The sequence below is a fragment of the Saccharibacillus sp. O23 genome (assembly GCF_002205895.1).
Taxonomy (GTDB): domain Bacteria; phylum Bacillota; class Bacilli; order Paenibacillales; family Paenibacillaceae; genus Saccharibacillus.
This window is the reverse complement of record NZ_NJDE01000005.1, coordinates 1-56,429: the sequence shown is the minus strand read 5'-3', so window position 1 is coordinate 56,429 and position 56,429 is coordinate 1. Positions and strand designations below refer to the sequence as shown.

Sequence of the window (56,429 nt, the reverse complement as noted above, 5' to 3'; positions counted from 1 at the left end):
CTTTCTGGCGTTCGACGGCAAAATGGCGCTGGAGCTGCTGCGGCGCATCGGCTTGACGCCGAACCGTCCGCATCAGCCTTCCGCGCGCGTCGAAGAAGCGGCGGCGGCGATGATTTCTTTTCTGGAAAAAACCGGTTCGGACGTCGCGGAAGCTTCGGATCTCGGCCGACTGTCGGAATTCTACCGGATCTTCGCCGCGCTCGAATCCGAGCACGCTCCGGAGCTGCTCGATCCCGGCGAGATCTCGTGGCTTCAGCGCGGGCTGGATTATATGGAGATCCATTACGCCGACGGCATCACGGTGGAAGAAGTGGCGCGCCACGCGGGCGTCGGCCGGACCTACTTCAGCAAAAAGTTCCACGAACGCTACGGACATACGCCGGTCAGCCATATGCAGCGGCTCAAGCTCGACGAAGCCCGGATGCTGCTCGAACAGACCGCCTACTCCCTATCCGAGATCGCCCATTCGGTCGGTTATCCGGATCTGTTTTCTTTTTCCAAAGCGTTCAAAAAGCATACCGGACTGCCGCCGAGGCAGTACCGCCAGCAGCGTTCCCCGTCTTGACGGAGGACGCTTCTTCGACGTTCGCTTCGATCGCAAAGTCGGGATTGCGAAAGCGCTCGGAAGGTTAATGAATAGAGAGCAAAACGCCCCACGGCTCCTGCGGGCCCGCTGCGCCCCGATAAGGGCATTAAAGGGTCTGCTCAGCGGACAAAACGGAGGAATACGACGGATTACGGAGGATTTCTGTTAAAACTATATTAAAATCCTAGACCGATTCCGAAAAAAGCCGTTTTTTTCGCGTTTTTCTTGTGTTTTTGCGGAATAGTTTGTATAATCCTTCTTGTTGATTTTTTAACCGCAGTTCATTTCGTTATGTAAAAACGATGTTAAAAGCGCGTAAAACCAACGTAAAACCTATCTTTTCAAACGGACTAAGGGGGGACTTGATTTTGGGAAAAGCATTGATTATCGGTGCCGGCGGCGTAGCTAGCGTTGTCGTGCATAAGTGTGTCCAGAATCCGGACGTATTTGAGGAAATTTGTATCGCGAGTCGTACGCTGTCGAAGTGTGAAGCGTTGAAAACGAAATTGGACGGAGGACGCACGAAGATTTCGGTCGCGCAGGTCGACGCAGACCGCACCGAAGAAGTCGTGGAGCTGATCAAAAGTTTCGGGCCGGATATCGTAATCAACGTGGCGCTCCCTTATCAGGACCTGACGATCATGGACGCATGCCTCGAAACGGGCGTTCATTACCTCGACACGGCCAACTACGAGCCGCTCGACAATCCGAAATTCGAATATAAATGGCAGTGGGCTTACCGCGAGAAGTTCGAGAAAGCCGGCCTGACGGCGGTTCTCGGCAGCGGCTTCGACCCGGGCGTAACCGGCGTATTCAGCGCTTACGCGCTGAAACACTACTTCGACGAGATCCACCAGATCGATATCGTCGACGCCAACGCGGGCGACCACGGTTACCCGTTCGCGACCAACTTCAACCCGGAGATCAATATCCGCGAGATCACGGCGAAAGGCCGCTACTGGGAGAACGGCGAATGGATCGAGACCGAACCTCTTTCCGAGAAAAAAGTCTACGACCTGCCGGAGATCGGACCGAAAGACATCTACCTCTTGTACCATGAAGAGCTGGAGTCCCTCGCCGAAAACATGCCGGGCCTGAAAAAGATCCGCTTCTGGATGACTTTCTCGCAGAACTACCTGAACCACCTGAAAGTGCTCGAAAACGTCGGCATGACGTCGATCGAGCCGATCGAATTCGAAGGCCAGAAGATCGCGCCTCTGCAATTCCTGAAAGCCGTTCTGCCGGACCCGGCATCGCTCGGACCGCGCACGAAAGGCAAAACGAACATCGGCTGCATTTTCCAAGGCACCAAAAACGGCGAGCCGAAAACGTACTACGTCTACAACGTATGCGATCACGAAGAATGCTACCGCGAAGTCGGTTCGCAGGCGATCTCGTACACGACGGGCGTGCCTGCGATGATCGGCGCCATGATGGTCCTCAAAGGCCTCTGGAAAAAGCCGGGCGTCTACAACGTGGAAGAGTTCGATCCGGACCCGTTCATGGAAGAACTGAACAAACAAGGCCTGCCGTGGGTAGAGGACTTCTCGCCGACCCTGCTGGACTAAGGCGTAGGAGGATATCACCATCATGACAGACATCGATTTCGGCGCCGTCCCGTCGCCTTGTTACGTCGTGGACGAGCGCCTGCTCACCAAGAACCTTGAACTGCTCGGCTCCGTGCAGGAGCGTACCGGCGCCAAGATCCTGCTCGCCCAGAAAGGATTCTCCATGTTCGCGGAGTATCCGCTGGTCGGCAAATATCTGGCGGGCGTGACGTCCAGTTCGCTGTTCGAAGCGCGTCTCGGTTACGAGAAAATGGGCAAAGAAGTGCATGTGTACGCGCCGGCTTACGTCGATCGCGAGTTCGACGAACTGCTGAGCTACACGGACCACATCGTGTTCAACTCGTTCGCCCAATGGCGCAAGTTCAAAGACAAAGTCTTGAACTACCCGGGCCGCAAGATCGAAGTGGGCCTGCGCATCAACCCGGAATATTCGGAGCTCGAAGTGCCGCTCTACGATCCGTGCTCGCCGTACTCCCGCATGGGCATCACGCTGGAGAACTTCGACGAGAGCGATCTGGAAGGCATCGACGGCCTGCATTTCCACACGATGTGCGAGCAGAACTCCGATACGCTGGAGAACACGCTGAAGGTCGTCGACGAGAAGTTCGGCCATGTCATCAAAAACATGAAATGGCTGAACTTCGGCGGCGGTCACCATATCACGCGTCCCGACTACGACGTCGAGCGCCTGATCCGCTGCATCGAATTCGCGCGCGACAAGTACGACGTGCAAGTCTACTTGGAGCCGGGCGAAGCGATCGCGCTGAACACGGGCTACCTCGTGGCGACCGTGCTCGACACGATGAAGAACGGCATGGACATCGCGATCCTCGACACGTCGGCGGAATGCCATATGCCGGACGTTCTGGCGATGCCTTACCGTCCGAACATCGCGGGCGCGGGCATGCCGGGCGAAAAAGCGATCACGTACCGTCTGGGCGGCATGACCTGCCTCGCCGGCGACGTGATCGGCGACTACTCGTTCGACCGCCCGCTCGAGATCGGCGACAAGCTGGTCTTCGGCGACATGGCGCATTACACCATGGTCAAGAACCATATGTTCAACGGCGTGAACCTCCCTTCGATCGCTTCGTACAGCGACGAGGAAGGCCTCAAAGTGATCCGCGAGTTCAAATTCGAGGATTACAGTTCGCGGTTGTCGTAAGGGTTGCGTTCCGAAGCTTCGCAAACAAGCAAGCCGATCTGCGGATAGACTCCGCAGATCGGCTTTTTTGGCGTTCTTATCGGTATGCCGGCATCGTCCGGAGATCGATGCGCGGTTTATTCTAGAGTAAATGCCGGATATTCATCCCTTTACATAAAAAAACGCAATCCCCGGCAAAGGATTACGCTTTTTGCTCGTTTTTATAAGCCAAACGCGATCTCAGACGAATCAGCCTCGGCCGGTTGTACCTCTGAATCAAGCAGAACGGGATCTGTACGATCACATTGACGAGTGCGCAGGCGAGCGCCATCCCCGCATACTCGCTCGGATTGACGAGTACGCACGCAAAGCCCAGAACCGCCATGCACCAGTGTCCCACTTCCCCGTATTTCGTCTCCAAAATGAATCGGTCCGCATACTCCGGCGTGAGTTTCTCATGGAGATTTTTCTTCTGAAAGTTCCATAATCCTCCGCCTTCCGGAAGCTTGTCTTTCCAGCGCTCGATGCGGATTTTTTTGTATAATTTTTTCTCGAAAGGACGCTGCGCGAAGAACCCGTCGCTTCGGGCATACCAAGCCTTCGGCAGGAATCGAACCGCATGCGCCGTCCCCAGACAGCAGACCAGCCAAAATACCGTGTTGATCGCGATCATCTTTATGATAAATCCGCTGTCCATTTTTCACCGTCCTTGTTTGAGAAAAGCGATAAAACCTTAATCCCACTCCATCCAATTTTTATCCAAAATCGTGCAGCCATGGTCGAGCATCCGTTGAATGACCTGCTCTGCAATATGCTCTTCTTCGATCAGTACCATGGCCGGAGTCTCCATCCTCATGATCGCATAGCGATTCGATTCTATTTCATATAACGCATATTGGTGTTTATCGGTCGTCCACATCTCTTCGAACTCGCTAAGATCCGCCTCTTCCGTTAGCCTGTCGAGCCCTTGAGCTTCCAGCTTTTCTCTAACCGAATAAAATAATTCATCGCTCGGCCGGGATATCGTTGCGGACTTGTAAATATCGTTTAACACCGAAGCCGCTTCTGTGCCGGTATGCAGGGATAAGATTTCGGCGAGATTGCGATCCGACAACTGCTTATATAACACGAGGATTACGGCAGCATATTCGGATTCCGGGATGCCGAACGGATAGGCCTTTCCCAGCATCCGATAGATTCCGCGCAAAGCATACGGAAGCCGGCTGTCGTCAAAATTCGATAGCGAAGCCCTGAACCCTTTTTCTTCGACTCTTCGGACTAAGGCTTCGGCTTCGTTCTTCAATAGACCTTCGAATATCCATTCATCCGAATTTTCGAATCGATCCAGCAGCTCGGCATTTGTGAGTTTCGTTAAAGGAGGATGCAATCTTTTGAGAGCCATCACGTGTTGGGCCACCGACTTTTCCGGAGCCCGCTCTATTTTCACGGCGTAGCATCTTGGATAACGAGCTTCCTGCGGAACATGAGCAGCAGCGGGGCGGTTGTTTCTTTCGGGATTCGTCATTGAAAATTTATCCTCCTTGCTTCCGTGAGAATCAAACTATACAAGTCCCATTTCATGCAAAAAAAGATACCAACCGTCATGCTCGTGATCAGGAACAAGTTTCGCATAACCCGAGCCGAAGATGTCATTTTTCAAAAAGGATTGCAAGTTGCTCGCCAAAAGACATAAGTCATCTCGATCGGTATTCAGCAGATAGATCGAACCGTTCTCGCGATTAAGCAGCAGCGGCTCGTAGAGCACTTGCCCGATCTCGATCCAAGCATTCGGCCCTCCCTCCACGTCGGAAACGCGAAACTGATGCTGCGGAAGATCGGCGTAAGACCACAGGTCGATCGCACCGCAGCGTGCTCCGTCGAATAAATCCAGCATTTCTCGGTAATCGCCTACATTTATTGTCGCGTGTTCGTCCAATACGGCGGCATCCTCTATTTTTCCGATTATGATACGCTCCGGCGATTTTAGCAATGCTGTTCTGACTTGGTCAATGAGCTGATTTAAGTTTCCTCGCATCTGGGTTCCTTATTCCTCCGATCCCGCAGCATGTCATCCAGCGCATCTTCGATTTCATCTTTTGGCGTTGCTAGGCCATTACGGATGTAAATGAAAATATACATGCTGCATCTCCTTATCTATAAATTTACGGACTGATATTTGCCGCAATTCTAGCCGACCCTAACGATCTCACCGTGTTCATCTATCCCTAACACTAAAGGTCCGTCTACAACAACTCCATGTCGATTCCGTATTTCAAATACAACGGACCAACAAGGAGAACGTCTGTCGCTCTTAGCGATGCTTATAAGACTTAGTATAAAATCAGAAGCTGGATTCTGCGAGATATACTCAAATGCGATTTTTTGTACTTCTTGCTTACTGACTTCATTTTTCTTATGATTCATGGAATTCCTCCCCTTTTTCTATTGAAATATAGTGTTGTTGCTTATATTCTCCCTAAAGCTCGATCAGCTTCAATTTGAAGTCGGGCCGTTTGGATTCCCATATATTTTTGGGCCGTCTCTAGAACAGCTTTGTGATTGCCCAATCTTTCTAGAAGAGTAATCGACAAGAGATTTCTTAAATGACTATCGTCATTATTCAACACTTCTTCCACATACTCAAAAATACGTTTCAATAGATTGATATCTGCCTCTTCGTTTAACAACTCGATTATTTGAGGAATAAAAAGGTCTTCAAGCACTACAGTTTCTAATACCTTACCGTAATCCAAGATTGATTTTTTATAGGCTTCGTGCAGCGACGGAAAGAACTCTAGCATATTTTTCAAGAATTCTTCCGAGCTTTTACTCATGATAAACAACTCCTTATCTATTAGGTTTATTAGAAATCCAATCCGTGCATTTAGTCGGTAATCTTCATATCTCCAAACACTTTGAATTTATGTCACGCCGTTAAAACAGTTTTGAACTTTAAAATCTCTGCAAAAATCTTTTCATCCGCCTTCTCAAGCGAAAGAATGAGTATCTCTTCAAAAACTGATCTTTTTTCTGCATCAACTAGCCATTCATCAAGTTCGATGTCTTTTAAGCCGGGAGGAAAATCTTCAAAATCGCCCCACCATCTATTTAGGGCCTGCATCAACCAACCATATTTGTCCGAGCTGCTCGATACTTTATTATCAACTTCGATGAAAATAGATTTCAATACTTCTCCCAACAACGAGTCTTGAATGTAACAGGTATTCTTTTGATAACGTATTGCGCTGTATGCCAACCTAACTCACCTCTCTTTAAATCTCTAGAATATAAAAAAATCTCGAAAGGCCTACTGCCGATCAAGACGAATCTACCGCATAATTTAGTCTATGTAACCTTTTGCTTCATCGCGGACCTTTATACCAGAAATGACGTCATGTTCGATTTTGATGATGATCCAGAAGTCCTTTTCACAATTCGGACAGCACACATACCCTTCACCCATCAAGCTGCCGCCCTGCGGTCTTCGTTGATGCGGAGAACGGGCATGCCCTACCGCCCATTTTAGTTCATCTCCTAAGCGATAGGTATCCAAATTCATCAATCCCATTTTAAATTCGGATTCTGCTAAGAACGCTACCGACCCGAATCCTCCTACTCCAAATGGAACCAAATATTTAGTTGCTCGGATTCTACTAATCGTCTATTAAATACTTGCCAACATAATCTTTTCTCACTGTCATGGTCATCAATTAAGAAGTGCCCTGTTATGCCTTCGATTTCTGCTATCTCGCGAATTTGATCCTTTATAAAGTCCAAATCATACTCTCTTAGATCTGCTCCATAAAAAATATACGATGTCCAATTCACTTGATTTTCGGGGAAAACCCATCCCTTTTGATATAACTCGCGCTTTTCATGATCTAATTTAGTCGTAAACTCTCTCTGAACAAACTTCCTGTTAATATCTTTAATTTTCTCGATGTCATGCTCTTCGCACTCTAACCAACCTCTAATTGATACATACTTGCCCATAATTGCTCAGTCTCCTACTCCCCTACCCTTTAACTACTCCAAAACATGTTAATTCAAATCAATCCAGTTCCTTATCTTTTCTATCCACTCTTCGACTACGATTTCCATAGCAGGGTTACGCTTCAAAAACTCAATGCTGGCTTCTTGTAAATAGCGATAAAATACAGAGTCGTCCACGATCAGAACTTCATCTTTTGCGACAGCCGGATAGTCAAAACAATAAGCAACTTTCTTCTCCCCAAAATAGTCCTCTTCCCCAGGTTCAAATTCTTCGGCAAACACACACCAAATATCTCCTATACCGAATCCTTTTCCTTCAGAGTAACTTTTTAAAGCGTCCAAAAAATAAGCATCGTTTAAGTTGGAATAATATAACTCGATAAGTTCGGCTTCACGCTTGGAGTCAATCAATAGCTTGAGCTCCTTCCTCTTCCTGCGCTCAGAATAAATGGTTATTGTCGCTACGCGATTCTTTATTTACTGCTGCTAAGGAAGAACGTATACAGTCGCTCCTAATAAAATATGCTTAGGAACGATAGATTCTCCAAGACATATACCTAACATTTTTTTGTCAGTTGGTGAATTAGAAATTCGAACTGATTTCACTTCTAGTTCAAGCTGTTTATCATCGGAGGTGTGAAGCAGAACCTTATTTTTAATTTCGTTTAAATAGTCAAGTACAGGCTCGATCCCGACTATAATGATTTCATTTTCTTTAGACTCGAATACATCTCCAACTTCCATTATTCTCTTCATGGTTAGTCCTTCTTTTATCTATTTTGAATGTAAGTTTCATCTTTAAGCCTTTAATCATAAAAACTGCAACTCTCTAGCTGGCAATAGCCTCTCTGAGTAAGATCATTGTTTCTGTCCATGTTTCCTGTCCGCAACTTCGCGTTCGACTATGCCCAAGCCGTAAACATACCAAGCTTACGTTTATGGGCTGCATCGGTTTTCATCATCAACTGAGACAGTACGGCATGTATGTTGACGATCTGCTTAGTTTTCATTGGTACTTATCTCAAAAAAATCTCAAAAGGCATAAAGCCAATCAAGGTCAAATAGCTTACTCAGACATTAAAGCTTGATCTATATTAATAATAAGGAAAACACTTGTTGAACGCTTAAATCTTTTGGGAAAGGGTTTAATGCCTTGAATGCTCTCCTTTAGAAATAACCTCGTTTGCTCGCTGATCAATTAATCGTAGCATATATACACTTCACTCTTGCTACTAAGAGCTTGTTCTAAAAAATCTGCAATTTCACAAGCAACCTTAGGCAATATAGGTACAATACTAGATGATTCTTGGAGCATTTTTTCATCTATTTGTTCCAAATTAAAATCTTTAAATAACTGTATGGCGCTTTCGAGATTTTTTAATTCCCAAGGACTTTCCTCATACCAGCCATTATGAAGATAATATTCATACAAAATACCACCCTCAATATCTTCGTACTGAGACATTAAGTCAAGTATAGTTTCAAAATAGCCCACCCACAACTTAAGTGTTTTTATATCCATGTTGTTCTTAGAGATTAAATCAATCTCAGGATAGCCCTCAAAGCCTAAATAATAAATACTATTGGTTTCTTTCTTATCCATCGATTACTCCTTCCAGTGCCCTTCATCTAAAGTTCTAATTTGTTCTGTAGTAGCATTTCCTGCTTTCCTTGCAGCAATTGCGTTATACCATTTATAACCTTCTACCCATTCATTTGTTCCAATTTTGAAGAATGATTGAGTTCTGTTTGCTCCACTTCCTGGAATAGTTCTTCGAATAACCCAAGTGTTCCCTTGATCCGCCGGAGCACCTGAAGTTCTGGTATGCCATCTGACTTCATACTTGTAAGTCCCATCATTTCACGTGTAAGTTATTTGTTCGTAGCCATTATCCATTGATTTGGCTTTCACATTTACATTTTCCGGAATCCCAATTGGTGCACGTTGAGAATAATGTTTTGCTATAGCTAGTTGTTCATTAACCCCTATGTCCGAAAATCTCACTTCGCCCTTACCTATTTGTTCAAGCAAACTACCTATACCGCAAGCCTCATTACTCGTATTATGCACCCAGATCCCCAGGTCACTTACGAAATACGTATGGAACTCGTCCACCGTCATGTTATATACGCGGGCCTGACGCTGCTCGTGTTCGATTTGTTCGATCTTCCGCTTCGTTCCGTCCGCTTGCTCCAGCCAATCGCCGACCTTAAGGTCTTTGACATACGTCCATCCTTTTCCTTCTACCCAGAACGGATGGTTATATGTCGATTCGATCTCCTGATCGCCGACATGAATCGTATAGATCTCGTCGGCCATGTGGTTGAACGTTGCGGTGACCGTCTTGTAGCCTTCTTCTCCAGTCACGTCGTCTTGGGAAAGGACCTTGTCGCCGACTTGAATATCTTCGATATTCTTGTCGCCTTGGTCTGTCTTTACTTGGGTTCCAGCAGTAAAGCAATTGCAGCCTTTCGCCAATCGGGAAGCGAGCGAATCGCTTTCTTTACCCAGCTTCCTCGCCAACCAAGCCCCGCCTTCAATCCCTTACTTCGCCAACTGCTTACCCAGCACCTTACCGAACGGAATCACGCTCGCGACGGTTCCGACTCCTGTCGCGACCCGGTCGGTGATCGACAAACGCTGGCCCGTAATCAGATCCACGCCGCCGAACACTTCTTGAATCCCTTTGATCGTGCCGACAAAAGGCGTCGCATCCGCGGCGAAGCTCAAGCCGGTCTGCCACCAGGTCGCGCCGTCCGCGCTCAAACCGAACGGATCGATATACGACACTGGATTGCCGTTGACATACGCATAGCGGTTCATCGTCAAACCGCCGTCGATGCTGCCGCTCAGGACATCCCGGTTCACGAAACGCTTGATCTCCGGGTTGTAGTAGCGGGCTCGCATCTGGTACAAGCCGTTCGTGTCCGTTTGCACCCCGTCGCGTCCATTGTACTGGAACGGCTGCGTGCTTGTTCCTTCATGGCTCAGGCGTTCGCCGTACGTGTCGTACGTGTACGTATCGGTCACTTGGCCCTGCTCGTTCGTCAGGGCCGTCGTGCTGCCGCGCATGTCCGTCTTGCCGCCGCGAGGGTCGGTCGCCGAAGTCAAGAAGCCGTCCGCGTTGTACGTATAGCTCGTCTTAACACAAAAAAGCGAACCCCTTTATCCAAAGAGTCCGCTTTTCGTTATTTACGTTCACAAGAAAATCAACAACAAAATCCCCACCACGAAGCAGTAATACGAGAAATATTTCAAATTCCCTTTCGCCATGATGCCCATGAACCAGCGCATCGCGAAGTAGGTGACGATCAGCGTCGCGAAGAACGCGAGTACGTAAGGGCCGAACATGCCCGGCGCTTCGGAAGCTTCCATGATGTCCGGCAGGCCGAGCACGATTGCGCCCAAGCTGATCGGGATATACAGCATGAACGAGAAGCGCAGCGCGGTATCCTGCTTCATGCCGGTCGCGATCGACGCGATGACCGTCGAACCGGAGCGGCTGACGCCCGGAATCAGCGCGATCGCTTGAGCCAGGCCGACGATCCAAGCGTCGCGGGCTTTCAGATCGCCGTCCTGCTTGCGGCCGCGCATGTTGCGGATCAGCCACAGCGCGACGCCGGTGAACAGCAGCGCGACGGCGACCGTTTTGACCGACGAGAACGTTGCTTCGATCCAGTCTTTGAACAGCAGTCCGATGACGACCGCCGGAATGGTGCCGATCACCACGTAGACCACGAACATAAAGTCCGATTTGTATTCCGAGTTCCGCGTGCGGATATACTTCCAGCTCCCCGCGATCAGACGCCAAATATCATGCCGATAGATGAACATGATCGCGATCAGCGACGCCGTATTGGTCAGAATTTCGAATGTCAGCCCCGTCTGTTCCACGCCGAGCAGGCGCTGGGCGACGATCAGATGGCCGCTGGACGAGACCGGGATCGGTTCGGTGGCGCCCTGTACGATGCCCAGAATCAGATACTTGAGCCACAGCCAGGTTTCTTCCATCTCTCTCCCTCTTTCCTTCTGTTTTTTGCTTCAAGACTTAATATGTAAGCAAGAAAAAGCCCTAAACGCATCTTCTTAATTTACCATGCAGGCGTATAGATGTGAAATTTATCGAAAAAGCGAACGCAAAAAAAGCAGCTCGTCCGGAGACGAAACTGCTTTTGCAACGCGAACGAGCAGCGCTCTTAGAGGCTTGCGTACCGCTCTGCCGCCGATCGATATCGGGACCTATTGCCGTTCGCCTGCGGGCGCTCGGCTCTACACGATCGCCAGCGGTTCCGCGGCCGGACGGCCGAACAGATAACCTTGCGCCAGCGAGATGCCGCGGCTGCGGCAGAATTCGTATTCTTCGCGCCGCTCGATGCCTTCCGCCAGCACTTTGCCGCCGAAGCTCTCCGAGATCCGCACGATCTCTTCGATCCGCCGCTGCTGCTCGGGCGACCGGTCGCAGAAATCGATCAGGCTGCGGTCGATCTTCACGAAGTCCGGCCGAAGCTGATCCAGCACGTCCGGCGTCGAATACCCGGAACCCACGTCGTCGAGCGCCACCAATACGCCGCGCGAACGGTAGACGTTGAATATGCGCTGAAGATGCGGCATATCGATGATGCGCTCGGTCTCCACGACTTCGAATACGAAATCGTGCGGATCGAGGTCGTAACGCTGAATCGCCGCGAACGTATGCTTCAGGCAGTAATCGGGATTGTAAATGGACGACGGCAGGAAATTGATAAACCGCTTCATGCCTTTGGGCAGCAGTTCCGCGCTCCGGCGAATCGCCGAGATCCGCGCCGCCCGGTCGAGAAACGAATGCATGCCCGTACGCCGCGCGACTTCGAACAGCTCGAACGGATTAAACGGCTTCTCTCCGGGAGCGGCGCGAAGCAGGAATTCGTACGCGACCACTTCTTCCCGGTGATCGACGATCGGCTGCAAGAAGCTCGTAAATTTCTCCTGCGTGATGATGCTGACCATATCCATATTCTGAAAACGCGCCGCAAGCTGCGAGAACGGCAGCCATTGCGTCAGCGCGGGAGAATCGTTTTCGCCGCAGACTTTCACTTGAAGAGGCTCGGTCCATTCGACCGGCAGGCTGTTGAGCCATTCCGCCATCTCCAGAAATTGTTCCTTGCTCGAATAATTCAGATAGAGCGCGTCGGTCTCGCAACCTTCCCGGCCGACCTGCCAACTTTGTTCTTCGATCAGACGGGCCAACATCTTGCCTACGGGCCGCAGGTAGACGATGCCCCAATCCTCGATCGGTCTTACGGGCTGACAGCTGCTGCATATATGCTCCATGGGAGGGGCCTCCTCGAACTTATGATTAACCATGATTCCGACTACCGGCGATAAATCGCTTTAAATAAAAAAATAAAACGTATAGTTCTTACAACCCAGATAGCAAGCAGCATAATCTTCTCTTATTACCCCGGTCTCTCTCTTCAGAATCGGGTTCTTTCGACTTATTTTTAAGTTTTCTTCTAAAATTTTTAGCATCTTTCACTTATTCTTCATCTGAATTGACAAAAAATTCGAAACGCAAAAAAGCTCCGACCGACGCCAATGCGTCAATCGGAGCTTCGGGTTTCGATTGGATTTAGCCTTCCCAGACTTCCACTTCGTGTTTGTTCTTGGCATATTCGGCACGCGCCGGCGTAATCTTCAGCACGACGTAGTTCGGATCGTCCGGACCTTCGAGCCACTGCTCGAACGTGTCGTGCCACAATTTTTTGCGCAGTTCTTCGTCGCGGGTCACTTCCGCCGTGCCTTCGATCTGCACTTCGTCCTGCGTACCGCCTTGCTCGAACCCGAGCAGCAGCGCGACGTTCGGATTTTTCTCCAGTTCTTCGACTTTGTGGGTCTTGGAACTCGTCACCAGATAGATGGTCATGCCTTCATTGAATACCGTCATGTAACGAACCTTCGGCCGTCCGTCTTCTACCGTGGCGAAAGAGCCGAAGCGATTTTTCTCGAGTGTTTCGGTGATTTTGCTTTCCAATGCTTGTTGATCCATGTCTGTTAAGCCTCCTCGGAAGATGCGGATGACGGCAGCCGCCGCGTCGCGCGATCGTGCGCTGAAATAGTGTACATATAGTAAGTACCCGAATTGAAGAAAGCGAATCGACTTCCTTGAACTAACCTCGTCTGCTGGACAGCGCGTTCGTTAAAGGCTATAATGACTCCGAAGCAACCCGACAAATTCATACCCCCGGGGGGTGCCGGAAGCAAGGCCGGCTGAGATTGTATCCCAAGCAGATACTGACCCTTATACCTGATCTGGGTAATGCCAGCGTAGGAACGTGATAAGCGGAGCTTGTCCATCTGTCCATTCGATTCGCACAATGCGCGTCGACGGGCCGAAGACGGACATCCGCAGCCGATATCGACGTGACGCGTCCCGGATTCCGGGACGCTTTTTTGGCGTTTCCGACGGGCACCCGAACCATGAAGCATCGGGCAATACGGCAACGCAGAAGGAGAATGCGCACAATGAAGGGCTTAAGGGGAAACAGACAGAGAACTCGCAAGACCATGAAGCGGCTGGCTCCGATCGCGGCGCTGATGCTGGCGCTGACCGCCTGCTCCGGCGGCGCGGGCGGCGGCACGTCCGCTTCGACCGGCGAACCGGCGAAGACGACCGAGACCGGCAGCGGCGCGGCCGCAGAACTGCGCGACGTCAGCGTCGTGCTGGATTGGACGCCGAACACCAACCATACCGGTCTGTACGCCGCGGTGGATCAAGGCTTCTACAAGCAGGAAGGCCTCAACGTCAAGATTCTTCAGCCGGGCGCGGGCGGCGCGGACCAGATGGTCGCTTCCGGCGAAGTGCCGTTCGGCGTGAGCTATCAGGAGAGCGTGACGCAGGCGCGGACGCAGGGCGTTCCGCTCGTTTCGATCGCGGCGGTCATCCAACATAACACGTCCGGCTTCGCCGCTCCGCAGGACCGGGGCATCAAATCGCCGAAAGACTTCGAAGGCAAACGCTACGGCGGTTGGGGTTCTCCGGTCGAAGCCGCCGTCATGAAGTCGATCATGGATAAGGAAGGCGCGGACGTGACCAAAGTGCAGAACATCAATATGGGCGACGCCGATTTCTTCACCGCGGTCAAACGCGATATCGACTTCGCTTGGATCTTCTACGCCTGGACGGGCATCGAAGCGAAACTTCGCGGCGAACCGATCGATATGCTGTACGTCAAAGATTTCTCCGACAGCCTCGACTATTACACGCCGGTGCTGGTCACGAACGAAAAGCAGATCAAAGACGATCCGGAATTGGTCAAAGCGTTCATGAAAGCGACGGCGGAAGGGTATCAATACGCGATCGATCATCCGACCGAAGCCGCCGACATCCTGATCAAAGCCGTCCCGGATCTCGATCCGGAGCTCGTCAAAGCCAGCCAAGAATGGCTCAGCCCGAAATACCAAGACGACGCGAAGCAGTGGGGTTGGCAGAAGCCCGAAGTCTGGCAGAAATACGGCGACTGGATGAGTTCGCAGAAACTGCTTGAAGGCGACTTCGATTATACGAAAGCTTTTACCAACGATTATCTGCCGGCCGCCGGCTCTAAGTAACATCCATCTTATTCTGATCCGCGAAAGGAAGAGAGATTATGGCTACCACCTTGCTCAGCATTCAAGTGATTCCGAAGACTCCGAACGGCGAAGATTCGATTCCTTACGTCGACAAAGCGATCGAAGTGATTCAGCGCTCCGGCGTCAAACACGAAGTGCACGCGCTGGAAACGACGCTCGAAGGCGAACTGCCCGAGCTGCTGGAGATCGTGCGGCAGATGCATGAAGCGCTGACCGAAGCCGGCGCGCCGAGCGTCATTTCCCAGATCAAGATCGCGCATTACCCGAGTCAAGACGGCATCAGCATGGAGCGTCTGACCGCCAAATACCGTCCATGAGTCCGCAAACGACCCTGAATCGCTGGTTTCGTTCGTTCTGGCCGCCCTTTGTGGCGGTCCTCTTGTTTATCGGGCTGTGGGAGTCGGCGGTCCGGATGTTCCATATCGAGACGTGGATTCTGCCTTCGCCGTCCGTGATCGCGCAGGAAGCGTCGCGCAGCGCCGGTTCGCTCTGGGATCATACGCTGTCCACGCTGCAATTGACCCTGATCGGCTTCGCCATCGGGTCGGCTGTCGGCATCATCGTCGCCTGCGCGCTGCATCTCGTGCCTCTGCTCAAATCCGCGCTGTATCCTCTATTGATCCTGAGCCAGAACGTGCCGACGATCGCGCTGGCGCCGCTGCTCATGATCTGGTTCGGGTTCGGCCTGCTGCCGAAGATCATCGTGATCACGCTCGTGTGCTTTTTCCCCGTTGCGGTATCCGCGATGGACGGATTCGCGCAGACGGACCGCACCATGCTGAACTATATGCGAATGATCGGCGCGAACCGCCTGCAAATCTTCCGCAAATTGGAGTTCCCGCACGCCCTGCCGTCCTTGTTCTCGGGACTGCGCATCGCCGCGACGTACAGCGTGATGGGCGCGGTCATCGCCGAATGGATCGGCGCGCAGAAAGGCATCGGGTATTACATGATCCTGCAAAAATCCGCTTTCCGCACCGATCGGATCTTCGTGGCGATCGCGATCATCGTGGCGCTGAGCCTGCTGCTCTTCCTGCTGGTGACGCTGATCGAGAAGCTGGTGATTCGCGGCGGACGCCGAAGCGGACAGGAAGAAGGAGGAGAAACGCGATGAACGTCTATACGGGGAAAAAGACACGCGAAGGCGCGGCCGAGACGCCGGGTCCCGGCCGCGCTGTCGGAAGCGACGCCTCTGCCCTCGCTCCGGTGAAGCTGGAGCTGGACGGCGTTCGCAAGTCGTTCGGCAGCAAACGCAAGCCGCTGCCGGTGATCGACGGCGCCTCGCTTCAGGTGCGCGAAGGCGAATTCGTCAGCCTGATCGGCCCGTCCGGTTCGGGCAAAAGCACTTTGTTCCATCTGATCGGCGGCCTGCTCCGGCCGGATGACGGCGAGATCCGGCTGGACGGCCGGATCATCAACGGCGAACGCGGCCATATCGGCTACATGCCGCAGCAGCCGGCCTTGTTCCCGTGGCGCACGATCGAAGAGAACGTCGTCCTCGACCGCGAAGTAAGCGGCGCGCCGAGGCGCGAATCGCTCGAAGAAGCGCGGCGCTGGATGGCGCGCGCGGGGCTGTCCGGCTTCGAGCAGGCCTACCCGCATACGCTGTCCGGCGGCATGCAGCAGCGCGCCGCGTTCGTGCGCGCCCTGCTCAGCCCGCACGGATTGATGTGCTTGGACGAGCCGTTCAGCGCGCTGGATGCTTTTACCCGCAGCGAGATGCAGGCTTGGCTGCTGGATATCTGGGAAGAGACGCGCCGCTCCGTGCTGTTCGTCACCCACCATATCGAAGAAGCGCTGCTGCTGTCGGACGCGATCTACGTCTTGTCCGGCCGTCCTTCGTCCGTGCTTCGGCGGATCGAAGTTCCGTTCCCCCGTCCCCGGCGCGAAGAGATCGCCGAATCGCCGGAGTTCCTCGCGCTGCGCCGCGAACTGACCGGGCTGATGAAAGAAGAGCAGCGGAAGAATCGGGGGAAAAGAAGCGAGTGAGCGGCGAGACAGATCGCTTGCGAGCGAGCGCGCTGAGCTTTCGAGTCCATTGACCGAGCAGATCGGGAAGCCGCGTACTCGGAAGCGTGAAGAGAACAGCTTGCAAAGGGCTCCCAGTTGTTCGCTGCTATCGCCAGCAGCAGCGCTCCACGATTCGCTCGTTCGCCCGAATGCTAACGGAACGTCATTCCTTTAGAGCGCCTTTTTTGCCCCTCTCCGATTTCTAACGGAACGAGGAGGCGCTTAGCCGCGAAAAATCGGGGTTTGGGTGGCGAAATCACTGCTTTTCCCCCTTTAAGCGTCATCTGGTTCCGTTAGGAATCGAAAGTAGCAAATTTCAGCTTCTAAGAGTCGCTACGTTCCGTTACGTTCGATCTCGCTTCCGCCGCTCCGTACAGCAAGCTGAATCGCCTGCTCCTATGCATCCGGTAAACCCGTTCGTGCGCTGCACCGCGTGAGGCCCGCACAGCCGCGATTCACATCGCGGCCGACGCTAACAAACACAAAGGTCAGGTGATGTCATGTCCGGCTTATTCGCCGATACCCATATCCATCTGGAACAGTACGCGCCGGAAGAAGCGGAGCGCATGCTTCGCGAGTTCCGAAGCGCCGGCGGGGCGTACGTCGTCGCCGTCTCCATGAATCTGGAATCCGCCCGCCGGACCGAGCGGCTGGCGCGGCAGTATCCGGGCCTCGTGCGCCCGGCTTACGGGTTCCACCCCGAGCAGCCTCTTCCGAGTGCCGAGGAAGAGGAGGCGCTGTTCGCCTGGATGGAGAGGCGAACGGCCCTCGGCGAAGCCGCAGCCGCGGAAGGCGCGCCGCGGCCGATGGTCGCGGTCGGCGAGGTCGGGCTGCCGTACTACAGTCGGCAGGAAGCGGCCGAGCGGGGCGAGGCGCTGGACGAGGCGGGCTACGTCCGCCTGTTGGAGCGCTTCGTCGTTTTCGCCGCGCGGCACGATCTGCCGATCGTGCTGCATGCGGTGTACGAAGATGCCGACACGGCATGCGACCTGTTGGAGCGCCACGGCGTGCGGCGCGCGCATTTCCATTGGTTCAAAGGCTCCGCCGAGACGGTGGAGCGCATGATCGCGTCGGGGTATTCGATCTCCTTCACGCCCGACATTCTGTACGAAGACGAGATCCGCGAATTGGCTCTTCGCTATCCGGCGGACCGGGTCATGAGCGAGACCGACGGCCCGTGGCCGTTCGAAGGTCCGTTCGCCGGACAGGCTACGCATCCGTCCATGACGGCAGACGTCTGCCGCGAATGGGCGGCGCTGCGGGGCTTAAGCGAAGCGGAAGCCCAGGTCGTCCTTCTGGCGAACGCCGAGCGTTTCTACGGCTGACCGCAGAGCGCACCGAGCTCCGAAAGCCGTCGACCCGCCTCCGTCTTCTTGCGACCCGAACTGCGCCGGCGCTGTATCCGGCGCTTTTTCGGCTGCATCGGCTTGTTCTCTTCTGCGCCGAACCCCGTCAAGGCCGCTGGCGTTCTAGCTGCGATTGTTGCATCAAATCGAAATAGATCCCTTTCTGCTCGAATAATTCATTCGGCGAACCCGCCTCTGCCAACCTTCCTTCACGGAATACGAGAACCAGATCGGCATGCCGCGCTTCCTCCGGCCGATGCGTCGTCGCGATCACGGTCGCTCTGCCCGCTTTCGAAGCGGCATCCCAGAACCGCTGCGCGTTCTCTGTATCCAACCCGGATGTCGGTTCGTCGAAGATCATCATATTTCCCGGTGCGAGCAGCACGCGAATCAGCGCCGCGCGCCGCTTCTGTCCGCCCGACAATCCTTCTCCGTTATGGCCTATTGGCGTGTCGTAGCCGTCAGGCAGGCCAATCAGGCGATGATCCATATCGAACCGTTCGGCCAGTTCCCTGATTCGTTCCGGTTCGATCGCGCGGCCTAAACGCAGGTTGTCGGCGACGCTTGCCGGGAACAACGTCGGTTCCTGCGGGACGAACGCGCGCTTGGCTTCTTCCGCACCCGAGGCTTCGATCCTGCCGCCGGACGGTTCGTATAATCCGGCCAGCAGTTTGATGAACGTGGATTTGCCCGAACCGCTTTCTCCCAGAATCACGACCGTGCTGCCCTGCCGGATCGTGCAGTTTACCGAACGAATCGCATCCCGTTCCGAACCGGGATAACGAAAAGTCAAATCGCGAATCGTCAGGTCTCCGTCGTTAAACTTTTCGGACCGGCGCACCGGAATCGATCGGAACTCCAGCACGCGCGCGGCGGACGCAAGCGAACTTTGAATCGTCGTCGCCAGATCGCCGGCATTTCGCGCCGGAAAGAAAATCAGCTCGATCGCGGCCAAGAAACCGACCAGTTCCCCGATCTCCAGCTCGCCGTTCAATACTTTGCTTCCTCCGATCGAAAGCACCAGAACGTAAGCTCCGACTTCCGAACAAGCCCCGAAGATCTGCATGATCCCTTGCGCCGTCGTACGTCTGAGCTCGGCCTTCCCCGCGCGTGCGCCGGACTCGCGGAAACGCCGAATTCCCCAGTCCTCCGTTCGAAGCGCGATCAGATCGACCGCTCCCCGGGTCAGCCCGGCCAGCGTCTCCAGCATATCGGAAACCGCATCCTGCGCCGAACGGTTGACTCGGATCAACGCCCGCGAGATCAACAGCGGCGCAGCCGATCCCAACAGCAGAAAAGGCAGCACGCTCCAAGTCAGGCCCGCATCGAAACTCGTCAACGCGATCGCGGCGCCGACGAACTGAACCGCCGCATGAACGGCCTGCGTCAGCACGGTCCCGTACAATCGGGACCAAGCGGGCAGGTCGGAAGAAACATAGGCTTGGATCTTGCCTTGAGACTGCCGTTCGCTCTCCGCCGGCGGCAAACTTAACAGATGCGTCAGCACCCCGATCCTCAAGTTCAGCAGGACACGCTGTTCGACTTTCGCGCTCGCGAAGCGAATCAACAGCCCCGTCATCCAGCTCAGAATCCAACTCCCCAGATAGAATCCCACGTATCCCGGCACCCGATCTCCAGGGTCCGACCGAACCAGTTCGCCGACGATTCGGCCGAGCAGCCAAGGTCTCGACAGATTCAGACCTGCGGCGCTTATTCCTGCCGCGACGCATAACGCGATCATCGATACTTCTCGGCGCAGCGGTCTGACGATGTTTCCGAATGTTAATGGATTCATGATTGCTCCTCCTTGATCGATTTTTACTTTCGCGCGCACAAAAAAACCTTCGATCCTCAAAGGATCGAAGGTTGAACCGGCAAACCGGATTCCGGTATGAAACCATAACGAGACGCAGAACGAACCGCGCGGACGAAGCGGGACGAAGTTTCGCAAAGCGGCCGGGTTTTGGCGAATTCACCGCCGTGTTCGGCATGGCCGAAAAGCGAATAAGAGCAAATCTCCCCTTATTTTCCGGCTTTTCGAAGCTTTCTGCGAAATAAGTCCAAATATCCTTTTAAATCACGTCGTTTCACGCTTGAATCGAACTTTCGTCCGAAATAAGCGGATTTATGGACTTATTTCGATTTTCGCAGCCGATAGCGGCCGAATAAGTCCGTTTACGGCCTTATTCGAAAAGGTGCTTATCCCGCAAGATTGCCGGACGTCCGCTTGGCCTCCCGGCACCGACGGATCTTGCGACTTCGCGACTTCGCGATCTGACGCGCGAAGTCTTTCCTGTCCGCGCGCTTCCGTCCCGTTCCGCTCCGGCTTAAGCCTTTTCCAATACGCCTTTTACCAAGCCTACGAACTTCTCTCTTACCCGCGCCGCCACTTCGATGACTTCTTCGTGGTTCAGCGGTTGATCGAGGATGCCGCAGGCCATGTTGGTCAGGCAGGAGATGCCCAACACTTTCATGCCGCCGTGCACGGCGACCAGCGCTTCCGGCACGGTGGACATGCCGACGGCGTCGCCGCCGAGCGTGCGGATCATGCGGATCTCCGCAGGCGTCTCGTAAGCCGGACCGCTCCACCATGCGTATACGCCCTGCTGAAGCGACATGCCTTGTTCTTCGGCGACTTGCAGCGCGATCTCGCGCAGTTCGCGGTTATACACCTGCGACACGTCCGGGAAACGCACGCCCAGCTCGTCGTTGTTCGGTCCGATCAGCGGGTTGTTGCCGACCAGATTCAGGTGATCCGTGATCAGCATGAGATCGCCCGGATTGAAGCTCGTGTTCACGGCGCCGCAGGCGTTCGTCACGATGACCGTTTCCACGCCCAGCGCTTTCATGACGCGAACCGGGAAGGTCACTTCTTTGAGCGTGAAGCCTTCGTAATAATGGAAACGTCCTTTCATCGCGACGACGGTTTTGCCTTTGAGTTCGCCGATGACCAGCTCGTTGGCATGACCGACCGCTTCCGATTTGGCGAAATACGGGATCTCCGAATACGGAATGACGACCGCGTTCTCGATCTCGTCGGCGAGCGTGCCCAGTCCCGAACCTAGAATCAGGCCGATCGTCGGCCGGTGCTGCGTTTTCCCCGCGATAAAGTCTTTCGCTTCCTGAATCTCTTGCATTTTCAGCATATAACTGCCTCCCAGATTATCTTATCGGATCGGATCGAATGATCTCTTGCCGCTGCCGCGCTTGTTTCTTCCTGTCCGGCATGCGCGATTGCTTTCGACGCGTTCTTGCCTGCCGACGATCCGATGATCTCGGCCGCCGACGCGTCTAGTCTATGACCGCAGCCTGATTCGGACGCCGACAGCGGACGCTTGCTTCCCCAGTGTACCGGGAGAACCGGCTCGGTGTAAACCGCCAACTCCGCCTTCGCGGCTCTCATGAGATTCTAATGTTCTCGCCTGCTCCCGGCGGGTAACATTCCTTAAGGACATTGGAGCAGATCGAACCCGCGGATTGAAACCTCGAACCGCTCCGTCCGTATACTTGTCATCGCCGAAACGTTCGCTTCGCGTTGCGGCTAACTTCATAAGGGAGGAATTTCAGATGTTCAAAAAAATCGTCGATAAGATCGCGCATTCCGCCGGTCATTCGAGACACAGGCACGGTTCGAGCAGCAGCCGCCGAGGCGGCCGTCATTACGGTTCCAGCAGCGACCGTCCGAGATATTCGCGCTCCTCGTCTTCCGATCACCGGCACGGCGGACATGGACGTCACGGCCATTCCTATTACAAAAGAAAGTCCGGAAGCTCCAGTTGATCCGCCGCATGCGAACATCGCTTGCCGGCATGAGCGACGCCGAAAGGCCGTTCCCTACGTCTAATGACGAGGGAACGGCCTTTTGTCTTGCGCGGCCGCCGCGGAATCGCTCGACCTTGGCTCTCAATTGCCCGCTTTCGCTCGCTCCAGCACGTTCAAGCTGCTTCGAATCGCTTCGGAAGCTTCGGCCGCGTCGGCAAAAGGCGCGTCCAAACGCAGCAGACGGCGCAGCAGCGCGGCCGTAGGCGCGGAGAGCGCCAATTCGTTTTCCCAAGAAGAACCCGCGACGGGCTCTGCCCGCGAACCGCTTCTGTCCGACGTAAGCCCGGCGGCTCTGTGCGCTCCGAACGCCCTGCGCTTCGCGGCGCTTCCCGCGGACGCGGCAGACTTCGGCTCGCTCGGGCCGACAGGCGGCGTATACCCGGAATACAGCATGTACAGCAGCAGATGGGCGGCATCTTCCAGATCCGAGACCACTCTGGCGGGCATCCGGCTGGGCAGCGGCGAACCTTCCGGGTCCGTCGCTTCGTGCTCGCCGATTCGCCGGGCCAAGCCGAAGTCGATCAGATGCAGTCCGTCTTCGTTCATGATCACGTTCGGAATGCGAATATCGAGATGCACGTAGCCGCGCGAATGGACATGCGCGATCCGGTCGAACAATTCCAGCGCCCAGCGCAGGCAGTCGGCTTCGTCGAAGATCCGGCCGTCTTCGAAGATCAGATTCTCCAACGTCCGGCCGCGCACGTAATCGGCGGCCAGCCACTCGCAGCGCATCTCCGTGAAGAAGCCCCGGCAGCGCGGAATAAACGGATGATCCATCGCCAGCAGCGCGTCGCGTTCTCTCGTCAGCAGCGCTCCCGCCGTGCGGCGGCGGCTCGGTTTGGCCTGCTTAAGCGCCACTTCGCCCGCGCTTTCGCCGTTTTCCCGGCGCTCGATGCAGCGGTAGCTCAACCCGTAACTGCCCATGCCCAGCCATTCGATCACCTCGTACCGTCCGGCGATTCTTCGTCCGGGCTGAATCGGGTAATCGCGCCAAGCGCGGATAAATTCTTTGATCCATTCCAGCATCCTGCACCCCTTCGTTCGTCGTCGTTCCCGCTTCTTCCGGAAAAGGACGGCTGCTTCTCTTCGCGCTCGGCGATCAAGAACGCATCGTATGCTGCCGTTTCGGTTCGTCCGATTCTTCGGCCGGGGCTTCGCAGCAGGACACGCTTTCGATCTGCCGGGCATCCGCATAGAGATAGCCCCACTCGCACATCGCGTTCAGCACGGGAACGAACGTCCGGCCGAGTTCCGTCAGGCTGTATTCGACTCTGGGCGGCACTTCCGGGAACAGTTCCCTGCGGATCAACCCGTCTTTTTCGAGCTGCTTGAGCTGTTCGGTCAGCACTTTCTGCGTGATGCCGGGAATCCGTTCGTAGAAGTCTTTGGTACGCACCGGCTGTCTGCTGACGTGGAACAAGATCAAGCATTTCCATTTGCCGCCGAGCGCGTTCATAAAAATATTAATGCCGGTATTCGGTTTCTCCATCCGTTTCCTTCCTTCCCGCTTCGCGCCCCGATACGCACCTTCAGGTGGCTAAGCCACTTCATTGTGCGTTATTTTCATCGCTCGGAACGCCGCTTATAATCCGAAACGTACACACCGCCGGGCCGGTCATCCCGAGCGAACGCCGCTCGTCGGCGGCCGGCCCCGAGCAGAGGAGGCTTCTTATGTCCATGCAAGATCTATTGAACCGCCGGCGTTCGGTACGCCATTTCGACCCGTCCGCTCCGCTTGCTCCCGAACTGCTGTCCGCTTGGATTGCCGGCGCCAGCCGTTCTCCGAACGGCAACAATATTCAAGCCGTCCGTTATCTGCATATCGCCGATCCCGATCTGCGCGCCCGATTGCTCCCCGCCGCGAACGGTCAGAAGCCGGTTACCGAAGCTTCGGCTTTGGTGGCCGTGCTGGGCGATCGCCGCGCGTTCGAAGCGGACAAGATCCGGCGCATTCTGGAAGACGGCCATGCTCTCGGTTATTTCGACGCGGCGACGCGCGATAATCTGGCGAACGCGGCGATCGGATACTACGAGGCGCGGACGCCGGAAGAATTAAACGTCGAGCTGACCCGCGACGCTTCGTTGGCCGCGATGTCGCTGATCCTGTTGGCCAACGAAGCCGGATACCAGACGCTCACCATGTCCGGCTACGATTCCGCGGAACTTCGCGAAACGTTGGAACTGCCGGAACATTTTGCGGACGTCATGCTGATCGCGATCGGCAAAAGCCTGAGCGAAGGACACCGCACGGTGCGCCATCCGGTCGAACGGATCTTGTTTACAGACCGGATTCGCTGAGGCCGAACGGATCGCGAGATCCGAACGTCCCAAGTCTCTGCGCGCAATATGGGACGGAGAGCGATCCGGTACGATCGGCAGATCGAACCGAACGCTCCGCCGCCGTTCGGGTCGCTCGCGCGCGAGCTTGCCTTATTCGCTCAGGAACCCTTTTCTCTCCAAAAAGTCTTTCAACTGCAAACGGGCGGGCGAGGTCAGCTTCCCGGCCATCTGCTGCGACCACGACGAAGTGCGCTGGCCGCCGGTGCGTTCGGTGAGATAGCGGACCGAAGTCTCGTCGTAAGCTTCGACGCCGCGTTCGTTCTGCTCCGGACGGTAACCGTTCATATGCAGCACCGCTTCCAGCGGAAGACGCGGACGTATGCCTGCCCCGTGCTGCGGATCGGGATAGCCGACGCACATGCCGAAGATCGGGTAGACGTAGTCCGGCAGTCCGAGCGCTTCGGAGACCGCTTCGATCTCGTTGCGGATACCGCCGATATAGACGATGCCGAGTCCGAGCGATTCCGCCGCCACGGCCGCGTTCTGCGCCGCAAGCGCCGCATCGACGGTCGCCACGACGAAGTTCTCGACCGCGCCTTCGTACGACTTGGCTTCCGGCGCGTGCGTCTCGGACGCTTTTTTCAATCGGGACAGATCGGCGCACCAGACGAGAAATACCGGGCATTCGCGGATATACGCTTGGCTGCCCGCAAGATCGGCCAGACGATTTTTCAACTCCGGCTCGGTGACGGCCACGGCGGTATAAGCTTGCACGTTGCTCGAACTGGAAGCCATTTGAGCGGAAGCGACGATCGCTTCCAGTTGTTCTTGGCTGACGGGACGATCGCTATATTTGCGCACGGAACGGTGGTTCATAATCAGGGAAATCGTATCGTTCATCGACAATCTTCCTCTCTTCTGCAGCGAATGGTATCGGTCTTGCGGAATTCCTTCTTCGCGGGCGAAGATCGAGGTCCGCATCGTTCTTATTATGAAACTCGGCGAGGCGGCGCGCAAGAGAAGTCCTTCCGGAGCTCCGAATGCTTTGCGTTCCCCGCGATCTCCGATGCCTCGTTTTCCGAAGAAAAAACGGCGCTCGAAAGGAGTCGGCCGTTCGACGGAGAATGGATAAGCAAGAACCGAACCCATATGCCGCACCGGTATTCCGTCTTGCATGCGATTCCGGCGGTCGAGGAGGAACGAAGCATGTACAAAAAAATTCTGCTCGCGGCGGACGGATCAAAAAACGCGCTGCGCGCCGCGGAAGAAGCGGCGAAGCTCGCGGTCTTGATGCCCGAAGCGATGATCGAAGTGCTGTACGTGGTCGATCAAGCCAAAGCCAGGGAAGAAGTGATGCGCGCTTCGAGTCAGGCCGAACTGGAGCAGAACCGCAGCCGGAGACTGGAACCGATCTTGGAACTGCTGAGCGGACGCCGGGTTCCCTATCGTTCTTCCATCGTGCAAGGCGATCCCGGACCGACCGTCGTGCAGTACGCGGCCCAAAACGGCATCGACCTGATCGTGATCGGAAGCCGAGGCTTGAACGCGCTGCAGGAATTCGTGCTCGGCAGCGTCAGCCATAAAGTGGTCAAACGCGCGAGCTGTCCCGTTCTGGTCGTCAAATGAATTTCGTCCGAAAAACAAAATTCGGCGCATGCGTACGGACGATCTGCTTCGTCCTGGCATGCGCCGAATCGGCGTATCGATAAAGTCTGAACCTGATTCGCATACTCAACATTTTTCTCCCCCGTCATGCATGCCGGAGAAGCGCGAGACGTGTTTCGGTAACGGTTTCGAAACGGCGGCGCTCAAGTAGTCGGTCTCGAACGGCGCATACGGTTCGACGAACCGTCCTTGCGTTTCGCGAAACGACAACTCTTTTCTTCCTTTCGGTAAAGCGCTATCATTTCGAGGTGCGTCAAAAGGCTCTTCGCTTCGCTGCCCGGGATCGCGCAGCATCTGAATGAGCGCGAAGGCGGCGGCAAACGGTAAATTCGATTGAGGCTTCCGGCGGCTTCTGCTCATGTTCTCTCTCCTCCCGCGTGATCTTATCCTACATATCGGCTTAGCTTTTTGTATATTTAACATTGCTGTACCGCTTTGACTCATGTTTTCTGGAAAAAATAGGTGAAAACCCAGAGGCGCCGACACTTTTCCGTCACATTTCCGACTTCATTGCGGATCAAGCGGCGTCGCCTCGTGTTTTCTAGCGAATCTCCCACGGATTATGCGCGTCGCGGAACGTTTGGGCCGCTTTGCTGAGTTTGAAGCTGCTTTTCTCCAAGATTTTCATGTAACTTCTAAGCGTCTGCGAAAAAGGAGAATCGGTTTTCAGCGCGAGATGCTTTTGAAAAGCTTTGCGCGCCTGATAGTCCATCACTTGGGTATCGTAATCGAACAACGGAACGTTATCCGTGCCGTACAACGCGATATAGAGCGATTGCGCATACATGTCTTCGACGGCTTTGGTCTCCGGCGTATTCGGATATTTTTTCAGATACCGGCTTTGGCGCTCCGCTCTCTGCGTCAATTCCTGCCACGTGATGATCAGCCCCGCGTCTTTGGTCATCTCGCTGCGGGTATCGTCCACGCGAACGGTCAGATATTCGGCATAACGCGGAGTGACTCTTTTGGCGTATTTCAGATACCGTTCGTAATCGATCTTGGGGAAATAATACCCCTCGGTGGTATCCAGCACGTAGCCTTGACTCGTGATCTCGTCGAGCAGTTTGTCCGCCTGCGCGACTCCGGTGCGCTTTCCTTTCGTCCAATCGGCGCGTTCGTACAGATCGGCGTTCATCAGCGCGTCCTGCACTTTCTCGGCGGCCAATTCTTCTTCGAGCGAGCCCAGACGTTTGTTCTGCGCGGCTTCCAGACTGCGCAGCCAGACCGTGACCGTCGCCTGCGAAGCCGAAGACGCGCGGGATTCGATAAACGCCCACATGCCGGATACGTTTCCGGCGGCGGCCAGCTTGTTGAACGCCGCGGTCGGGCTGGTCTGCGCCGCCGGCGCCGCGGCCGCGGCGGAAGCCGAAGCGGGCAGGATCGAACCGGTGAGCGCGGTCATCAGCGCCATAGCCGCTAAAGCCGGTATTTTTTTGCGTGCGCGATTTTGCGTTGTATTCATAGGATAAGTCCTCCTTAAGTGCGGATCTATGGGCGAATCTTGTTCGTTACGGGTCGACCGGTTATGCAACCGGATACATCTTCTTTTGCCTAGTATACGCGCCAAGACGGAAATCGACTCGAAATTTCGGATTTTTCTTTCGAGGAAAATCGGGGAGCGGTTCGGGATGCGGCCGAAGCGAGAGCGAGCCCGGACGATCGCGCTGCGGGAACGGCTCAGCGGCGCGGGGATCGGAGAGCTGGCGATCGTCTGGCGGGAACGGCGCAGAGGCGTGAAGAGAAGATCGAATGGTTCCCTTGCGGGCCGACACGGCGCGATGGGCGGACGGTCTTTCGCAGGCCGGCAAGTGGTATATGCTGCAGCATGCTGCACGTTCGCCGGCCTTTTCCGATGCGGATGTTGCAGTTTCTGCAAGGTTATGGGTGCGAATCGATCAGAAAAGGCCGTTTAGCGAGGAAGAAGCTGCATTTTCTGCAACTTCTCTCGGCTAAACGGCCTTTGTCGGGTCAAAATCTTGCACTTTCTACAACTTCCGTGTCCGGTTCGGCAAATCGGTGCAAAAAGGAGGCTGTAAGACGAAAGTCGGGCTTCGGCAGTCGTCAAGACTAAGCTTACAGACTCGCTTCCGCGCTGCCGTCACCCCGCATGCTTAGAGCTTCACCCGCTGCAAACGCAGCGCGTTCAGCACGACCGAGACGGAACTGAACGCCATCGCGGCGCCGGCCAGCCACGGAGCCAGAAAACCGGCGGCGGCGATCGGAATGCCGATCACGTTGTAAGCCAGCGCCCAGAACAGGTTCTGGCGGATATTGCGCATCGTGCGGCGGCTCATCTCGATCGCGTCGGCGATGCTGTTCAGATCGCCGCGCATCAGCGTGATGTCGGCGGCTTCCATCGCCACGTCGGTGCCCGTGCCGATCGCCATGCCGGTATCGGCGGTCGCGAGCGCGGGAGCGTCGTTGATGCCGTCGCCGACCATGGCGACTTTGCGGCCCTGCTCTTGGAGCTTCTTCACTTCGGAGGCTTTGCCCTCCGGCAGCACTTCCGCGAGGACGTCGGCTTCGTCGATGCCGGCCTTCTTCGCGATGGCGCGCGCCGTCGCCGCGTTGTCGCCGGTGATCATCATGACGCGCAGGCCCATGCCGCGCAGTCGGCGAATCGCCTCCGGCGACGTGTCTTTGAGCGTGTCGGCGACCGCGACCGTGCCGGCCAGCCGGCCTTCGACGGCGACGAGCATAGCCGTCTTGCCTTCGCTCTCTAGGCGCTCCATATCGGGGAGCGCGGCCGCCGCGTCGATGCCGCGCTCTTGCAGCAGGCGGCGCGTGCCGACCAGCACTTCCGCGCCGCCGACGACGGCGCGGATGCCGTAGCCCGGCATCGATTCGAAGCTGTCGGCCTGCGGCAGCTTCACGCCGCGCTCGCCGATCCCGCGCACCAGCGCTTCGGCAAGCGGGTGCTCGGACGCGTTCTCCGCCGCGCCGACCAGCGCGAGCAGGCGTTGTTCGGCGGAAGCGGCCGAAACCGCCGAAGCCGAAGAGGTATCCGAATCGGCGCGCCGTTCCGCCGAGGCAACCGCAGCCGTATTCTCGAACCGTTCCTGCGGTTCGGAGGAAGCGCCGCCGATCGCTCCGGCAGCGTTCGCCGCCTCGGCGATGCCCGCGGTTCCCGCGCTCCGCTCTTCGATTCCTTGCGCCGCGGACCATCCGTTCCCGCCTTCATAGACGACGACGTCCGTCAGTTCCGGCTTGCCTTTGGTGACCGTGCCGGTCTTGTCCAGCACGACGGTATCGACCTGCTGGGCCGCTTCGAGATGCTCGCCGCCCTTGAACAGAATGCCGAACTCCGCCGCCCGGCCCGATCCCGCCATGATGGACGTCGGGGTCGCCAGCCCGAGCGCGCACGGACAGGCGATGACCAGCACGGCGATCGCTTTCTCCAGCGCTTCGGAGAAAGCGCCCGGCTGTACGCCGAAATACCAGATCAGGAACGTGATCGCCGCGATGCCTACCACGATCGGCACGAAGATGCCGGAGATCACGTCCGCCATGCGCTGGATCGGCGCTTTGGAGCCCTGCGCCTCTTCGACGACGCGGACGATCTGCGACAGCATCGTGTCGCGGCCGACCTTCGTCGCGCGCATCAAGAGCGCGCCGTTCTTGTTGATCGTCGCCCCCGTGACGGGCGACCCCGGTTCCTTCTCCGCCGGCAGGCTCTCGCCGGTGAGCATCGACTCGTCGACGGAGGAGCGCCCTTCGGTCACGACGCCGTCGACGGGAATCTTCTCGCCCGGCCGTACCCGAACGATGTCGCCGGGCAGCACGTCCTCGACCGGAATTTCGGTCTCGGCGCCGTCGCGAACGACGATGGCCGTTTTCGCCTGAAGACCCATCAGGCTGCGGATCGCTTCGGACGAGCGCCCCTTCGCGCGCGCTTCGAACCATTTGCCGACGAGGATCAGCGTGATCAGCACGGCGCTGGTCTCGAAGTAGAGTTCCGGCAGTCCGTGTCCGGCCATGCCTTCCATCCCCGCCATATCGGAAGATCCGCCGGCGGCCGCCCACGCGATCGTCAGATACAGGCTGTAGAAATACGCGGCCGACGTGCCGAGCGCTACCAGCACGTCCATATTGGCGCTGCGGTTGCGCAGCGCTTTGTAAGCTCCGACGTAGAACGGCCAGCCGATCACGAGCTGTACCGGCGTCGCCAGCGCGAGCTGGAACCACGGGTTCATCAGCAGTTCCGGCACGTAGAGGAACGACGTGAACGAGAAATGCCCGGCCATCGCCCACAGCAGCGGCAGCGACAGCAGCGCGGAGATCAGCAGGCGCACGACGCGCTTGCGTTCTTCGCCGCCGCGATCGCGCGGTTTGCCTTCTTCTTTGAGTTTGGCTTCGTAGCCGAGCTGCTGCACTTTGCGCATGATGTCCGCCGGAGTCATCGCGCCCGGCGAGTATTCCACATGCGCCGTCTCCAGCGCCAGATTGACGCTGGCGCTTAACACGCCGGGCATGCGGTTCAGCCCTTTTTCGATCCGGGCCGAACAGGCGGCGCAGGTCATGCCGGTAATATCGAATTCCGACGACTCTTTGACGGTCGTATAGCCGAGCGATTCGATCTTGCGTTCGATCTCCGCAAGTCCGGTCTCTTTCGGATCGTAATCGACCGACGCTTTTTCCAGCGCCAGATTGACGTTCGCTCCCGCGACGCCGGGCATGCGGCTCAGCCCTTTTTCGATCCGGTTCGAGCAAGCCGCGCAGGTCATGCCGCCGATCTGAAGCGTCGCCTGCTGCGTTCTTGCCCGTTCGGGAGCGGACGGCGCGGTTTCTTTGGTTTCGGTATGCGCAGGCATCCCGAACACCTCCTCAGATACCCCTTAGGGGTATAATTTAATCCGATAAAAAGTCCGGTCGAAGCTTCTGCAAGTATCGCCCGGACTTCGCCTCGCGACTCGAATCAGACGATATCGTAGCCTTGATCTTCGATCGCCGCTTTGATCGCGTCCAAGCTGACTTTGGCTTCGTCGTACGAAACGTCGACCGTTTTGGCTCCCAGATCGACTTTGCCTTCGGCTCCGGCTTCTTGGACGGCGCCTTCGACGGCTTTGACGCAGTGGTTGCAGGACATTCCTTCGACGTTCAGCGTTGCGGTTTGCATGGGTAATTCCTCCTTGAAGGGTTTATTTTAACAGCTTGTTTACCGTTACCAACAATTCGTCGATCACTTCGGTCTCTCCGGCTTCGATCCGTTCGACCACGCAGCTCTTCATATGGCCTTCGAGCAGCAGTCTGCCGACGCTGTTCAGCGCCGATTGAGCGGCAGCGATCTGGTTCAGCACGTCGTCGCAGTACGTATCTTTTTCGATCATCCCTTTGATGCCCCGAATCTGGCCTTCGACCCGGTTCAGCCGGGAGATCAGGTTGCTTTTGGTCGCTTCGGAGTGATGGCTTTTTCTCGGCAGCTTGCCCTCTTCTCCGGGGACATGGCAGTGTTCGCTTTGCGAAACTTCTTCCGCCTTCTTGTCGATCGCCATAGGTCCACTCCTCTCGTAGATGTGTTCAACGTTGAATCTGACTCTATTCTAATATACCCCCATAGGGTATGCAAGGGTTTGGCAAAATTTCTTATTCCCTTCTTCCGATTCCTGCTACAATGAAGGTCGGACTTCAAAGCTAAGGAGCGAAAACGATGGCACAACTCTTTTTCAAATACGGGGCGATGAACAGCGGCAAGTCGATCGAGATCCTGAAGGTCGCCCATAACTACGAAGAACAAAGCAAGAACGTCCTGATCTTCACTTCGGCGATCGACGATCGGGACGAAGTGGGCCACGTCTCTTCCCGGATCGGCATGAAACGCGAAGCGATTCCGGTCTACCCGTCTACCGATCTCTACGAAGCGGTGAAGAACTATCAAGGCAACAAGATCAGCTGCGTGCTGTTCGACGAAGTGCAGTTCGTGACCAAAGCGCAGGTGCTTCAGATGACGCGCATCGTCGACGAGCTGAATATCCCGGTCATGGGCTTCGGACTCAAGAACGATTTCCGCAACGAGCTGTTCGAAGGCAGCCAATATATGCTGCTCTACGCGGACAAGATCGAAGAAATGAAGACCATCTGCTGGTTCTGCGAACGCAAAGCGACGATGGCGCTGAGAGTCGACGAGAACCGCAAACCGCTGTACGACGGCGAACAGATCCAGATCGGCGGCAACGACCGCTATTTCCCGGTGTGCCGCAAATGCCATGCGAATCCGCCGCTGTAAACGAATGAACCGACCGGACGCCTAAACGAAAACCCGAACGCGAAGATCATCGGATCTCCGGCGTTCGGGTTTTGCTTTTTTCCGGCCTTACAAGCTTCGGCGTTCTCTTCGGCCGCTCTTTCCGCATCTCCGCGCCGAGCGCCCATGCCATCCACAGCAGCAGCGCCAGATTGACGTATACGATAACCAGTCCGGAATAGACGCCGATCGCGCTCGCTTGCACCATCCACAGATTGGCCGTAACGCCGAGGCTGAGCAGAACCGCGGGCAGGCGCCAGCGCCGATCGTACAGGCAGACGAAGATCGCCAGCACCAGCGCCGGAACGCTGTAGCGTTCGTGAATTTCGGTCGGCAGCATGAAAAAGGCGAAATTGACCAGCGTCGCCGCTTTGAGCAGCGCCGGCGCGTCCGTTCGGCTGCGCCACAGGTAAACGGCTGCGTAAGCAACGAACAGCGCGAGCAGCAGGAATCCGGCGGCGCGAAGGCTCAGCAGGCCGAAGACGCGATTCGTATCCGGCGTGTTCGGCGGCGTGCCGATCCAATAATACCAGATGTTCATCGCGTTCATCGTGACTTGAGGATACATGCCGACGGCGCTGAGATAAGCGCCCTTAAGCATGGCTTTCAAGCCGCCCGCGTAAGCGAAGAAGACCGCGCAGACGCCCATGACCGCGGCAAACCCCGCGGCGAACCGCGCCAACGAGACCCACTCGCGGCTTAGGATCAGCCGTTTCAAGAAGTAGATGCCCAGCACCGCCAGCAGCGTGACGGCTTGGAACTTGCTGAGCAGCGCCAGCGCGAACAGCGCGCCGGCAAGCAGCGGCGAACCCGGCAGCAGCAGCAGCGAAGCGGCCATCAGCAGACTGTGCAGCATATCCACCTGGCCCCAGACGGAGCTGCCGAAGATCAAAGCGGGATTCAGCGCGAGAAGCGCCAGCACGAACAGGCGCGCCCGGGTCCGTCCCGCCGGCCGCGTCAGCCGGACGGCCGCCGCGAAGGCGGCCAGATCCAGCGCGATCAGCACGCCTTTGAACGACAATTCGCCGGCCGCCGGAACGATGCCGAACCAACCGGCGATTCGGCGATACCCGTCCATGATCAGCAGGAACAAAGGCGGATAGTTGATATTGTTTCCTTCTATATATACGACGCCGAGCCCGCGCTGCCCGACCTGCTTCATCCAGTCGATGAACAACTCCTGATCGCTCATGAATCCCCCGTGCCGGTAAGCAAGCAGCAGGCGGATCGACAAGGCCGCGGCGGCAAGCGCCGCGATCCAATAGCCGAAAGCCTTCGCTGCCCGCTGCGCCGGACGCGCCTGATGCCGCTTCATCGCATCCCCTCCTACGCTAAGGCGTTTCCGCGCCGCCCCAGCCGAATTTGCCGTTCCGTCCTGCTTTTTCCGACCGTTGTGCGCTCATCATAGCATGCGCGTCACGGCGGCTCAACCGTCCCGTCTTTTCGCCTCGGCCGCCGCTTTTCCTTTTCGAATCGGCGCTGTGTCAGCACTCTCCGTTGAGGGTAAAACAGGGCAACTCTTCTATTCGTTGTCCATGTCGTCATTCTTGAATCCCACGGAGGTGCAGCGCATATGCAAGGCTATCCGAATTCCGGTTCTCCGGACGCCAAGCGTCCCGAAGACCGTCTGCCCGAAGACGTGACTTACCTGCGTACCAAGATCTCCAACGTCGTGATGATCGGGCTTCCCGACAAGTCCGGCTGGGTGCTCGTCGACGCCGGAATGCCCGGTTCCGCGGCCAAGATCTTGAAAGCGGCCAGAGACTATTTCGGTCTCGAGAAACCGTCCGCGATTCTGCTGACGCACGGCCACTTCGATCATGTCGGTTCGCTTCAGGATCTGCTGGAACTGCTGCCGGACGTGCCCGTCTACGCGCATGAGCTGGAACTGCCTTTCTTGACCGGCCGGGCGGATTATCCGCCGGGCGATCCGACCGTAGGCGGCGGATTGATGGCGGCTTCCGCGCCGCTGTATCCGAACAAAGGGATCGACCTCGGCCGGCGGATACTGGCTTTGCCGGCGGACGGCAGCGTGCCGTTTCTGCCGCAGTGGCGCTGGCTGCATACGCCGGGCCATTCCGAAGGCCATATCTCGCTGTTCCGCAGCGCCGACGGCACGCTGGTCGCGGGCGATGCTTTTATTACGGTCAAGCAGGAGTCGGCGCTGGCCGTGCTGACCCAGCGGCGCGAGATTCACGGACCGCCTACTTATTTCACGCCGAACTGGGAAGCGGCCCGCACGTCGGTCGCCCGGCTGGCGGCGCTGCGGCCGACTTCGGCCGTCACGGGACACGGCGAACCGATGGCGGGAACCGAACTGACGCAGGGGCTTGAACGCCTGAGTCACGATTTCGACAAGGTCGCCGTTCCCGCCAGCGGACGTTACGTCGATTCCGCTCATATCGATCCTACCCAATAAGCGTTTCGGTGACCTGAAGCCAAGCTGAACGCCTGCTTAAAGTTCTGCCGAAAGCCGTCGACTTTAGCTGATTCTCAGGTTCCGTTCAGCTTTTTCTCATTTTGCGTTCATAGACTGAGGCCAAGAGAACCGCGCAAATTCTCTAGCCTCGGTCTATTTGAGTTTTTTCGACAAAAAGCAACCAAAAAATTCAAAAATAACATTAAAATTTCTTTTATCCATACCGATAATAAGGTTACTAGCTTAAATTCGACAAAATAAGACTTGAGATAGAATAGGCCGAGCCTCTTCTATTCACAAATCCGGGAGGCTCTCGCTATGAAAAATTTAAACGTACGCTGGAAAATCATGATCTTGACCTTCGTTACGGCTCTTCTGATGGCTGCGGTCGGTTACAGCGGCTACAACGCGACTCAAAAAGTCTCCGATGCTTCCGAACGCATGTACAACGAAAACGTAAAATCGATGGCGATTCTGGACGAGATCCGCTCCAACAATCTGTCCATGCAGTCGATCGTGTTGGAATTGATCGTGACCCAAGACGCCGATCAAATCGCCAAGCTCAAAGAAGCTCTGGAAAAAACGAAAGACTCCAATAACGCTTTCTATGCCGAAATCGAGAAATTGAATATGTCGGCGGAAATGAAAACGAAATACGACGAATTCCGCACCTTGGTTCCGAACTACCGGGCCGCTCTGGAAGAAGTCGTGGAGCTGGCCGCCAAGAACGACAACACGCAAGCCTACGCCTCTTTCACTTCCAAAGTCCAACCGCTTCGTCAACAGATGAACGATAGCCTTCAAGCGCTCACCGAACTGCAATCCAGCGAAGCCGCATCCGGCAGCCAACAAGCCATCGAGTTGAAAAACGGCTCCCTGGTCTTGATCCTCGGCCTGCTGATCGGAGGGATCGCGTTGTCGTTGTTCGTCGGTTTCCTGATCGCTCGCGCCGTCGCGAATCCGCTTCGCAAAATGCAGCAGATGATGCAGGAAGCGGAGAACGGCAACCTGACGGTCAAAGCCGATTATGCGTCCCGAGACGAGATCGGTCAGCTCTCCGTTTCTTTCAACGGCATGATCGCCGGCCTGCGCTCCATCGTCCAGAAAGTGGACGAAAGCGCCATGACCTTGTCGGCTTCCTCGGAAGAACTCACCGCCAGCGCCGAACAAACAGCCGTCGCTTCCGGGCATATCGCTTCCTCGTCGAGCCATCTGGCAGACGGTTTCGAAGAACAGACTCAGACCGTAACCCGCGTCACCTCGGCCGCCGAGCAGTTGGCCGATCATATGAACAATATCCGTACCGGCAGCGAGACGATCTCCGGATTGTCCGAACGCAGCGAACGCTCCGCTCGGGCAGGTCTTGACGAGGTGCGCGGCGTCCTCCAGCAGATGCAGCATATCGACTCCAGCGTGGACCGCACAGGCAGCGTCATCGCCGAACTCGAACGCCGGATCGAAGACATCGACAATCTCGTCGCCGCCATTCAACAAGTCGCCAAACAGACCAACCTGCTGGCGCTGAACGCTTCGATCGAAGCGGCCCGCGCCGGCGAAGCCGGCAGAGGCTTCGACGTGGTCGCTCAAGAGATCCGCAAGCTGGCCGAATCGGCCGCGGAATCCGCTTCGCAGATTACCGAAACCGTACGCTCCGTGCAGGACGAGAGCCGCAAAGCCGGCGTCTCCATGAGAGAAGCCGCCGGTCTGGTCAAGCAGGGCGTCGAAGGCGCGGGCCGCGCTTCGGAATCGTTCGCTTCGATCCAGCAGTCGATCTCCGACGTGTCGGTCCGAGTCTCCGATATCTCCCTTTCCATCGCTTCCGCTTCGGGCCAATCCGTCGAGATCGGCCAAGCGATGCAGCGGATCAGCCGCGTAACCGAGCAGGGCGCCGCCGGACTCCAAGAAGTCAGCGCGGCCAGCGAAGAACAGCTGTCCACGATGGAAGAAGTCAACGGCTCCGCCCGCTACCTGTCGCAGCTTGCCGAAGACCTTCAGCAAGAACTGACGAAGTTCCAACTGTAAGCCGAGCCGTAGTTCGGGGCCTCAAGCTGCGCCGCCCGGGTTCGCTTCTCTCTTCTCCGTTTTCGCCTGCGAGAGCCTCCCGCTTTCTCCGCAGGTTCGCGATCACCGGCCATCGGGCGGCGCGCTGCCGCCTGCGAGGAGGGTTCCTTTCTTCCTTCGCGGCCGTTCTCCATATGACAAGAAACCCGGCAGATCTTCTGCCGGGTTTCTTTTGGTTCGGGCGAGTTTTTAAGCGTTCCCCTCTCGCCGGATACGCCGAAGCATTCTATTCTATTCATCTTACTTTTTTCGACAATATATAACAAAATATTCAATAAAACCACTACATTTTCTTCTTTTAACACCGATAAATAAGATAATTAGATTATATTCGACAAAATAAGACCCGAATAGAACGAGAATTACCTCTTCTATTCTTATCCCCGAGGAGGCATTCGCTATGAAAAAAAATAATACGCGTTGGAAGATCCTGATCTTGACCGCCGGAGCTGCCCTACTGACGGTCGCGGCAGCCTACGAACATTACAGGCTCTCGCTCGCGATCGGACTTCTCGCTGTCTGCGCCGTATTCTATATCCCTCGTCAGTCATGGAGCACCAAACAAAAATCGGCGATTGAAGATTGGACGATGCAGCAGCCTTTTTCGTTCGCCGAGCAGCCCGGAACCCGCGAACGTATCGCAGAAACCGACGAAGCGGAAAATCCTTTCGATGCCGTGGCCCGAGACTTGCGTAAACTTGCCGAATTGACGGCTCAATCCGCTTCTCGCATTAGCCGCACCGCGAAGACGATACATGCAGAAAACGAAAAGGTCACGACCGCTATGCAGGAAGCCGCCGAACGCATGAAGCAAATCGCCTCCGGAGCGGGTCGGGCTTCGGAAGCGCTCGGTTCGATCCGGCAGTCGGTCGCCGATACCGCCGATCAGATCTCTATGGTTCCGCGCTCGAAGGTCTCCGCCTCCAGTCCGTTCGCCGAGCCGGAACATACGATGTTGATGTAGAAGAACGGTTCGCCTCTCTTAAAATTCGTGCCGCAGAATCGAATACAGCTCCGAATCGTGGAACGCCCCTTTGAAAAAGAGATGCTCCCGCATCCGTCCTTCCCTTTTCATCCCGATCCGCTTCATGACCGCCGCCGAAGCTTCGTTCTCCGGACGGCAGGTCGCATGGATGCGATGCAGCCCCAGTTCTTCGAAGCCCAACCGCAGCAGGGTAAAAGCGGCTTCGGTCGCGTATCCGTGCCCCCAGAATCTCGGGTTGAACGTATAGCCGATCTCGCCGTTGTAACCCGCTTGATGAATCCCGCATCCTCCGATCAGTTCTCCCGTTTCGCGCAGCACCACGACGAATTCGTAGCTCATGCGCGGTTTCTGCTGCTGCATTTCGATGATCTGCGCCACGTATTCTTTCGTCTGTTCTTCCGTATTCGGTCCCCACATGGAATGCGTCACCACCTGCGGATCGGACGAATATTCGTGCATGGCTTCCCAGTCCTCCGGCACGGCGTCGCGCAGGATCAGACGTTCCGTTTCGATATGCATGCCTCTCCTCCTTTTCCGTCCGATCTTCCGTCGAACAGACCTCGATCGATGAAGATGCTTTTCAATACCTTCTTCTCCTGCCGACCGGACAGGCAAAGCTTGACGGCTTCGCTACCCAACGAATGCAGATGAAAATCGATGGTCGGTATATTCAATGCCCTGCTGATCGAAAGATTGTCTTGTCCGATCACGACCGGAGCCTTCTTTCCTTCCGAAGCGAAATAGGACAGCATCCCTGCGGCAATCTCGTCGTTGTTCGCAAACAAGCAGTCGACTTTGCGATCCAGAGAGCCGAAATATTTGGCCGCTCTGATGCCGTCGTCGAATGTCCTGCAGTTGGCGAACGCATAGCGTTCGGAAAAGCCGTCCGCCGATTTGGAAAAAGCTTCGAAAACTTCACCGGCCCCGACGCTGCTCATCGGCTCTCTGCTGAACGTGACGCCGAAGGTCTCGAAGCCGTGCTCTTTCAACCGTTCCAATAGGGGTCCGTAAGCTTTTCCGCGTTCCAATACGACGGAAGAAATCGCGGCTTCCCCGGTATCTTCGCAGCTTACGATGTTTCCGAACTTTCGGAACTTCTCGATCTCTTTGTAATCGTTGGCCGCGGAAGTGATGATCATCCCGTCGTACTCTTTCGCCGACAGCATTCTCAAATAATCCAATTCCCGTTCTTTGTCGTAGTCGGTAGGCAGGAAGGTAACCCGGTATCCGTTTTCGAAGCTTTCGGAAATGATGGAGCTCATGATTTTGTCGTAGTAATTGTTGGACGTCGCATAAGGAACGATGACGCCCAGACTGAAGCTTTTCCCGATGCTTAGGCTTACGGCTTTGCTGTTCGGAATGTATTCCAGTTCTTTGGCCGCCGCAAAAATTTTCTCTCGGGTCGACTGCGAAATCCGGGATTTGTTATTCAGCGCTCTGGAAACGGTGGACACCGAATATCCCGTGACCTTCGCGATATGCCTGATATTTACCATACCTCATCCCCTCCCTGCCTGTCGGTGCCATCATTTTATCATATTCCGCCCACCCTCAAAAAAAGATCTTGACGCAAAACGCGTTGCGCAAATTACACTTCAAACAGGCAAAATGCCTGCACCGACAAAGGATGAAGGGATGGGACGGAAATGATGAAATATCTTCAAAGCATCGGTCGATCCTTGATGCTGCCTGTAGCCGTACTGCCGGCCGCGGCTATTTTGATGGGGATCGGATATTGGATAGACCCTTCTGGCTGGGGATCGGGCAGCGCGGCTGCCGCTTTCTTCATCAAAGCCGGGTCGTCTATCATCGACAACATTCCGATTTTGTTCGCGGTCGGGATCGCGCTCGGCATGTCGAAAGGAAGGGACGGCGCCGCCGCTTTGAGCGGATTGGTCGCTTATCTGGTGATTACGACCCTGCTTTCGACGAACACCGTGGCTTTGCTGCAGGGCATCGATGCCGCGAACGTGGACCCGGCTTTCGGAAAAATACAAAACGCGTTTATAGGCATTCTGTCGGGCATCGCGGCATCCGTAATGTTCAATCGCTTCAGCCATGTTCAACTTCCGGCCGCCCTGGCTTTCTTCAGCGGAAAGCGGATCGTTCCCATCCTGACTTCCGCCTTGATGATTCTCGTGTCGGCCGTCTTTTACTTCGTATGGCCTTTCGTTTATACCGGATTGGTTTCTTTCGGCGAAACGATCAGTACGATGGGCGCTCTGGGAGCAGGCATATACGGATTCCTGAATAAGCTGTTGATTCCGATCGGTCTGCACCATGCGATCAACTCCGTGTTCTGGTTCGACGTGGCGGGCATCAACGATATCGGGAATTATTGGGCCGGCACCGGCGTAAAAGGAATCACGGGCATGTATCAGGCGGGCTACTATCCGATCATGATGTTCGGGCTGCCCGCGGCGGGACTGGCGATGTACCATACGGCAAACACGAAAAAGAAAAAGCAGGTCGCTTCCTTGATGCTGGCCGGCGGCTTCGCTTCTTTCTTTACCGGCGTCACGGAACCGATCGAATTCGCGTTCATGTTCGCCGCTCCGCTACTCTACGGCATTCATGCGGTATTAACCGGCATTTCCATGGCCGTCGCTTCGCTCTTCCATTGGACCGCCGGCTTCGGATTCAGCGCGGGACTGGTCGATTTCCTGCTAAGCTCCAGACTGCCGATGGCCAACCATCCTTATATGCTGATGCTGCAGGGTCTGGTTTTCTTCGCGATCTATTACGTCGTGTTCCGCTTCCTGATCGTGAAGTTGAATCTGAAAACCCCTGGCCGGGAAGACGACGAGGCGAGCGATCCGGACGGGACCGAGACGAAAGCCGTAAACAAAAACGATAAATTCGCCGCCATGGCTTCGGAAATTTATGCCGGGTTGGGCGGACAGGAAAACGTGACGTCCATCGACAACTGCGTGACCCGCTTGAGAGTCGAGGTGAAAGATTCTTCTTCGGTCGATCAAGGGAAAATCAAAGCGACGGGCGTACCCGGAGTCGTCGTAACCGGCAGAAACAGCATTCAGGTCGTGATCGGCACGCAGGTTCAATTCGTCGCCGACGAAATCAAAAAAATCCACGCCTCCTGACCGAAGAATTCGAAGGAAGCCCGGAACGCGGAAAGGACTTAAAACATGAAAAGAATATTGGATTGCACCGCTTCGGATTTCCGGAGCATGAACGGTCAGCAGTTGAAGCAGTCGATTCGGGCATCCGAAGGAAGAGCCATTCTCGCGGAAACGATGACGTCCGTCGCTCCGCTGTATCCGAGCGTCACCAACGCCGAGCTTGCCGCCGCGTTCGGCGCCGACCTGCTGCTGCTGAACCTGTTCGACGTCTTTCGTCCGTCGATCGAAGGCTACGAATACGAATGCTCGGAAGGCGAATCGCTCGTTCGAAAAGTCAAAGAATTGACGGGACGGCCCGTCGGACTAAACCTGGAACCCGTCGATCCTGCAGCCGGGCGGATCGAGGAGCTCCATGCCGTTCCGCTCGGAAGGACGGCGGCCGAACAAACGTTGAAGGAAGCGAAAAAGCTGGGCTTCGACTTCGTCTGTCTGACGGGGAACCCGAAAACGGGCGTAACGAACGGCGAAACCGTTCGGGCCATCGAAAGGGCGCGCGACGTTTTCGGCGAAGAAGGCTTGATCATTGCGGGGAAAATGCACGGCGCCGGCGTCGCGAACGAAACGGGCGGCAGCATCGTTTCCGAAAAGACTATCGCCGACTTCATCGAGGCGGGAGCCGATATCATCCTCCTGCCCGCTCCCGGAACCGTGCCGGGTATCACCTTGGAGATCAGCGAAAAGCATGTGCGCTCGGTTCATGCTAAAGGCGCGCTGGCCATGCTCGCGATCGGCACGAGTCAGGAAGGCGCGGACGAGCAGACGATCCGACAGATCGCTTTGAACAGCAAAATGGCCGGCGCGGACCTCTGCCATATCGGCGACACCGGTTTTTACGGAATCGCGATTCCCGAAAACATCATGGCGTATTCGACCGCGATTCGGGGGAGAAGGCACACTTATGTCAGAATGGCTTGTTCGGTCATGCGTTAGAGACCGCCTTTCCCGGCTTTATCCGCACAAAAAAGGCGCTTCCCCGAAAAGGGAAAGCGCCTTTTTCTTTGCGAATGTCCGGCAGGACTTCCGGCTTTACTTCGAAGCCTGATAAGCCGCCAAGAATTCTTTGACCTTCGCCGGATCGGCGGTCAGAACGTTGCCGGTATCGACCAGCGGGCTGACCGTGGAAGCGGCTTTGATCTTGTTGCCTTCGTAGAACTTCAGAATCTCGTCTTGATTGATCGAATACAGCACGGCTTTGCGCAGGTCCGCGCTCTTGCCGACCGGACGGTTCTCCGAGGTATTGAACAACAGATACGATACGCCGTTGCTCTCGATCTTCTGCAATTGCAGCTTGGAATCGCCTTCGACGACGGAGAATTTGGTCTCCGGCACGCCGTAGTACGAATAGATCTCTCCGCTTCGGAGAGCCGCCAGCGCGCTGTCCGCGTCGGCGATAAAGCGCACGTTGATGTTCGAGATCTTCGGTTCGTTCTCCGTGCCCGGCATATAGGCCGGGTTCTTGACGAACTTGGCTTCGTAGTCGTTCTTGGTCGTCAGGATATACGGTCCGCTGGCGTACAAGGTATTGTTGTAAGCCGCGCCTTCGGTGACCGTGTTCTGATCGCCGTAAGGAATGTCTTTGGTCACGTCGAACTTCGCCACGTCGTACGTGTTGATGCTCTCGACCTGTTTCTTCGAAACGATGCCCGCCGATTGGTGACCCAGATAGTTCAGGACCTGCGGGAACGGTTCGGTCGTCGTCAGCTTGACGACTTGGTATTTGCCGGCTTTGTTGTCGGCTTGTTTCTTGTCCGACACGAGTTCGGAGATCGGAGCGTCGAGGCCTTTTTCCAGCGCCGCGCGCACGGTGCCGCCGCCTGCCGCGTTAACCGCGTCCAGCGCGGCCGGATCGGTAACGGCTTCGACCGTCTTGATATGTTCGTGGAGCGAGTACGTGCGGTGATCCGGCACGGAATCTTTGTTTTTCGCGCGGTCGAGCGCGAAGATGACGTCGTCGGCACCTACGCGTTCGCCTGTGTCGACGGCTTTGCCGTTCTCGACCTTAGCGAAGTCGATATCGTCGCGCAGGATGAAGTAATACTCCGAATTGCCTTCGGCGATGCTGAAATTGCGCGACAGCGAACCGTCGGACGTGATCTTGTCGTCGTCGGTCAGATTGATCAGGCGCACGTACATATTGGTGTTGATCGTATTGATCGAACCGTCGTTGCCTTTGATCGGGTCGAGCGACGTCAGCGTGGACGCGGACTGCGTCAGCACGAGCGGCTGCGTGGCATTTTTGGACGTATCGTTGAATTCGATGTCTTCCCAAGCCAGCGCGCGGGATTTGGACAACCGAACCGATTCCGGCTTCAGAATCTCTTTGTTGATCGCTTGGCTCTTGTACGAGATGTAGAGCGGCGCGATATACGCGTTATCGAAAACGAGCTTCTGCTCCAGCTCTTTGTATGTAGCCGCGTACTCTTCCGGCGATTCCTCGGCCGCTTTGTCGATCAGCTTGTCGATCTCCGGATCGGACAGGATGCTGTAGTCGCCGCCCGTCTTGAACAGCGAACGCACCGCGTAATCCGGGTTGCCGGTTACGGTCGTCCAGCTCGACAGCGCGACGTCGTAGTTGCCGGCATCTTCCTGCGCTTTGAAACTGCCGTAGTCCGGCTGAAGGTTCAGCTTCACGTTGAAGCCGTTTTTCGTGAGTTGGTCGCGGATGATGTTGACGTCGGATTCGCCCGACGTCATCGCCAGCAGCTCGATATCGACCGGCGCGGCGGCTGCCGTATCGGAAGCCGCTTGCTCGCCGCTTTCCGTCGATGCGGCCGGAGCGGCCGTATCGGATTTGGTCTTGACCGACGAGCAGCCCGCCAGAACCAACAGCAGAGACAGCAGCAGGACGGTCAGCGTTTTGGTGAATTTGTAAGATTGACGCATGATTTTCTCCCCTCCGTAAACGGATTTCTGTATTTGATTTGAAACTTTTCGGGCGAACGGTCGCGATTCTTGCTTCTCTCCTTAATCCAGCTTCGGATCGAGCGCGTCGCGCAGTCCGTCGCCCAAGAAGTTGAACGACAGCACCAGCGCGATAATCGCCAGACCCGGATAGACGGCGAGGTAAGAGTTCGTTTCCAGATACGCGCTTCCGAGCTTCAGAATGTTGCCCCATTCGGGAATATGCGGTTCCACGCCGAGTCCCAGATAACTGAGACTGCTGGTGGAGATGACGGCCGTGCCGATGGTCAAAGTCGCTTTGACGATCATCGGAGCCAGAGAATTCGGAACGATATGCTTGAAAATGATGGACAGGCTGCCCGACCCGAACGCTCTCGCCGCGTCGACGAATTCGTAGGTGGAGACCATCAGCACGTTGGCGCGCATCGTCCGGGCATACGTCGGAATCGCGCCTACGCTGAGCGCAAGGATCAAGTTGACCGTGTTCGCGCCGAACGCCGCGATGATCGCGATCGCCAGCAGAATGCCGGGAATCGAATACAGGATATCGAGCGCCCGCATGATGATATTGTCCGTCCGCCGGCCGTAATAGCCGGAGATCGCGCCGAGCGCGCCTCCGATCACGAACGGAATCACCGTGGAGATCGCGCCGACGATCAGCGAGATCCGGGCGCCGAACACGATCCGAGAGAACAAATCGCGGCCGAAGTTATCGGTGCCCAGCGGATACGCCAGACTCGGCGTCTGAAGGATCGCGCCGTAGTTGTTCTCCACCGCCATGCCGTAGTCGAAGGTGAACAGGCTGCATACCGACAGCGAGAACAGGAAGAAGATGAAGAACATCCCGAGCATCGAAGTCGTGCCTCGCGCCAGGCGGTCGATCGCGTCTTCCCATCTCGGCGAAGCCGGCGACTTCTGAGTGCGGATCTTCGCCAGCAGCACGATGCCGAGCAGCAGCGCGAACAGATTGCCCGTCGCGGTCGTCAAGACCAGAACCAGCGCGACGCCGGTCATCCAACCGGGAATCGCTCCGCGTTTGACGAACGCGGCGATCAGCAGCAGCGCGGCGAACTGGATCACGGCCACGATCAGCAGCACCAGCATGCCGAGCGGGAACGTATCCGCCACGTAAGGCTTGAACAGGTTAAGCGCCGAGACGGCGATGACTCCGATCTGCGTGAGCAGCATATACCCCGCGAAAATATATTCCGGCGTCTTGACCTTCTTGATCAGTTGGAACGCCGCCGCGGTCGCGAACACGTTGCCGGTCGCCAGACTGAGCAGTTGGAGCCACCCGAGCGTCCGCGTTCCCCGGCGAATATAGCCGACCTGCGTCAGATCGCGGCGGATCAGCAAAGCGATGACGATCTGCACGAGCGTGAAAAACGCGTACGCGGCGGCGATCGTCAGCGTTCCCGGCTTGACCGCTCCGCTGCCGTAATCGAACGCGTTCGCCAGCAGGATCAGCGTGAGCAGCAGCGAAGCGATCCAAGCAAATCCCGCCTGCGCGTATTCCGGCGACGAATGCCGGCCTCCGCCGACTCCGGCATCCAGTCCCGAAGCGGATGCCGAAGCGCCGGGTTTCGACGGTTCGGTGACCGATAATTCGGACATGTGTCGTACAACCCCTTTCTTTCTCTGTCTTTATCCGTGCGCTTGTGCGCTTCTGGTAAGCGGTCATTAATACTGCTTCATTTTGGTCCGAATTCTCGGGTCGATGAACGCATAGAGGACGTCGATGACCACGTTGACGAGCGAGATCACGATCGCCGTGTAGACGACCCCGCCCATGACGGCCGGAATGTCCGGCACGAACTGCTTGTCGACGATATAGCTGCCGAGGCCGCTGATATTAAATACTTTCTCCGTGATCGCCGCTCCGCCGAGCATTCCGCCGAACTGCAGGCCGATCACGGTCACGATCGGAATCAGCGCGTTGCGCACGGTATGTTTGGTCAGCACGGTGCGCCGCCCCAATCCTTTGGCTTTGGCCGTGAGAATATAATCTTCGTTCATGACCTCGAGCGTGGACGAACGGGTCATCCGCGCCACCGCTGCCGTCAGTCCCGTCCCGAGCACGATTACCGGCATGATGAACGACAAAGCGTTTCCGGGCGTATAGGTCGCGGGCAGCCAACCGAGCTTGACCGAGAAGCCGAGGATGAACACCAGTCCCTGCCAGAAGTTCGGAATCGACAACCCGATCAACGCGACGAACATGAAGCTGTAATCGAGCCACGAATTGCGGCGCGACGCCGACAGAATCCCGATCGGCAGCGCCACCAGCAGCGCGAGGACGAGCGAGAACGAAGCGAGCATTAAAGTCACCGGAAACTTCCGCAGAATCGTCGCCGCGACGTCTTCGTTGCCCGCGAACGATTTGCCGAGATCCAGCGTCAGAACGCCCCGAATGTTATCCCAGAGTTGAACCAGATACGACTGATCCAGCCCGTAAATCCGGTTAAACGATTCGATCTGCTCGGCGGTAGCCGTCTCCCCGAGGATATTGGCCGCGGGGTTCATCGGAGACAGGTGCAAGATGGTAAAGACAAGAGCGGATACGCCGACCACCACGAACAGCGTCATCAGCAGACGTTCGAATATGTATTTCGCGTACGGATTGGCGTACAGCGCCATCAACGCGACCATCGGCAGCCCGATCACCGCGGCGAACGCCGCAAAGATCGGATTCGCGATCAACGACTCGAAAGTCGCCGCATAATCGTCTCGCGGCACCTGTCCTTGTTCGGCCCGTTTCGCCGCGATCTCTTCGGCTCTCGCTTGCAGCCGTTCTTGAACTCGCCTCTCGACTTCCCGCTTATTCTCCGCTTCGCTCGGCGCCTGTTTGAAAAATCGCTGTTTGGCCGCAAGCTGCCGCGCGAATTCTTCGCGCAGTTCTTGTTCATGGCCGGAGGCTTTCAACTCTTCCAGCGCAGCGGCGCGCAGCTCCGCATAACCTCCGCTTGACCGCCTTGTCAGCCACACGGCAAGCACGAACAGGTTGACGGGTGCCCCGAGCAGCAGCAGCCAGAAGCGGTAGCCGGGAATGCCCAGCATCTTGCGATATAGACGTCCGACCGGCGCATGCCAGGCGGAACGCTGACTTTTTAACGCAGCTCCCATAAAAAACTTGCCTCCCAAAACGTTGCAAAGGTATAATTCGTTCATAGCTCTTAATTCCGATTAACATACTCGTATTTATAAATCGTATTTTATGGGGCCCGATCCCATAAAGTCAAGGTTTCGCGAAAACATTTTTGGAACCGTCGCAGGGCGGATTACATAAGAGGGAGTGCTGAAGATGGAAAAACTGCTGGAAGTCCGCGATCTGCGCGTTTCTTTTTCGGCCCGAGAGACCGAGACGGAAGCGGTTCGCGGCGTCAGCTTCGACTTGCGCAAAGGGGAAACGCTCGGCATCGTCGGCGAATCGGGCAGCGGCAAAAGCGTGACCGCGCGGGCGATCATGCGGCTGCTGCCGGAAGCGTCCGCGCGGGTCAAAAGCGGGGAGATCGTCTTTTTGGGGCAAAATCTGGCTCGGAAAACGCGCAAAGAAATGGAAGCCGTGCGCGGACGCGATATCGGGATGATCTTCCAAGATCCGATGACTTCGCTGAATCCGACGCTGCGAATCGGCGAGCAGATCGCGGAGACGCTGCGCAAGCATCGGAAAATGTCCAAACGCGAAGCGCGCGCCGAAGCCGTCGAGATGCTGAAGTTGGTCGGCATTCGCGACCCGGAGACGCGTTTCGATCAATATCCGCACGAATTCTCCGGCGGCATGCGCCAACGGGCCATGATCGCCATCGCGCTCGCCTGCCGGCCGTCGCTTCTGATCGCCGACGAACCGACGACCGCGCTCGACGTGACCATTCAAGCGCAGATCTTGAACGTCATGAAGCAGATGCAGGAAAAACTCGGTACCGCCATCATCCTGATCACCCACGATCTCGGGGTCGTCGCCGGGATGTGCGACCGCGTCGCCGTGATGAAGAGCGGCGAGATCGTCGAAGAAGGCCGGACGGAAGATATTTTCGCCAAGCCGCAGCATCCGTATACGCGGAAGCTGCTTAACGCGCTCCCGCGGCTTGACGAACCGAAGAAGCCCAAAGCCGCTTCGGAAGCGGCAGCTTCGGGCGAGCCGCTGCTCGAAGTCCGCTCGCTGCGCCAGCATTTCAATCTGGGCAAAGGCCGTACGCTGCGCGCCGTGAACGACATCAGCTTCTTTATCCGCGAAGGCGAAACGCTGGGCATGGTCGGCGAATCCGGCAGCGGCAAATCGACGACCGGCCGCGCCATCCTGCGCCTGCACGAGCCGACGGGCGGCGACGTCTTGTACCGGGGCATGGCCGTCAACCGGCTGTCGCCCAAAGAAATGAAGCTGATGCGCCGCGAGATGCAGATGATCTTCCAAGATCCGTACGCGTCGCTGAATCCGAGACTCAAAGTGCTGGACATCATCGGCGAAGCGATGGACGTGCACGGCTTGTCGAAGAATCCGGCGCAGCGGCGCGCTCGCGTCGAAGAACTGCTGGAGATGGTCGGACTCGATCCGGCGTTCGCGCTGCGCTACCCGCACGAGTTCTCCGGCGGTCAGCGTCAGCGGATCGGCATCGCCCGCGCGCTCGCCGTCGAACCGAAGTTTATCGTCTGCGACGAACCGCTGTCCGCGCTGGACGTATCGATCCAATCGCAGGTCGTGAAGCTGCTCGAAGATCTGCAACAGAAGCTCGGCCTGACCTATCTGTTCATCGCGCACGATCTGTCGATGGTCAAGCATATCAGCGACCGCGTCGCCGTCATGTACGCCGGCAAGATCGTCGAGCTGGCCGAGAGCGAAGAATTGTACAACAACCCGCAGCATCCCTACACCAAGTCGCTGCTGGCCGCGATTCCCGTTCCCGATCCGGCGATCGAAGCGAAGAAAAAACGTACGCTGCTCGAGGAAGACCACGGCGAAGACAAATACGGACTGGAAGACTCGGAACTGGTCGAAGTATCGCCGGGACATTGGGTGGCGATTCCGGGGCAGGCGCTCGCAGGAGATTGATCGACGGCAGGAAGTTAGCCGGTTATCCGTAACGCCCTACCGGTATCGGGCGTTCTACAAGAAGACACCTCCGCGGGTCGGAGGTGTCTTCTTATGGGAAACTGGCCCTTGACCGAATTAAACCTAACCTCGTAATCGGTCAAGGGACTCTTATGCTGAACGAAATAAGAGGAGCTTCGATCCGAATCTTTCGAAAGGGGAATCTCGGTGTCCAAACTCGAAAAGATCTTGCTTACCCTGCTGCTCGTCTGCATGATGACTTGCGTCGTGCAAAGCTTCATGTATCGGTCGCTCAATCCCTTGATGGTGCTTCCGCTGCTCGCCGGCTGCGTGATTATCCGCGTCTTGACTCAAAAAAGACAATCGAGATGAACAAAAACAGCCGCGATTCGTCGCGGCAAACGTCAAAAAAGCGACCTTGCTTCCCGTTTCATACGGAAAGCAAGGTCGCTTTTGCGTTCATTTCTTGCCGGATTGCCGTGCAAGCGAACGATAACCGTTAAGCCAGCGTCCGCTCCACCGCCGGTTTCCCGGCCGCCGCTTTCTTCACCATGCTGCGCGCGATGTGCACGCCCGCCGCGCCGGCCTGCGCCAGACCGCGAGTGATGCCCGCGCCGTCGCCGCCGCAGTAAAGCCCGCGGATCTCGGTCTCCAGCGTCTCGTCGAGCTTCGGACGGGCGGAGTAGAACTTCGCTTCCACGCCGTAGAAGAGCGTATGCTCGGACGCGATGCCCGGCGTGACTTTCTCCAGCGCTTCGACCATCTCGATCAGGCTTTTCATCGTGTTGTAAGGAAGCACCAGACCCAGATCGCCCGGCACGGCTTCTTTGAGCGTCGGTTCGAGGAAGCCTTCGCGGATCCGATCCGGCGTGGAGCGGCGGCCGCGCAGGATATCGCCGTACTTCTGCACGATCACGCCGCCGCTGGACAGGTCGTTGGCGCGTTCGCAGATCTCGCGGGCGTATTCGTTCGGTTTGTCGAACGGTTCCGTGAATTTGTGCGACACGAGCAGCGCGAAGTTCGTGTTATGCGAACCGAGCGCCGGATCTTTGTACGAGTGGCCGTTCGCCGCCATGACGCCGCTGTGGTTCTCGACGACCACGTGGCCCGAAGGGTTGCTGCAGAACGTGCGCACGCGGGTGCCGACCGACGTGTTAAACACGAATTTGCCTTCGTACAGATGCTCGTTGATCTGGCGCATCACCACGTCGGACGTCTCGACGCGAACGCCGACGTCCACTTGGTTGTTGGTCAGCTTGAGGCGGCGCTTCTTGAACACGTCCGACAGCCAAGCCGAACCGTCGCGTCCCGGCGCGATCACGACGCGCGGCGCTTCGAATTCTTCGCCGTTCTTCAGACGGATGCCGCGCACGACATGCTCCCCGTCTTCTTTGACCGTGATCAGGTCTTCGACTTCCGCTTTGTATTTCATCTCCACGCGCGGCTTGAGGTATTCGAAGATCGATTTCAGAATCTCCAGATTCTGCTCCGTGCCGAGGTGGCGAACTTCGGCGCGCAGCAGCTTCAGCCCTGCCGCGTAAGCTTTCTGCTCGATATCGCGCACGGTATCGGTCGTCGGATCAGTGATCGACCGCGTCGCGCCGTGTTCGAGGTTGATCGAGTCGACGTATTGGATCAGTTCCATGACCTGCGAAGGAGCCAGATAGTCCGTCATCCAGCCGCCGAATTCCGTCGTGATATTGAACTTGCCGTCGCTGTAAGCGCCCGCGCCGCCGAAGCCCGCCGTGATCGAGCAGGCCGGCAGGCAGCCCGCGAACTCTTTGCGTCCCGCGGCCGGAGGACAGAACTGGACTTTGTTTTCCAAGATCGGACAGCGGCGCTTATAGATATCGTGACCTTTGTCGACGAGCAGCACTTTCCAATCCGGAGCCTGACGGGTCAATTCGTAGCTGGCGAAGATCCCCGCGGGGCCCGCGCCTACGATGATGCAGTCGTATTTGACGGAAGGTTGGGCTTGCTGTTCGTTCAATTCGAGCGTCGTGGAATCGGTCATGATGGGTGGTCTCCTCCTCTAATGGACGCATACCGTGCTTCGGATTTCGGCAGCCCGGCGAATCGGCGCGGCGGCGAAGTCGCCCGCAAACGCGCAAAAAAGCCCGGCTCCCGGCAGGTATGCAAAAGCATCCTATCCGTAGCCGGGACTTTACGGTTCCCTGGTAGAGACTCCCGAACCTTATCTTCGGGAATATACGAATGATTATATGTGTATGAATGAAATTGTTCGCGTTTCAACAAAGATCATCATAACGGATCATTCGGACGGCGTCAAGCCGTTTCGACTACATTATTCGATTTTCATTTCATTAACAGACGTATATCTAGTTTCGAAAAGCCATAAATCCAAAATAAACGAACATTAACCTTGATCTAAGCATTATTCATTCACTTTCGACTCCGCTTTTGCGAACGGTGTCCAGAAGCTTATCCTGCCATTTCCCCAACTCGTCCGGCTGATCTTCGGCTCGCATGAACTGCACGAACAAGATCTGCCGATCCCCGTTTCGATCCAGCGTATACACCAGCCCCGCGCTTTCCGCGATTCTGGAACCGCCTTTGCGATCGAAATCGCGGAAACGAAGCCGGTCCATCAGCTCGTCGCGATCCGCCTGCGGAAGATCCGGCTGAAGCACCTCCGTTACGTAACGAATGACGTCGCGATCGGCTTCCGTTTCCTCGCCGGTTCCGTTCGAAGGGCCTAATCGGAACGCCAACTCTCTCAGTTCGTTGCCTTCCGCGTTGGTCCAAGCGTTATAGCCGTAACCTTTCGCGGCATCGCCGAAATTCTGGCGGTTCTCGTTCAGCATCGGCAGCGCGCCGCTCAGCAGTTGACCGTCTTTGTCCGCCGCGTTGATCCTTACGTCCTCGCTGCCGGCTTTCGCTTCCCAGCGGCTGCGAAACTCTTCGTACGTCAGCGGTACCAGCGGATCGGCGATGCCTTCAGGCATCTCTTCTCCGTCAATCCCCGGAATCGATGGAGCATCCGGATAGATGATCGTATCGCTGCCTTGCCCTGCCGATACGCTCGGCGTAGGGCCGTTCGGAATGCCTGTCCCCGAATCGTTTCCTTGCCACGGCAGAATCAGCATCGCGGCCGCCGCCAACGCCAACGCGCCCGCTCCGATTCCTCCGCCTGCCCACAGCTTCCGCTTCCGGATCTGCCGCGTCTGCCGCTGCTCCGACTCCCGCGGCACTTTGGTCCAAGAACGGATTCCGCTCATGATCTCGCCGCGAATCTCCTCCTTGCGCTGCGCGCTCAGCTTCGGGATGTCCATCAGCCCTTTGTCCGGTCTGTGATCGCCGCTTCCCGGCCGTCCGTTAGTCCCCATCGCTCGCTTCTCCCCCGATCCATTGTTCGAATTCCCCGTTCTTGCGCAGGGCGCGCAGCGCCCGATGGCTGACCGTCCGCACCCGGGCTTCCGTGCAGTCCAGAATAGCCGCCGTTTCTTTGACGCTCAGCTCTTTCTGATACAGGAAAAAGATCACTTCCCGATGCGAAGGCTTCAGTACCTCCAGCATATCGAATACTTTTTTCCGGCGCTCTTCCGTCAGCAGCACGTTCTCCGGCTCGTCCGCGGTCGGCGCCGTTTCTTCTTTCGCCGCCAGAAAACCGAGCGGCGACCAGCGCTTGCGCCGCAGCGAATCCAAAGCGGCGTTGCGCGCGATCGCGATCAGCCACGTTTTCGGCGAAGACTGTCCTTTGAACGCCGACAGATTCCGGTACGCCTTGATGAATACCTCCTGAAGCACGTCTTCGGCCTCGCTCCCGCGATCCCCCAGCATAAAAAACAAATATTGATGAATATCTTCGTAATACGACTCGAACCATTCGGCGATCAATCGTTCTCCGTCCGATTCGCTTGCCATCTCTCGGTATGATGTCATCGCGTGTCCGTTCGGCCTCGGCGTCGGGAACGTCATCCCGCTTCCTCCGGTACTCCGCTTCGCCAAGCCGCCGCCCCCTCTCTGTCCTCTTTTCCTATTAGACGCGGCTGCGCCGAAAAATATGACACTTTCGCTGATCCGGCAGGAATTTCCGCTTCGATCTTGAATAACCGTTAGCGGGTCGGTCCATGATACGGCCGAAGGAGGAATGTACATGCAGGTCCGTTTAAGCGAATATACCCCCGATTGGCCGCGGCGCTTCGAGGAAGAAGCCGCTTATTTGCGCGACGTCTACGGCGAGCTGATTCTGCGGTTCGAGCATTTCGGCAGCACGTCCGTGCCCGGCATGAAAGCCAAGCCCGTCATCGACATGATGGTGATCGTGCGCGACATTACGGTCGTCGACGATTATAACCCGCGCATGATCGCGGCCGGTTACGACGCCGCGGGCGAATGGGGCATCCCCGGACGAAGACTGCTGCGCAAAGGCGGCGAAGATCGCACCCATCATATCCATTTCTACGAGGACGGCAATCCGCAGATCGACCGCCACCTCGTCGTCCGCGATTATCTGCGCGCGCATGCGGACGAAGCCGAAGCTTACAGCGCGATAAAAGAAGAACTGGCTTCGGTGCACTTGGAGACGAGCGGCTACAGTCTGGCCAAGAAAGCGTACGTCTCCGATCTGGAAAAACGGGCGTTGGCGTGGCAGTCGGCGCAGCAGCAGAGTAGCGAGTAAGAAGCGCGCATACGCAAAAAGCCCGGACTTCACGTCCGGGCTTTTTACCATGCAGGCGATATTTCTCCTCAAAGTCCTTTAAAATCTGTGATCCTGCATCCGCAGTCCGCGCCGCAGCCCATCCAGATCCAGACCGTCGGCGGCGAAAGCCGCGCGGATCAGGCTCGGCGGCGTGAACTCGTCGTATTTGCCGAGATAAGGCGCTTCGAATTCGTCCAGCAGCGACAGCGGATCTTCCATCCTTTCGCTCTCGGACAAGATCAGATGCTGGAGTTCGTCCGCGTCCGTGCGGCCGGCGACCACCATATAATGCGGCTCCATCGGCACGACCGAACGTAGCGAGAGCTGCTGCGACAGATGGTTCTTGATCAAGCGCTCTAACGTGCGGAACTCCCGGCTGCCGATCCACGGCATGATGAACATCGAATCCCCGCCCGCGGGCAGTACCAACCGTTCCGTCAGCCCCGTCTCGCGGGACAAACGGCGCGCGCGTTCGAGCCGAGCCGCCGCGTTGGGCGCCAGATACGGATAGAGCGTATTTTCCCGCAGAATCTCGCGCATCTTCCGCAGAATCCGCGTGTGCATATCGCCGCCCGCGCCGAGCCAGAGCGTATCGACTTTGCCTTTGGCATGTTTAACGTAGACGGCTTTGTGACGGTTGTCGACTTCGTCGACTTTCCACAGCCGACCCGCCAGCGAGAAACAATACCCGGCAGGAGGCACCGTCGTGATCGAACCGATCTCTTCCGAACCGTCGTAGACGACATGTTCTTCTTCGTCTTTGAACACGGCGTAGAACCGGTAATGGCCGGAGACCCGCTCGCCCATCATGCCGACGATCAAGTTCCCGTCTTCCGTCTGCTCGATATGGTCCGTCGCCAGCAGATATTCCAGTAGCTCGCGGTACTGATCCGTCGTAAAGTCGGCGAAAGGCGGCAGCGTCAGCACCGCGCGCGCCAATTCCCCGGCTTCGGCTTCGCCGAAACTCCGCAGCACGCTCATCGTCTGGTGATACAGCAGACCGAGCGGAAGCTGCCGCACCGTCTGCGGCTCGATCCATTTCTCCTTAACGTACAGCTCGCAGACCGCGATCGCCCGCAGCAGCGTCCACGGCATCCGCGCGGGAAGCTGCGCTTCTTCGTCGTCTTCTTCGGCGCAGACGAACATCATCTCCGCGACCGAACCTTCGCGGCGGCCCGAGCGCCCGAGCCGCTGCACGAAGCTCGCGCAGGAATACGGCGCGCCGAGCTGCATGACGCGCTCCAGACTGCCGAGGTCGATGCCCAGTTCCAGCGTCAGCGTCGCCGCCGCCACGGCCGGACCGCGGCCTTCGCGCAGCGCCGCTTCGGCTTCTTCGCGCAGCATCGACGAGATGCTGCCGTGATGCACGTGGAACACGTCGGGCTGCTCACGCATCGCGGCAATGCGGCGCATCTCCAGAATGGTCGTCTCGGCCGTGGTGCGGCTGTTGGTGAAGATCAGCGCCTTCTTCAGATGCGTATGGTCGTAGACGAAATTGTTGTACGCTTTCTTCGCGTTCTCCAGCGCTTCCGTCTGCCGCTCGTCGCGGGCGTCGGGCATGGCGAAGTTCTCGATCGACAGCCGCAGCTTGCGACCGCCCGGCGGCGAGACCAGCTCGACCGGCATATGCGTGCCGCCGGCAAGCCAAGACTTCACGGACTCGTAATCGCCGAGCGTCGCGGACAGCCCGATCCGGCGCGGCCGGCAGCCCGCCATGCGCGACAGCCGTTCAAGTTGGCTCTGCACCTGCGCGCCCCGGTCCGCGCCCATAAAAGCGTGCACTTCGTCGATCACGACAAAACGCAGATCGCCGAACAGCGCCGGAATGGCGTTGGGGCGGTTCATCAGCAGTCCTTCCAGCGATTCCGGCGTAATCTGAAGCACGCCCGACGGATTGCGCATGACTTTGGTTTTCTCCGACTGCGGCACGTCGCCGTGCCAATGCCAGACCGGAATATGCGCGTCGCGCATCAGCCCTTCGAGGCGCTGAAACTGGTCGTTGATCAGCGCCTTCAACGGCCCGATATACAAGATGCCGACCGAGCGCGACGGCTCCTGATCGAGCAGCGTCAGCGCGGGGAAAAAGGCCGCTTCCGTCTTGCCCGAAGCGGTTCCCGACGCGATCAGCATATGATGGTTCGTATCCAGAATGACCCGGCTGGCTTCCACCTGCACTTCCCGCAGTTCTTCCCAACCGCTGCGGTAAATATACTCCTGAATAAACGGAGCCAGCCGGTAAAACGGATGTTCCGCGCTCACAGGTCAAGCTCCGCGAGAATATCGTCGAGATTCTCTTCGTCCGCATGGGCCGGAAGCGGCGGATCGCTCGGCCAGTCATGGCCGCGCTCGTCCTCGCGCTCGCGAGTCTCGCGCAGCGTCTCGACGTTCTCGCCGCTCTGGAACCCGCTGCCGCGCGGGCGGAGCGGAGCGGGAGCTTCGGAAGCGCCGTGGTTAGGCGCGGAAGTCTGCGAAGCGGACGATGCAGCGCCGTAGCTCGACGCGGAAGGCTGCGAAGCGGACGGCGAGGCGCCGTAGCTCGGCGCGTCGGGGCCTGCCGCCGCGCGAGTCTCGCGCGCGGCTCCGCTTTGAGCGGCGTCCGCTTCATAGGCGGACGCAGGGGAAGCGGTCCGCTCCGCTGCGCGAGCGGACGGGGTACTTCCGCCCGCGTAGCTGTCGCGGGCGCTTCCGGCGCTCGGCGAGCTCGGCGCGCCGTAGCCGCCCTGCCCGCGGCCGGCCCCGTAGCTCTGCGCGGGGGCGGTCGCCCCGCCCGGCGCGCTTAGCGCGCCGGGCTGCTCTGCCGCGCCGACGCCGGCTGCGCCGCGAGGAGCTCCGCCCGAGCCGCCGCTAAGGCCGGCGCAAGCGCCGCTCGGCGCGGAGCGGCCGAGCACGCCGGGCAGCAGCTCGTCGAATCCGCGCTCCGGATACTGATGGAGAGGATAGATCGAAAGC

56 protein-coding genes and 2 riboswitches (1 of these 58 running past the window's edge) are annotated in these 56,429 nt (G+C 56.9%); of the genes, 21 read left to right on the top strand and 35 right to left on the bottom strand.

The features are described from left to right. The 3 genes from CDO73_RS07790 to nspC all read left to right on the top strand — a co-directional run. Nucleotides 1-565, top strand: partial view of an AraC family transcriptional regulator gene (locus CDO73_RS07790; protein WP_088487958.1) — the 3' portion only. The gene continues 311 nt to the left of window position 1, outside the view; 565 of the gene's 876 nt are visible here — the last part of the coding sequence; its start codon lies off the left edge, out of view; it ends in the stop codon at nt 563-565. 389 nt (nt 566-954) lie between these two features. Continuing rightward, a complete protein-coding gene (locus CDO73_RS07785; RefSeq protein ID WP_088487957.1) occupies nt 955-2,154 on the top strand; it encodes a saccharopine dehydrogenase family protein in 1,200 nt (399 codons plus the stop codon). A 22-nt stretch (nt 2,155-2,176) separates the two neighbouring features. Continuing rightward, nucleotides 2,177-3,319 carry a carboxynorspermidine decarboxylase gene (nspC, locus tag CDO73_RS07780; RefSeq protein WP_088487956.1) on the top strand — a complete coding sequence of 381 codons (1,143 nt, stop codon included), beginning with the start codon at nt 2,177-2,179 and terminating at the stop codon, nt 3,317-3,319. A 181-nt stretch (nt 3,320-3,500) separates the two neighbouring features. On the opposite strand, the gene CDO73_RS07775 is transcribed toward nspC, so the two are convergent. The 15 genes from CDO73_RS07775 to CDO73_RS07705 all read right to left on the bottom strand — a co-directional run bounded on the left by CDO73_RS07775 (nt 3,501) and on the right by CDO73_RS07705 (nt 13,317). Then, complete coding sequence (locus CDO73_RS07775) at nt 3,501-3,995, bottom strand: glycosyl-4,4'-diaponeurosporenoate acyltransferase CrtO family protein (RefSeq protein ID WP_088487955.1); 495 nt, start codon at nt 3,993-3,995, stop codon at nt 3,501-3,503. A 36-nt stretch (nt 3,996-4,031) separates the two neighbouring features. Next, a complete protein-coding gene (locus CDO73_RS07770) occupies nt 4,032-4,823 on the bottom strand; it encodes a DUF3349 domain-containing protein (RefSeq protein ID WP_088487954.1) in 792 nt (263 codons plus the stop codon). Nucleotides 4,824-4,859: 36 nt separating this feature from the next. Further along, nucleotides 4,860-5,234 carry a hypothetical protein gene (locus CDO73_RS07765; protein ID WP_143536095.1) on the bottom strand — a complete coding sequence of 125 codons (375 nt, stop codon included), beginning with the start codon at nt 5,232-5,234 and terminating at the stop codon, nt 4,860-4,862. Between the two features lie 529 nt (nt 5,235-5,763). After that, nucleotides 5,764-6,132, bottom strand: coding sequence for a DUF7674 family protein (locus tag CDO73_RS07755; protein ID WP_088487951.1), 369 nt, complete (start codon nt 6,130-6,132; stop codon nt 5,764-5,766). Between the two features lie 92 nt (nt 6,133-6,224). Further along, entirely contained in the window at nt 6,225-6,554 is a 330-nt protein-coding gene (locus CDO73_RS07750) for a hypothetical protein (protein WP_088487950.1), read from the bottom strand. An 84-nt stretch (nt 6,555-6,638) separates the two neighbouring features. Next, nucleotides 6,639-6,866 carry a hypothetical protein gene (locus CDO73_RS26465; protein ID WP_143536094.1) on the bottom strand — a complete coding sequence of 76 codons (228 nt, stop codon included), beginning with the start codon at nt 6,864-6,866 and terminating at the stop codon, nt 6,639-6,641. Nucleotides 6,867-6,910: 44 nt separating this feature from the next. Next, nucleotides 6,911-7,291: a hypothetical protein gene (locus CDO73_RS07745; protein WP_088487949.1), complete on the bottom strand. Its 381-nt coding sequence runs from the start codon at nt 7,289-7,291 to the stop codon at nt 6,911-6,913. Nucleotides 7,292-7,339: 48 nt separating this feature from the next. Then, on the bottom strand, nt 7,340-7,702 hold the full coding sequence (gene cdiI, locus CDO73_RS07740) for a ribonuclease toxin immunity protein CdiI (protein WP_088487948.1): 363 nt from the start codon (nt 7,700-7,702) through the stop codon (nt 7,340-7,342). 75 nt (nt 7,703-7,777) lie between these two features. Further along, complete coding sequence (locus tag CDO73_RS07735; RefSeq protein WP_088487947.1) at nt 7,778-8,047, bottom strand: hypothetical protein; 270 nt, start codon at nt 8,045-8,047, stop codon at nt 7,778-7,780. A 442-nt stretch (nt 8,048-8,489) separates the two neighbouring features. Then, nucleotides 8,490-8,894, bottom strand: a complete 405-nt coding sequence (locus CDO73_RS07730; protein ID WP_088487946.1) for a hypothetical protein — start codon at nt 8,892-8,894, stop codon at nt 8,490-8,492. Nucleotides 8,895-9,152: 258 nt separating this feature from the next. After that, nucleotides 9,153-9,815 (bottom strand): HINT domain-containing protein, encoded by a 663-nt coding sequence (locus CDO73_RS07725; RefSeq protein WP_256972605.1) that lies wholly within the window; start codon nt 9,813-9,815, stop codon nt 9,153-9,155. A gap of 21 nt (nt 9,816-9,836) precedes the next feature. Next, on the bottom strand, nt 9,837-10,403 hold the full coding sequence (locus CDO73_RS07720; RefSeq protein WP_088487945.1) for an RHS repeat-associated core domain-containing protein: 567 nt from the start codon (nt 10,401-10,403) through the stop codon (nt 9,837-9,839). A gap of 87 nt (nt 10,404-10,490) precedes the next feature. Beyond that, entirely contained in the window at nt 10,491-11,303 is an 813-nt protein-coding gene (locus tag CDO73_RS07715) for an undecaprenyl-diphosphate phosphatase (RefSeq protein ID WP_088487944.1), read from the bottom strand. Nucleotides 11,304-11,561: 258 nt separating this feature from the next. Then, entirely contained in the window at nt 11,562-12,602 is a 1,041-nt protein-coding gene (locus CDO73_RS07710; RefSeq protein WP_088487943.1) for an EAL domain-containing protein, read from the bottom strand. A gap of 298 nt (nt 12,603-12,900) precedes the next feature. After that, nucleotides 12,901-13,317, bottom strand: coding sequence for a pyridoxamine 5'-phosphate oxidase family protein (locus CDO73_RS07705; protein ID WP_088487942.1), 417 nt, complete (start codon nt 13,315-13,317; stop codon nt 12,901-12,903). Between the two features lie 188 nt (nt 13,318-13,505). Further along, nucleotides 13,506-13,619: riboswitch (TPP riboswitch) on the top strand. Between the two features lie 216 nt (nt 13,620-13,835). Here CDO73_RS07705 and CDO73_RS07700 point away from each other — a divergent pair. The 5 genes from CDO73_RS07700 to CDO73_RS07680 all read left to right on the top strand — a co-directional run bounded on the left by CDO73_RS07700 (nt 13,836) and on the right by CDO73_RS07680 (nt 18,235). Continuing rightward, a complete protein-coding gene (locus CDO73_RS07700; protein WP_088487941.1) occupies nt 13,836-14,879 on the top strand; it encodes an ABC transporter substrate-binding protein in 1,044 nt (347 codons plus the stop codon). Nucleotides 14,880-14,917: 38 nt separating this feature from the next. Then, nucleotides 14,918-15,217, top strand: coding sequence for a thiamine-binding protein (locus CDO73_RS07695; RefSeq protein WP_088487940.1), 300 nt, complete (start codon nt 14,918-14,920; stop codon nt 15,215-15,217). Next, entirely contained in the window at nt 15,214-16,014 is an 801-nt protein-coding gene (locus CDO73_RS07690; RefSeq protein ID WP_088487939.1) for an ABC transporter permease, read from the top strand. The genes CDO73_RS07695 and CDO73_RS07690 overlap by 4 nt, the downstream gene beginning before the upstream one ends. Continuing rightward, nucleotides 16,011-16,889 (top strand): ABC transporter ATP-binding protein, encoded by an 879-nt coding sequence (locus CDO73_RS07685; protein WP_088487938.1) that lies wholly within the window; start codon nt 16,011-16,013, stop codon nt 16,887-16,889. The genes CDO73_RS07690 and CDO73_RS07685 overlap by 4 nt, the downstream gene beginning before the upstream one ends. 521 nt (nt 16,890-17,410) lie before the next feature. Beyond that, entirely contained in the window at nt 17,411-18,235 is an 825-nt protein-coding gene (locus CDO73_RS07680; RefSeq protein WP_088487937.1) for a TatD family hydrolase, read from the top strand. A 127-nt stretch (nt 18,236-18,362) separates the two neighbouring features. Here the strand turns inward: CDO73_RS07680 and CDO73_RS07675 are convergent, their stop codons facing one another. Then, the gene (locus CDO73_RS07675) at nt 18,363-20,051 is read right to left on the bottom strand and encodes an ABC transporter ATP-binding protein (protein ID WP_088487936.1); all 1,689 of its coding nucleotides are present in this window, start codon (nt 20,049-20,051) and stop codon (nt 18,363-18,365) included. A gap of 532 nt (nt 20,052-20,583) precedes the next feature. Next, nucleotides 20,584-21,402: a purine-nucleoside phosphorylase gene (locus CDO73_RS07670; RefSeq protein WP_088487935.1), complete on the bottom strand. Its 819-nt coding sequence runs from the start codon at nt 21,400-21,402 to the stop codon at nt 20,584-20,586. A 421-nt stretch (nt 21,403-21,823) separates the two neighbouring features. On the opposite strand from CDO73_RS07670, the gene CDO73_RS07660 reads away from it, so the two are divergent. Continuing rightward, entirely contained in the window at nt 21,824-22,036 is a 213-nt protein-coding gene (locus tag CDO73_RS07660) for a hypothetical protein (protein WP_088487933.1), read from the top strand. 123 nt (nt 22,037-22,159) lie between these two features. Here the strand turns inward: CDO73_RS07660 and CDO73_RS07655 are convergent, their stop codons facing one another. Both CDO73_RS07655 and CDO73_RS07650 read right to left on the bottom strand, forming a co-directional pair. Continuing rightward, nucleotides 22,160-23,104, bottom strand: a complete 945-nt coding sequence (locus CDO73_RS07655; RefSeq protein ID WP_179218618.1) for a serine/threonine protein kinase — start codon at nt 23,102-23,104, stop codon at nt 22,160-22,162. Between the two features lie 73 nt (nt 23,105-23,177). Beyond that, nucleotides 23,178-23,567: a winged helix-turn-helix transcriptional regulator gene (locus CDO73_RS07650; RefSeq protein WP_088487931.1), complete on the bottom strand. Its 390-nt coding sequence runs from the start codon at nt 23,565-23,567 to the stop codon at nt 23,178-23,180. A gap of 182 nt (nt 23,568-23,749) precedes the next feature. Here CDO73_RS07650 and CDO73_RS07645 point away from each other — a divergent pair, with 182 nt between their 5' ends. Next, nucleotides 23,750-24,376, top strand: coding sequence for a nitroreductase family protein (locus tag CDO73_RS07645; RefSeq protein ID WP_088487930.1), 627 nt, complete (start codon nt 23,750-23,752; stop codon nt 24,374-24,376). A 132-nt stretch (nt 24,377-24,508) separates the two neighbouring features. On the opposite strand, the gene nfsA is transcribed toward CDO73_RS07645, so the two are convergent. Further along, on the bottom strand, nt 24,509-25,258 hold the full coding sequence (gene nfsA, locus CDO73_RS07640) for an oxygen-insensitive NADPH nitroreductase (protein WP_088487977.1): 750 nt from the start codon (nt 25,256-25,258) through the stop codon (nt 24,509-24,511). 306 nt (nt 25,259-25,564) lie between these two features. Between nfsA and CDO73_RS07635 the strand changes: the two genes are divergently transcribed. Next, on the top strand, nt 25,565-25,984 hold the full coding sequence (locus CDO73_RS07635; protein WP_088487976.1) for a universal stress protein: 420 nt from the start codon (nt 25,565-25,567) through the stop codon (nt 25,982-25,984). 580 nt (nt 25,985-26,564) lie between these two features. Here the strand turns inward: CDO73_RS07635 and CDO73_RS07625 are convergent. Then, the gene (locus CDO73_RS07625; RefSeq protein WP_088487928.1) at nt 26,565-27,485 is read right to left on the bottom strand and encodes a hypothetical protein; all 921 of its coding nucleotides are present in this window, start codon (nt 27,483-27,485) and stop codon (nt 26,565-26,567) included. Between the two features lie 287 nt (nt 27,486-27,772). On the opposite strand from CDO73_RS07625, the gene CDO73_RS07620 reads away from it, so the two are divergent. Beyond that, nucleotides 27,773-27,976, top strand: coding sequence for a hypothetical protein (locus CDO73_RS07620; RefSeq protein WP_088487927.1), 204 nt, complete (start codon nt 27,773-27,775; stop codon nt 27,974-27,976). Between the two features lie 158 nt (nt 27,977-28,134). Here the strand turns inward: CDO73_RS07620 and CDO73_RS07615 are convergent, their stop codons facing one another. From CDO73_RS07615 to CDO73_RS07605, 3 genes are all read right to left on the bottom strand, one after another. Then, nucleotides 28,135-30,834 (bottom strand): heavy metal translocating P-type ATPase, encoded by a 2,700-nt coding sequence (locus CDO73_RS07615; protein ID WP_088487926.1) that lies wholly within the window; start codon nt 30,832-30,834, stop codon nt 28,135-28,137. 104 nt (nt 30,835-30,938) lie between these two features. Next, nucleotides 30,939-31,139 carry a copper ion binding protein gene (locus CDO73_RS07610; protein WP_088487925.1) on the bottom strand — a complete coding sequence of 67 codons (201 nt, stop codon included), beginning with the start codon at nt 31,137-31,139 and terminating at the stop codon, nt 30,939-30,941. Between the two features lie 22 nt (nt 31,140-31,161). After that, nucleotides 31,162-31,515: a metal-sensitive transcriptional regulator gene (locus tag CDO73_RS07605; protein WP_088487924.1), complete on the bottom strand. Its 354-nt coding sequence runs from the start codon at nt 31,513-31,515 to the stop codon at nt 31,162-31,164. Between the two features lie 155 nt (nt 31,516-31,670). On the opposite strand from CDO73_RS07605, the gene CDO73_RS07600 reads away from it, so the two are divergent. Then, the gene (locus CDO73_RS07600; RefSeq protein ID WP_088487923.1) at nt 31,671-32,246 is read left to right on the top strand and encodes a thymidine kinase; all 576 of its coding nucleotides are present in this window, start codon (nt 31,671-31,673) and stop codon (nt 32,244-32,246) included. A 46-nt stretch (nt 32,247-32,292) separates the two neighbouring features. On the opposite strand, the gene CDO73_RS07595 is transcribed toward CDO73_RS07600, so the two are convergent. Beyond that, complete coding sequence (locus CDO73_RS07595) at nt 32,293-33,579, bottom strand: glycosyltransferase 87 family protein (protein ID WP_088487922.1); 1,287 nt, start codon at nt 33,577-33,579, stop codon at nt 32,293-32,295. 258 nt (nt 33,580-33,837) lie between these two features. Between CDO73_RS07595 and CDO73_RS07590 the strand changes: the two genes are divergently transcribed. The 3 genes from CDO73_RS07590 (at nt 33,838) to CDO73_RS07580 (ending at nt 37,708) form a co-directional block, all read left to right on the top strand. Next, nucleotides 33,838-34,683: an MBL fold metallo-hydrolase gene (locus tag CDO73_RS07590; protein WP_088487921.1), complete on the top strand. Its 846-nt coding sequence runs from the start codon at nt 33,838-33,840 to the stop codon at nt 34,681-34,683. Nucleotides 34,684-35,001: 318 nt separating this feature from the next. Then, nucleotides 35,002-36,705: a methyl-accepting chemotaxis protein gene (locus CDO73_RS07585; RefSeq protein ID WP_088487920.1), complete on the top strand. Its 1,704-nt coding sequence runs from the start codon at nt 35,002-35,004 to the stop codon at nt 36,703-36,705. Nucleotides 36,706-37,144: 439 nt separating this feature from the next. Further along, a complete protein-coding gene (locus CDO73_RS07580; RefSeq protein WP_088487919.1) occupies nt 37,145-37,708 on the top strand; it encodes a methyl-accepting chemotaxis domain-containing protein in 564 nt (187 codons plus the stop codon). A gap of 18 nt (nt 37,709-37,726) precedes the next feature. On the opposite strand, the gene CDO73_RS07575 is transcribed toward CDO73_RS07580, so the two are convergent. Together CDO73_RS07575 and CDO73_RS07570 are read right to left on the bottom strand one after the other, a co-directional pair. Continuing rightward, nucleotides 37,727-38,248 (bottom strand): GNAT family N-acetyltransferase, encoded by a 522-nt coding sequence (locus CDO73_RS07575; RefSeq protein WP_088487918.1) that lies wholly within the window; start codon nt 38,246-38,248, stop codon nt 37,727-37,729. Next, nucleotides 38,224-39,225: a LacI family DNA-binding transcriptional regulator gene (locus tag CDO73_RS07570; protein ID WP_088487917.1), complete on the bottom strand. Its 1,002-nt coding sequence runs from the start codon at nt 39,223-39,225 to the stop codon at nt 38,224-38,226. The genes CDO73_RS07575 and CDO73_RS07570 overlap by 25 nt, the downstream gene beginning before the upstream one ends. Nucleotides 39,226-39,375: 150 nt before the next feature. On the opposite strand from CDO73_RS07570, the gene nagE reads away from it, so the two are divergent. Both nagE and CDO73_RS07560 read left to right on the top strand, forming a co-directional pair. Beyond that, nucleotides 39,376-40,830 (top strand): N-acetylglucosamine-specific PTS transporter subunit IIBC, encoded by a 1,455-nt coding sequence (gene nagE, locus CDO73_RS07565; RefSeq protein WP_088487916.1) that lies wholly within the window; start codon nt 39,376-39,378, stop codon nt 40,828-40,830. Between the two features lie 45 nt (nt 40,831-40,875). Further along, nucleotides 40,876-41,799 (top strand): DUF7916 family protein, encoded by a 924-nt coding sequence (locus CDO73_RS07560; RefSeq protein WP_088487915.1) that lies wholly within the window; start codon nt 40,876-40,878, stop codon nt 41,797-41,799. Nucleotides 41,800-41,895: 96 nt separating this feature from the next. Here the strand turns inward: CDO73_RS07560 and CDO73_RS07555 are convergent, their stop codons facing one another. From CDO73_RS07555 to CDO73_RS07545, 3 genes are all read right to left on the bottom strand, one after another. Then, the gene (locus CDO73_RS07555) at nt 41,896-43,752 is read right to left on the bottom strand and encodes an ABC transporter substrate-binding protein (RefSeq protein ID WP_088487914.1); all 1,857 of its coding nucleotides are present in this window, start codon (nt 43,750-43,752) and stop codon (nt 41,896-41,898) included. Between the two features lie 81 nt (nt 43,753-43,833). Then, nucleotides 43,834-45,384 carry an ABC transporter permease gene (locus CDO73_RS07550; protein ID WP_088487913.1) on the bottom strand — a complete coding sequence of 517 codons (1,551 nt, stop codon included), beginning with the start codon at nt 45,382-45,384 and terminating at the stop codon, nt 43,834-43,836. 66 nt (nt 45,385-45,450) lie between these two features. After that, the gene (locus CDO73_RS07545) at nt 45,451-46,893 is read right to left on the bottom strand and encodes an ABC transporter permease subunit (protein WP_088487912.1); all 1,443 of its coding nucleotides are present in this window, start codon (nt 46,891-46,893) and stop codon (nt 45,451-45,453) included. A gap of 178 nt (nt 46,894-47,071) precedes the next feature. Between CDO73_RS07545 and CDO73_RS07540 the strand changes: the two genes are divergently transcribed. Together CDO73_RS07540 and CDO73_RS26700 are read left to right on the top strand one after the other, a co-directional pair. Continuing rightward, complete coding sequence (locus tag CDO73_RS07540) at nt 47,072-48,817, top strand: ABC transporter ATP-binding protein (protein WP_088487911.1); 1,746 nt, start codon at nt 47,072-47,074, stop codon at nt 48,815-48,817. Nucleotides 48,818-49,024: 207 nt separating this feature from the next. Further along, entirely contained in the window at nt 49,025-49,189 is a 165-nt protein-coding gene (locus CDO73_RS26700; RefSeq protein WP_179218617.1) for a hypothetical protein, read from the top strand. Between the two features lie 127 nt (nt 49,190-49,316). On the opposite strand, the gene CDO73_RS07535 is transcribed toward CDO73_RS26700, so the two are convergent. The 3 genes from CDO73_RS07535 to CDO73_RS07525 all read right to left on the bottom strand — a co-directional run bounded on the left by CDO73_RS07535 (nt 49,317) and on the right by CDO73_RS07525 (nt 52,786). Next, nucleotides 49,317-50,831 (bottom strand): NAD(P)/FAD-dependent oxidoreductase, encoded by a 1,515-nt coding sequence (locus CDO73_RS07535; RefSeq protein WP_088487910.1) that lies wholly within the window; start codon nt 50,829-50,831, stop codon nt 49,317-49,319. 119 nt (nt 50,832-50,950) lie between these two features. Continuing rightward, a riboswitch (purine riboswitch) is annotated at nt 50,951-51,051 on the bottom strand. A 165-nt stretch (nt 51,052-51,216) separates the two neighbouring features. After that, nucleotides 51,217-52,164, bottom strand: a complete 948-nt coding sequence (locus tag CDO73_RS07530; RefSeq protein WP_088487909.1) for a hypothetical protein — start codon at nt 52,162-52,164, stop codon at nt 51,217-51,219. Then, the gene (locus tag CDO73_RS07525) at nt 52,154-52,786 is read right to left on the bottom strand and encodes an RNA polymerase sigma factor (RefSeq protein WP_179218616.1); all 633 of its coding nucleotides are present in this window, start codon (nt 52,784-52,786) and stop codon (nt 52,154-52,156) included. The genes CDO73_RS07530 and CDO73_RS07525 overlap by 11 nt, the downstream gene beginning before the upstream one ends. 148 nt (nt 52,787-52,934) lie before the next feature. On the opposite strand from CDO73_RS07525, the gene CDO73_RS07520 reads away from it, so the two are divergent. Further along, on the top strand, nt 52,935-53,459 hold the full coding sequence (locus CDO73_RS07520; RefSeq protein WP_088487907.1) for a GrpB family protein: 525 nt from the start codon (nt 52,935-52,937) through the stop codon (nt 53,457-53,459). A 78-nt stretch (nt 53,460-53,537) separates the two neighbouring features. On the opposite strand, the gene CDO73_RS07515 is transcribed toward CDO73_RS07520, so the two are convergent. Next, on the bottom strand, nt 53,538-55,739 hold the full coding sequence (locus tag CDO73_RS07515; protein ID WP_088487906.1) for a DEAD/DEAH box helicase: 2,202 nt from the start codon (nt 55,737-55,739) through the stop codon (nt 53,538-53,540). Beyond that, nucleotides 55,736-56,429: hypothetical protein (locus CDO73_RS26695; RefSeq protein ID WP_218821619.1), on the bottom strand; the 694-nt coding region annotated here is incomplete at its 5' end. The genes CDO73_RS26695 and CDO73_RS07515, both read right to left, overlap by 4 nt.

Bases quoted from the DNA above. Each gene is read 5' to 3' on its own strand.
- nspC (WP_088487956.1), top strand. From the start codon at position 2,177: ATGACAGACATCGATTTCGGCGCCGTCCCGTCGCCTTGTTACGTCGTG.
- CDO73_RS07775 (WP_088487955.1), bottom strand. From the start codon at position 3,995: ATGGACAGCGGATTTATCATAAAGATGATCGCGATCAACACGGTATTT.
- CDO73_RS07770 (WP_088487954.1), bottom strand. From the start codon at position 4,823: ATGACGAATCCCGAAAGAAACAACCGCCCCGCTGCTGCTCATGTTCCG.
- CDO73_RS07755 (WP_088487951.1), bottom strand. From the start codon at position 6,132: ATGAGTAAAAGCTCGGAAGAATTCTTGAAAAATATGCTAGAGTTCTTT.
- CDO73_RS26465 (WP_143536094.1), bottom strand. From the start codon at position 6,866: ATGGGATTGATGAATTTGGATACCTATCGCTTAGGAGATGAACTAAAA.
- CDO73_RS07745 (WP_088487949.1), bottom strand. From the start codon at position 7,291: ATGGGCAAGTATGTATCAATTAGAGGTTGGTTAGAGTGCGAAGAGCAT.
- CDO73_RS07735 (WP_088487947.1), bottom strand. From the start codon at position 8,047: ATGAAGAGAATAATGGAAGTTGGAGATGTATTCGAGTCTAAAGAAAAT.
- CDO73_RS07730 (WP_088487946.1), bottom strand. From the start codon at position 8,894: ATGGATAAGAAAGAAACCAATAGTATTTATTATTTAGGCTTTGAGGGC.
- CDO73_RS07715 (WP_088487944.1), bottom strand. From the start codon at position 11,303: ATGGAAGAAACCTGGCTGTGGCTCAAGTATCTGATTCTGGGCATCGTA.
- CDO73_RS07710 (WP_088487943.1), bottom strand. From the start codon at position 12,602: ATGGAGCATATATGCAGCAGCTGTCAGCCCGTAAGACCGATCGAGGAT.
- CDO73_RS07705 (WP_088487942.1), bottom strand. From the start codon at position 13,317: ATGGATCAACAAGCATTGGAAAGCAAAATCACCGAAACACTCGAGAAA.
- CDO73_RS07700 (WP_088487941.1), top strand. From the start codon at position 13,836: ATGAAGCGGCTGGCTCCGATCGCGGCGCTGATGCTGGCGCTGACCGCC.
- CDO73_RS07695 (WP_088487940.1), top strand. From the start codon at position 14,918: ATGGCTACCACCTTGCTCAGCATTCAAGTGATTCCGAAGACTCCGAAC.
- CDO73_RS07690 (WP_088487939.1), top strand. From the start codon at position 15,214: ATGAGTCCGCAAACGACCCTGAATCGCTGGTTTCGTTCGTTCTGGCCG.
- CDO73_RS07685 (WP_088487938.1), top strand. From the start codon at position 16,011: ATGAACGTCTATACGGGGAAAAAGACACGCGAAGGCGCGGCCGAGACG.
- CDO73_RS07680 (WP_088487937.1), top strand. From the start codon at position 17,411: ATGTCCGGCTTATTCGCCGATACCCATATCCATCTGGAACAGTACGCG.
- CDO73_RS07675 (WP_088487936.1), bottom strand. From the start codon at position 20,051: ATGAATCCATTAACATTCGGAAACATCGTCAGACCGCTGCGCCGAGAA.
- CDO73_RS07670 (WP_088487935.1), bottom strand. From the start codon at position 21,402: ATGCTGAAAATGCAAGAGATTCAGGAAGCGAAAGACTTTATCGCGGGG.
- CDO73_RS07660 (WP_088487933.1), top strand. From the start codon at position 21,824: ATGTTCAAAAAAATCGTCGATAAGATCGCGCATTCCGCCGGTCATTCG.
- CDO73_RS07655 (WP_179218618.1), bottom strand. From the start codon at position 23,104: ATGCTGGAATGGATCAAAGAATTTATCCGCGCTTGGCGCGATTACCCG.
- CDO73_RS07650 (WP_088487931.1), bottom strand. From the start codon at position 23,567: ATGGAGAAACCGAATACCGGCATTAATATTTTTATGAACGCGCTCGGC.
- CDO73_RS07645 (WP_088487930.1), top strand. From the start codon at position 23,750: ATGTCCATGCAAGATCTATTGAACCGCCGGCGTTCGGTACGCCATTTC.
- nfsA (WP_088487977.1), bottom strand. From the start codon at position 25,258: ATGAACGATACGATTTCCCTGATTATGAACCACCGTTCCGTGCGCAAA.
- CDO73_RS07635 (WP_088487976.1), top strand. From the start codon at position 25,565: ATGTACAAAAAAATTCTGCTCGCGGCGGACGGATCAAAAAACGCGCTG.
- CDO73_RS07625 (WP_088487928.1), bottom strand. From the start codon at position 27,485: ATGAATACAACGCAAAATCGCGCACGCAAAAAAATACCGGCTTTAGCG.
- CDO73_RS07620 (WP_088487927.1), top strand. From the start codon at position 27,773: ATGGTTCCCTTGCGGGCCGACACGGCGCGATGGGCGGACGGTCTTTCG.
- CDO73_RS07615 (WP_088487926.1), bottom strand. From the start codon at position 30,834: ATGCCTGCGCATACCGAAACCAAAGAAACCGCGCCGTCCGCTCCCGAA.
- CDO73_RS07610 (WP_088487925.1), bottom strand. From the start codon at position 31,139: ATGCAAACCGCAACGCTGAACGTCGAAGGAATGTCCTGCAACCACTGC.
- CDO73_RS07605 (WP_088487924.1), bottom strand. From the start codon at position 31,515: ATGGCGATCGACAAGAAGGCGGAAGAAGTTTCGCAAAGCGAACACTGC.
- CDO73_RS07600 (WP_088487923.1), top strand. From the start codon at position 31,671: ATGGCACAACTCTTTTTCAAATACGGGGCGATGAACAGCGGCAAGTCG.
- CDO73_RS07595 (WP_088487922.1), bottom strand. From the start codon at position 33,579: ATGAAGCGGCATCAGGCGCGTCCGGCGCAGCGGGCAGCGAAGGCTTTC.
- CDO73_RS07590 (WP_088487921.1), top strand. From the start codon at position 33,838: ATGCAAGGCTATCCGAATTCCGGTTCTCCGGACGCCAAGCGTCCCGAA.
- CDO73_RS07585 (WP_088487920.1), top strand. From the start codon at position 35,002: ATGAAAAATTTAAACGTACGCTGGAAAATCATGATCTTGACCTTCGTT.
- CDO73_RS07580 (WP_088487919.1), top strand. From the start codon at position 37,145: ATGAAAAAAAATAATACGCGTTGGAAGATCCTGATCTTGACCGCCGGA.
- CDO73_RS07575 (WP_088487918.1), bottom strand. From the start codon at position 38,248: ATGCATATCGAAACGGAACGTCTGATCCTGCGCGACGCCGTGCCGGAG.
- CDO73_RS07570 (WP_088487917.1), bottom strand. From the start codon at position 39,225: ATGGTAAATATCAGGCATATCGCGAAGGTCACGGGATATTCGGTGTCC.
- nagE (WP_088487916.1), top strand. From the start codon at position 39,376: ATGATGAAATATCTTCAAAGCATCGGTCGATCCTTGATGCTGCCTGTA.
- CDO73_RS07560 (WP_088487915.1), top strand. From the start codon at position 40,876: ATGAAAAGAATATTGGATTGCACCGCTTCGGATTTCCGGAGCATGAAC.
- CDO73_RS07555 (WP_088487914.1), bottom strand. From the start codon at position 43,752: ATGCGTCAATCTTACAAATTCACCAAAACGCTGACCGTCCTGCTGCTG.
- CDO73_RS07550 (WP_088487913.1), bottom strand. From the start codon at position 45,384: ATGTCCGAATTATCGGTCACCGAACCGTCGAAACCCGGCGCTTCGGCA.
- CDO73_RS07545 (WP_088487912.1), bottom strand. From the start codon at position 46,893: ATGGGAGCTGCGTTAAAAAGTCAGCGTTCCGCCTGGCATGCGCCGGTC.
- CDO73_RS07540 (WP_088487911.1), top strand. From the start codon at position 47,072: ATGGAAAAACTGCTGGAAGTCCGCGATCTGCGCGTTTCTTTTTCGGCC.
- CDO73_RS07535 (WP_088487910.1), bottom strand. From the start codon at position 50,831: ATGACCGATTCCACGACGCTCGAATTGAACGAACAGCAAGCCCAACCT.
- CDO73_RS07530 (WP_088487909.1), bottom strand. From the start codon at position 52,164: ATGGGGACTAACGGACGGCCGGGAAGCGGCGATCACAGACCGGACAAA.
- CDO73_RS07520 (WP_088487907.1), top strand. From the start codon at position 52,935: ATGCAGGTCCGTTTAAGCGAATATACCCCCGATTGGCCGCGGCGCTTC.